The sequence below is a fragment of the Streptomyces sp. NPDC056128 genome (genome assembly GCF_042263835.1).
GTDB lineage: Bacteria > Actinomycetota > Actinomycetes > Streptomycetales > Streptomycetaceae > Streptomyces.
This window is the reverse complement of record NZ_JBHJVQ010000039.1, coordinates 1-55,077: the sequence shown is the minus strand read 5'-3', so window position 1 is coordinate 55,077 and position 55,077 is coordinate 1. Positions and strand designations below refer to the sequence as shown.

43 protein-coding genes and 2 tRNA genes are annotated in these 55,077 nt (G+C 72.5%); 31 read left to right on the top strand and 14 right to left on the bottom strand.

Annotation, left to right across the window (positions count from 1 at the left end):
• A partial coding sequence (locus ACFC1X_RS37285) for a DEAD/DEAH box helicase (RefSeq protein ID WP_376363088.1) occupies positions 1-2,372 on the bottom strand: 2,372 nt, incomplete at its 3' end.
• 492 nt (positions 2,373-2,864) lie between these two features.
• Here ACFC1X_RS37285 and ACFC1X_RS37280 point away from each other — a divergent pair.
• The gene (locus ACFC1X_RS37280) at positions 2,865-3,638 is read left to right on the top strand and encodes a ferritin-like domain-containing protein (RefSeq protein WP_125492219.1); all 774 of its coding nucleotides are present in this window, start codon (positions 2,865-2,867) and stop codon (positions 3,636-3,638) included.
• A 41-nt stretch (positions 3,639-3,679) separates the two neighbouring features.
• Here the strand turns inward: ACFC1X_RS37280 and ACFC1X_RS37275 are convergent, their stop codons facing one another.
• From ACFC1X_RS37275 to ACFC1X_RS37260, 4 genes are all read right to left on the bottom strand, one after another.
• Positions 3,680-3,949, bottom strand: a complete 270-nt coding sequence (locus tag ACFC1X_RS37275; RefSeq protein ID WP_161328107.1) for a hypothetical protein — start codon at positions 3,947-3,949, stop codon at positions 3,680-3,682.
• Positions 3,950-4,158: 209 nt separating this feature from the next.
• Positions 4,159-4,386, bottom strand: coding sequence for a DUF3107 domain-containing protein (locus ACFC1X_RS37270; RefSeq protein WP_376363084.1), 228 nt, complete (start codon positions 4,384-4,386; stop codon positions 4,159-4,161).
• Positions 4,387-4,543: 157 nt separating this feature from the next.
• Positions 4,544-5,185: a TetR/AcrR family transcriptional regulator gene (locus ACFC1X_RS37265; RefSeq protein WP_376363081.1), complete on the bottom strand. Its 642-nt coding sequence runs from the start codon at positions 5,183-5,185 to the stop codon at positions 4,544-4,546.
• Between the two features lie 178 nt (positions 5,186-5,363).
• Positions 5,364-5,585 carry a hypothetical protein gene (locus ACFC1X_RS37260; RefSeq protein WP_376363078.1) on the bottom strand — a complete coding sequence of 74 codons (222 nt, stop codon included), beginning with the start codon at positions 5,583-5,585 and terminating at the stop codon, positions 5,364-5,366.
• Between the two features lie 214 nt (positions 5,586-5,799).
• Between ACFC1X_RS37260 and ACFC1X_RS37255 the strand changes: the two genes are divergently transcribed.
• The 7 genes from ACFC1X_RS37255 (at position 5,800) to moeZ (ending at position 14,770) form a co-directional block, all read left to right on the top strand.
• A complete protein-coding gene (locus ACFC1X_RS37255; RefSeq protein WP_376363075.1) occupies positions 5,800-6,834 on the top strand; it encodes an alpha/beta fold hydrolase in 1,035 nt (344 codons plus the stop codon).
• Between the two features lie 8 nt (positions 6,835-6,842).
• Positions 6,843-8,432 (top strand): DUF3152 domain-containing protein, encoded by a 1,590-nt coding sequence (locus ACFC1X_RS37250; protein ID WP_376363072.1) that lies wholly within the window; start codon positions 6,843-6,845, stop codon positions 8,430-8,432.
• Between the two features lie 211 nt (positions 8,433-8,643).
• Complete coding sequence (locus ACFC1X_RS37245) at positions 8,644-10,362, top strand: DUF3492 domain-containing protein (protein ID WP_376363069.1); 1,719 nt, start codon at positions 8,644-8,646, stop codon at positions 10,360-10,362.
• Entirely contained in the window at positions 10,359-11,633 is a 1,275-nt protein-coding gene (locus ACFC1X_RS37240) for a hypothetical protein (protein ID WP_376363067.1), read from the top strand. The genes ACFC1X_RS37245 and ACFC1X_RS37240 overlap by 4 nt, the downstream gene beginning before the upstream one ends.
• Positions 11,634-11,732: 99 nt before the next feature.
• Positions 11,733-12,791: an NAD-dependent epimerase/dehydratase family protein gene (locus ACFC1X_RS37235; RefSeq protein WP_376363064.1), complete on the top strand. Its 1,059-nt coding sequence runs from the start codon at positions 11,733-11,735 to the stop codon at positions 12,789-12,791.
• Positions 12,779-13,528 (top strand): spherulation-specific family 4 protein, encoded by a 750-nt coding sequence (locus ACFC1X_RS37230; protein WP_376363061.1) that lies wholly within the window; start codon positions 12,779-12,781, stop codon positions 13,526-13,528. Before ACFC1X_RS37235 ends, ACFC1X_RS37230 begins: the two co-directional genes overlap by 13 nt.
• 63 nt (positions 13,529-13,591) lie before the next feature.
• Positions 13,592-14,770: an adenylyltransferase/sulfurtransferase MoeZ gene (gene moeZ, locus ACFC1X_RS37225; RefSeq protein WP_161331531.1), complete on the top strand. Its 1,179-nt coding sequence runs from the start codon at positions 13,592-13,594 to the stop codon at positions 14,768-14,770.
• Between the two features lie 83 nt (positions 14,771-14,853).
• On the opposite strand, the gene ACFC1X_RS37220 is transcribed toward moeZ, so the two are convergent.
• The 3 genes from ACFC1X_RS37220 to ACFC1X_RS37210 form a co-directional block, all read right to left on the bottom strand.
• Positions 14,854-16,395 carry an alpha/beta hydrolase gene (locus tag ACFC1X_RS37220; protein ID WP_376363057.1) on the bottom strand — a complete coding sequence of 514 codons (1,542 nt, stop codon included), beginning with the start codon at positions 16,393-16,395 and terminating at the stop codon, positions 14,854-14,856.
• 140 nt (positions 16,396-16,535) lie between these two features.
• Complete coding sequence (locus ACFC1X_RS37215; RefSeq protein ID WP_376363054.1) at positions 16,536-18,086, bottom strand: alpha/beta hydrolase; 1,551 nt, start codon at positions 18,084-18,086, stop codon at positions 16,536-16,538.
• A 119-nt stretch (positions 18,087-18,205) separates the two neighbouring features.
• Positions 18,206-21,019 carry a YbhN family protein gene (locus ACFC1X_RS37210; protein WP_376363051.1) on the bottom strand — a complete coding sequence of 938 codons (2,814 nt, stop codon included), beginning with the start codon at positions 21,017-21,019 and terminating at the stop codon, positions 18,206-18,208.
• A 185-nt stretch (positions 21,020-21,204) separates the two neighbouring features.
• Here ACFC1X_RS37210 and ACFC1X_RS37205 point away from each other — a divergent pair, with 185 nt between their 5' ends.
• From ACFC1X_RS37205 to ACFC1X_RS37175, 7 genes are all read left to right on the top strand, one after another.
• Positions 21,205-21,591, top strand: a complete 387-nt coding sequence (locus ACFC1X_RS37205) for an MGMT family protein (protein WP_376363048.1) — start codon at positions 21,205-21,207, stop codon at positions 21,589-21,591.
• A gap of 275 nt (positions 21,592-21,866) precedes the next feature.
• Positions 21,867-25,259 carry an ATP-dependent helicase gene (locus ACFC1X_RS37200; RefSeq protein ID WP_376363045.1) on the top strand — a complete coding sequence of 1,131 codons (3,393 nt, stop codon included), beginning with the start codon at positions 21,867-21,869 and terminating at the stop codon, positions 25,257-25,259.
• Between the two features lie 184 nt (positions 25,260-25,443).
• Positions 25,444-28,953 carry a UvrD-helicase domain-containing protein gene (locus tag ACFC1X_RS37195; RefSeq protein ID WP_376363042.1) on the top strand — a complete coding sequence of 1,170 codons (3,510 nt, stop codon included), beginning with the start codon at positions 25,444-25,446 and terminating at the stop codon, positions 28,951-28,953.
• Positions 28,954-28,963: 10 nt separating this feature from the next.
• Positions 28,964-30,376 (top strand): dipeptidase, encoded by a 1,413-nt coding sequence (locus tag ACFC1X_RS37190; RefSeq protein WP_376363039.1) that lies wholly within the window; start codon positions 28,964-28,966, stop codon positions 30,374-30,376.
• A gap of 74 nt (positions 30,377-30,450) precedes the next feature.
• On the top strand, positions 30,451-31,395 hold the full coding sequence (gene nudC, locus ACFC1X_RS37185) for an NAD(+) diphosphatase (RefSeq protein ID WP_376363036.1): 945 nt from the start codon (positions 30,451-30,453) through the stop codon (positions 31,393-31,395).
• Between the two features lie 89 nt (positions 31,396-31,484).
• Complete coding sequence (locus tag ACFC1X_RS37180; protein WP_376363033.1) at positions 31,485-31,820, top strand: ArsR/SmtB family transcription factor; 336 nt, start codon at positions 31,485-31,487, stop codon at positions 31,818-31,820.
• Positions 31,820-32,584, top strand: a complete 765-nt coding sequence (locus ACFC1X_RS37175; RefSeq protein WP_376363030.1) for a cation transporter — start codon at positions 31,820-31,822, stop codon at positions 32,582-32,584. The genes ACFC1X_RS37180 and ACFC1X_RS37175 overlap by 1 nt, the downstream gene beginning before the upstream one ends.
• Before the next feature lie 71 nt (positions 32,585-32,655).
• Here ACFC1X_RS37175 and ACFC1X_RS37170 read toward each other — a convergent pair whose 3' ends face one another.
• Positions 32,656-32,913 (bottom strand): mycoredoxin, encoded by a 258-nt coding sequence (locus ACFC1X_RS37170; protein ID WP_122616113.1) that lies wholly within the window; start codon positions 32,911-32,913, stop codon positions 32,656-32,658.
• Between the two features lie 187 nt (positions 32,914-33,100).
• Here ACFC1X_RS37170 and ACFC1X_RS37165 point away from each other — a divergent pair, with 187 nt between their 5' ends.
• From ACFC1X_RS37165 to ACFC1X_RS37150, 4 genes are all read left to right on the top strand, one after another.
• Positions 33,101-35,302, top strand: coding sequence for an ATP-dependent DNA helicase UvrD2 (locus ACFC1X_RS37165; protein WP_376363027.1), 2,202 nt, complete (start codon positions 33,101-33,103; stop codon positions 35,300-35,302).
• Positions 35,303-35,466: 164 nt separating this feature from the next.
• Positions 35,467-35,799: a hypothetical protein gene (locus ACFC1X_RS37160; RefSeq protein ID WP_376363024.1), complete on the top strand. Its 333-nt coding sequence runs from the start codon at positions 35,467-35,469 to the stop codon at positions 35,797-35,799.
• A gap of 175 nt (positions 35,800-35,974) precedes the next feature.
• A complete protein-coding gene (locus ACFC1X_RS37155) occupies positions 35,975-36,343 on the top strand; it encodes a WhiB family transcriptional regulator (protein ID WP_064729724.1) in 369 nt (122 codons plus the stop codon).
• Positions 36,340-36,663, top strand: a complete 324-nt coding sequence (locus ACFC1X_RS37150; protein WP_161327923.1) for a hypothetical protein — start codon at positions 36,340-36,342, stop codon at positions 36,661-36,663. The genes ACFC1X_RS37155 and ACFC1X_RS37150 overlap by 4 nt, the downstream gene beginning before the upstream one ends.
• Before the next feature lie 108 nt (positions 36,664-36,771).
• Here the strand turns inward: ACFC1X_RS37150 and ACFC1X_RS37145 are convergent, their stop codons facing one another.
• The gene (locus ACFC1X_RS37145; protein WP_376363019.1) at positions 36,772-38,187 is read right to left on the bottom strand and encodes an ABC1 kinase family protein; all 1,416 of its coding nucleotides are present in this window, start codon (positions 38,185-38,187) and stop codon (positions 36,772-36,774) included.
• On the bottom strand, positions 38,180-39,394 hold the full coding sequence (locus ACFC1X_RS37140) for a TOMM precursor leader peptide-binding protein (RefSeq protein ID WP_376363016.1): 1,215 nt from the start codon (positions 39,392-39,394) through the stop codon (positions 38,180-38,182). The genes ACFC1X_RS37145 and ACFC1X_RS37140 overlap by 8 nt, the downstream gene beginning before the upstream one ends.
• A gap of 257 nt (positions 39,395-39,651) precedes the next feature.
• Between ACFC1X_RS37140 and ACFC1X_RS37135 the strand changes: the two genes are divergently transcribed.
• From ACFC1X_RS37135 to ACFC1X_RS37120, 4 genes are all read left to right on the top strand, one after another.
• On the top strand, positions 39,652-40,248 hold the full coding sequence (locus tag ACFC1X_RS37135) for a M48 family metallopeptidase (RefSeq protein ID WP_376363013.1): 597 nt from the start codon (positions 39,652-39,654) through the stop codon (positions 40,246-40,248).
• 136 nt (positions 40,249-40,384) lie between these two features.
• Entirely contained in the window at positions 40,385-42,016 is a 1,632-nt protein-coding gene (locus ACFC1X_RS37130) for a TerD family protein (RefSeq protein ID WP_376363010.1), read from the top strand.
• Between the two features lie 13 nt (positions 42,017-42,029).
• Positions 42,030-42,710 (top strand): AIM24 family protein, encoded by a 681-nt coding sequence (locus ACFC1X_RS37125; protein WP_122616121.1) that lies wholly within the window; start codon positions 42,030-42,032, stop codon positions 42,708-42,710.
• 15 nt (positions 42,711-42,725) lie between these two features.
• The gene (locus tag ACFC1X_RS37120) at positions 42,726-43,481 is read left to right on the top strand and encodes an AIM24 family protein (RefSeq protein WP_376363007.1); all 756 of its coding nucleotides are present in this window, start codon (positions 42,726-42,728) and stop codon (positions 43,479-43,481) included.
• 99 nt (positions 43,482-43,580) lie between these two features.
• On the opposite strand, the gene ACFC1X_RS37115 is transcribed toward ACFC1X_RS37120, so the two are convergent.
• Both ACFC1X_RS37115 and ACFC1X_RS37110 read right to left on the bottom strand, forming a co-directional pair.
• Complete coding sequence (locus ACFC1X_RS37115) at positions 43,581-44,096, bottom strand: NUDIX hydrolase (protein ID WP_376363004.1); 516 nt, start codon at positions 44,094-44,096, stop codon at positions 43,581-43,583.
• Entirely contained in the window at positions 44,093-45,553 is a 1,461-nt protein-coding gene (locus tag ACFC1X_RS37110) for a zinc-dependent metalloprotease (RefSeq protein ID WP_376363001.1), read from the bottom strand. The genes ACFC1X_RS37115 and ACFC1X_RS37110 overlap by 4 nt, the downstream gene beginning before the upstream one ends.
• Positions 45,554-45,745: 192 nt before the next feature.
• Between ACFC1X_RS37110 and ACFC1X_RS37105 the strand changes: the two genes are divergently transcribed.
• The 4 genes from ACFC1X_RS37105 (at position 45,746) to ACFC1X_RS37090 (ending at position 48,989) form a co-directional block, all read left to right on the top strand.
• A complete protein-coding gene (locus ACFC1X_RS37105) occupies positions 45,746-46,867 on the top strand; it encodes an SDR family oxidoreductase (RefSeq protein ID WP_376362998.1) in 1,122 nt (373 codons plus the stop codon).
• Positions 46,868-47,047: 180 nt separating this feature from the next.
• Complete coding sequence (locus tag ACFC1X_RS37100) at positions 47,048-47,506, top strand: molybdenum cofactor biosynthesis protein MoaE (RefSeq protein WP_125491918.1); 459 nt, start codon at positions 47,048-47,050, stop codon at positions 47,504-47,506.
• A gap of 172 nt (positions 47,507-47,678) precedes the next feature.
• Entirely contained in the window at positions 47,679-47,843 is a 165-nt protein-coding gene (locus ACFC1X_RS37095) for a hypothetical protein (RefSeq protein ID WP_007444545.1), read from the top strand.
• Positions 47,844-47,894: 51 nt separating this feature from the next.
• A complete protein-coding gene (locus tag ACFC1X_RS37090) occupies positions 47,895-48,989 on the top strand; it encodes a PDZ domain-containing protein (protein ID WP_376362994.1) in 1,095 nt (364 codons plus the stop codon).
• A gap of 30 nt (positions 48,990-49,019) precedes the next feature.
• On the opposite strand, the gene ACFC1X_RS37085 is transcribed toward ACFC1X_RS37090, so the two are convergent.
• Positions 49,020-49,562, bottom strand: a complete 543-nt coding sequence (locus ACFC1X_RS37085; RefSeq protein ID WP_376362991.1) for a PPA1309 family protein — start codon at positions 49,560-49,562, stop codon at positions 49,020-49,022.
• Positions 49,563-49,726: 164 nt separating this feature from the next.
• Between ACFC1X_RS37085 and ACFC1X_RS37080 the strand changes: the two genes are divergently transcribed.
• From ACFC1X_RS37080 to ACFC1X_RS37065, 4 genes are all read left to right on the top strand, one after another.
• Complete coding sequence (locus ACFC1X_RS37080; RefSeq protein ID WP_376363091.1) at positions 49,727-52,696, top strand: UPF0182 family protein; 2,970 nt, start codon at positions 49,727-49,729, stop codon at positions 52,694-52,696.
• A gap of 84 nt (positions 52,697-52,780) precedes the next feature.
• Positions 52,781-52,854 (top strand) — tRNA-Met (locus tag ACFC1X_RS37075).
• A gap of 239 nt (positions 52,855-53,093) precedes the next feature.
• A complete protein-coding gene (locus ACFC1X_RS37070) occupies positions 53,094-54,908 on the top strand; it encodes a tetratricopeptide repeat protein (RefSeq protein WP_376362988.1) in 1,815 nt (604 codons plus the stop codon).
• A gap of 77 nt (positions 54,909-54,985) precedes the next feature.
• Positions 54,986-55,059, top strand: a tRNA-Met gene (locus ACFC1X_RS37065).
• The last annotated feature ends 18 nt before the right edge of the window (positions 55,060-55,077 follow it).

Sequence of the window (55,077 nt, the reverse complement as noted above, 5' to 3'; positions counted from 1 at the left end):
TCGGCGGCCTCGACCGGCTCCGCGGCCTGGGTGGCCTTGCGGGTGCGGCGGCGGGGCTTGGCCTCGGTGCCTTCGGCCGTGTCGGCGACGGCCTCGGCCTTGGCGGCGGCGGTCTTCCGGGTGCGGCGGGGCTTGGCCTCGACCGCTTCCTCGGCGGCCTCGACGGGCTCGGCGGTGGCGGCCTTGCGGGTGCGGCGGCGCGGCTTGGTCTCCGTGCCTTCGGCGGTGTCCGCGACGGCCTCCGCCTTGGCGGCGGCGGTCTTCCGGGTGCGGCGGGGCTTGGCCTCGACCGCTTCCGTCTCCGGCGCCGTCTGTGCCGGGATACCGGCGGCGGCCTCGGCGGCCTCGACCGGCTCCGCGGCCTGGGTGGCCTTGCGGGTGCGGCGGCGGGGCTTGGCCTCGGTGCCTTCGGCCGTGTCGGCGACGGCCTCCGCCTTGGTGGCGGCCGTCTTCCGGGTGCGGCGGGGCTTGGCCTCGGCGGTCTCCGGGGCCTGGGTGGCCTCGGTCGCCTCGACGGGCTCGGCGGTGGCGGCCTTGCGCGTACGGCGGCGCGGCTTGGCCTCCGTGCCTTCGGCGGTGTCGGCGACAGCCTCCGCCTTGGTGGCGACCGCTTCCGCCTTGGTGACGGCCTCTGCCTTGGGGGCGGCCGTCTTGCGCGTGCGGCGCGGCTTGGTCTCCACGGGTGCTTCGACGACCGGGGCCTCGACGACCGCCGGGGCCGTGGCCGTCGGCTCGGTCGCGGACGTGGTCTCCAGCGGAGCGGCCGGCGCCTCCGCAGACTTGCGGGTGCGGCGGCGACGCGGCTTGGCCGGGGTCTCCACGACCTCCGCGGCCTGCGCCACGTCGGTGACCTCGGAGACCGCTACGGCGCTGTCCTCGGCGGCCTGCGCCACCGGGGCGTCGGCCGTGGTGGCCTGCACCGGACGGCGCGACGGCTCACCGCCACGCGTACGCCGGCGGCGGCGCAGCGTGCGGGGACCGCCGGCCTCTTCGGTGTCCGTGGCGGCACCGCCGGTCACGGCCTCGGTCGCGGCGCTCGCGGAGGTGTCCGCGTCCACCGGAGCCCCGCCGCGCATCCGGCGGCGGCGACGCGGCGTCTCACGGGAGGAGCGCTCGCGCTCGGCGGGGCGGGACTCGTCCCGGCCGCCACGGCCACCGCGGGTACGGCCACCGCGGCCGCCCGGCTCGCCCAGGTCCTCCAGGACCTCCGCCTCCAGCCCGGCGCGGGTGCGCTCGGAGCGCGGCAGCACACCCTTGGTACCCGCGGGGATACCGAGGTCCGTGTACAGGTGCGGGGAGGTGGAGTACGTCTCCGGCGGGTCGTTGAAGCCCAGGTCCAGCGCCTTGTTGATCAGCTGCCAGCGGGGGATGTCGTCCCAGTCGACCAGCGTGATCGCCGTACCCTTGGCGCCCGCGCGGCCGGTGCGGCCGATGCGGTGCAGGTACGTCTTCTCCTCTTCCGGCGACTGGTAGTTGATGACGTGCGTCACGCCCTCGACGTCGATGCCGCGGGCGGCCACGTCGGTGCAGACGAGCACGTCCACCTTGCCGTTGCGGAAGGCGCGCAGGGCCTGCTCGCGGGCGCCCTGGCCGAGGTCGCCGTGGACCGCGCCGGAGGCGAAGCCGCGCTGCTTGAGCTGGTCGGCCAGGTCGGCCGCCGTGCGCTTGGTGCGGCAGAAGACCATGGCCAGTCCCCGGCCGTCGGCCTGCAGTATGCGCGCCACCATCTCGGGCTTGTCCATGTTGTGCGCGCGGTAGATGAACTGCTTCGTGTTCGCGACCGTCGCGCCCGCGTCGTCCGGCGAGGTGGCGCGGATGTGCGTGGGCTGCGACATGTAGCGGCGGGCGAGTCCGATGACCGCACCCGGCATGGTCGCCGAGAACAGCATGGTCTGGCGCCGCGTCGGCAGCATGTTGATGATCTTCTCGACGTCGGGCAGGAAGCCCAGGTCGAGCATCTCGTCGGCCTCGTCGAGGACCAGGCACTTGACGTGCTTCAGGCTGAGCTTCTTCTGGCCCGCGAGGTCCAGCAGGCGGCCCGGGGTGCCGACGATCACGTCGACGCCCTTCTTCAGGGCCTCGACCTGCGGCTCGTAGGCCCGGCCGCCGTAGATCGCGGTGACGCGCACGTTGCGGACCTTGCCGGCGGTCAGGAGGTCGTTGGTGACCTGCTGGCACAGCTCGCGCGTCGGAACGACGACGAGGGCCTGCGGGGCGTCGGTCAGGGCCTCGGGCGCGGCGCGCCCCGCCTCGACGTCCGCGGGGACGGTGACGCGCTCGAGGAGCGGAAGGCCGAAGCCCAGCGTCTTGCCGGTGCCGGTCTTGGCCTGGCCGATGACGTCCGTGCCCGACAGGGCCACGGGGAGCGTCATCTCCTGGATGGGGAAGGGGTTGATGATGCCGACGGCTTCGAGGGCTTCGGCGGTCTCGGGGAGGATCCCGAGGGATCGGAACGTCGTAGTCAGGGTGCTGCCTCTTCTGTGTACGTGGTGCGAGGCGAGCGCGCGGGTCTTGACGGATCGTGTCGGGGACGTCGGCTGCCTTACGGATGAGCCGTAGGACACGGGACCTCTGTCGACGCTCCAGCGCTCGTACCACTGAGGGTCCCCCTCCGGATTCCGTACGCAGTGTGGCGTACGGCAGGGAGGGCTGTCGGGTCGGAGCCGATCGGGCCACCGACCGGGCATCCTCATGCGTGCGGCCCGACGACGATGTCACGTACCCGTACGTCACATACTCGGCAGGCGCATTACCACCATACCCCGGATTCGCGCACATGCGATGGCCGAATTGGTCACGTAGTCGTCGTCACACTGACTGACCAGGGCCTTACCGCTGTCGAAGAGCGGGCTATTGTGCGCTGCATGACGAGCTCTGACAAGCCTGGCACCGCCGCAGACGCCCCCGCCGAAACCACCGGAGCAGCCGAAGCCACCGGCCCCACCGGAGTGGCCGCCCGGGACTGGGCGTCGGCCGCGGCCGACCCGCAGTACCGCGCCGCCGTCGTGGACCTGCTCGGCGCGCTCGCGTACGGCGAGCTGGCGGCGTTCGAGCGGCTGGCGGAGGACGCCAAGCTGGCGCCCACGCTGGCGGACAAGGCGGAGCTGGCGAAGATGGCGTCGGCGGAGTTCCACCACTTCGAGCGGCTGCGCGACCGGCTCGCGGAGATCGGCGAGGAGCCGACCGCGGCGATGGAGCCGTTCGTGGCCGCCTACGACGGCTTCCACAAGCAGACGGACCCCTCGGACTGGCTGGAGGGACTCGTCAAGGCCTACGTCGGCGACTCCATCGCCAGTGACTTCTACCGCGAGGTCGCGGCCCGCCTCGACGCGGACACCCGTGAGCTGGTGCTGGCCGTGCTCGACGACACCGGGCACGCCGGTTTCGCCGTGGAGAAGGTCCGTGCGGCGATCGACGCCGACCCGCGTGTGGGCGGGCGGCTCGCGCTGTGGGCGCGGCGGCTGATGGGCGAGGCCCTCTCGCAGTCCCAGCGGGTGGTGGCCGACCGGGACGCGTTGTCGACCATGCTCGTGGGCGGTGTCGCGGACGGCTTCGACCTGGCCGAGGTCGGCCGGATGTTCTCCCGGATCACCGAGGCGCACACCAAGCGGATGGCGGCGCTGGGTCTGGCGGCCTGACCGCTGTCAGCTCGGGCCCGCTCCGGAGCCTCGGCGGCCGGTCAGGCGGTCGCCGAGCTGCGGTGGAGTCTTCCCGCGGGGCGCAGCAGCAGCGACAGCGAGGCCGCGGAGAGCGCGGCCGAGCCCAGGAGCACCAGCAGCAGGCCGCCGGCGCCCAGTGCGGTGTGCGTGACGAACGCCCCGAAGAGCGCTCCGGCGATGCCCGTCGGCAGGACCAGGACCCGGGCGGGGAGGCGGTGCGGCAGGCGATGGACGGCCGCCCATGCCAGGGCGAGTCCGAGGATCGCGGCGCTGAGCGCTTCCAAGAGCATGTCGGGGTCCCTCCCACATGGCCGGCCTGCCCGAACGGTCACAGCCGTCATACCCCTGACCTGCGGAATGCAACCCTCCCCCTGTGGGTGAACTGTGTTCCACCCGTGAACGGGGAGACTCCGCCGACTCCGCGGAAACGGGAGGGGTCCGGCGGTGACACGCACCGCCGGGCCCCTCCCGCGACTTCGTCCGTCGTCCCGATTCCGGGCTACAGCGCGCCGAAGCCCACCTTGCGCGGGGACGGCTCGCCGATCTCGACGTAGGCGAGCCGGTCGGCCGGTACCAGGACCTTGCGGCCGTGTTCGTCCACGAGGCTCAGCAGCGCCGACTTGCCGGCCAGTGCCTCGGCCACCACCCGCTCGACCTCCTCGGCACTCTGACCGCTCTCCAGAACGATCTCGCGGGGCGCGTGCTGCACGCCGATCTTGACCTCCACGGCTATGTCCCTCCGACGGTCAGTGAAGTGCGCGATCTTCCGCGCCGTACCCAGCACACATTAGCCCGGTGAGGGGACGTACACGGTGCGTCGGAGAACGCCAGGAGCGAACAGCGGGCGGGAACAGACCCGCCGCGCGCCCCTCGTACCGCGACCGTCAGTGCTGCTCGGTGCCGTGCAGCGGGAAGCCGGCGATGCCCCGCCAGGCCAGCGAGGTCAGCAGCTGCACCGCCTGGTCGCGCGGCACGCTGCGGTCGCTGTGCAGCCAGGAGCGGGCCACCACCTGGGCGAGGCCGCCGAGACCGGAGGCCAGCAGCATCGACTCGGCGCGCGAGAGGCCGGTGTCCTCGGCGATCACGTCGCAGATCGCCTCGGCGCACTCGTTGGTGACCTTGTCGACGCGCTCGCGCACGGCGGGCTCGTTGGTCAGGTCCGACTCGAAGACCAGGCGGAAGGCGCCGCCGTCGTCCTCGACGTACGCGAAGTACGCGTCCATCGTCGCCCGGACGCGCTGCTTGTTGTCGGTCGTCGAGGCGAGCGCGCTCCGCACGGACTGGATCAGCGCCTCGCAGTGCTGGTCCAGCAGGGCGAGGTAGAGGTCGAGCTTGCCCGGGAAGTGCTGGTAGAGCACGGGCTTGCTGACACCGGCCCGCTCGGCGATGTCGTCCATCGCGGCCGCGTGGTACCCCTGGGCCACGAACACTTCCTGTGCGGCGCCCAGCAGCTGATTGCGTCGGGCTCGGCGGGGAAGGCGTGTGCCCCGCGGGCGTACCGCATCTGTCTGCTCGATGGCTGTCACGCCGCCTCCCATAGTCGTCCTCGTGCGGTGTGCGCCGCGTCGTCATCGTACTTTTCGGTAACCGTGGTGTGTGTGCTGCGAGCGCAGAATTTCACGGACCGGACGGTGCCGAAAGCCGCACAACAGGTTTCAAAAGGGTCCAGGCCGGGCAGGGATGCGCCTTCCTTCCGTTCGACGCTCAGCGGTAGTCGTCCTCGCCGCTGGAGACGACCCGGGCCTGTTCGGCGAGGTCGGCCTCGTTGGCGCGGTCGGTGTCGGCGCCGGTAAGCGGGTCGTCGCGCTCCTGCGCGAGGTCCGCGTGCTGCTCGGCCGCGTCGGCGTCGGGTGCCTCGACATCGATTTCCTCGGGGTCCGGTGTCTCGGCGTCGAAGGTCTCGGGATCGGTCGGGTCGACGGTCATGATGGGCTCCCTTCGTACGAACGTCCCCGCGGGTGCGGGGGCCACATGCGGGTGCCCACTCCACGAGCCTAGGAGACACCCGATCCGGACGCCATGCGTCGCACACGTCCGGTCCGGTCCGCCGGTCCCGTCCGCCGGTCCGGGCCCCTGGCTCTCCGCCGCCTGTGACTGCCGACACACGAGGCGCGGCGTGATCGTCTCGTAACATTGCCGCATGCCTTCGACCGAGCCGTACTCCGAGCCGCCCTCCGCGCCGCCCGCGAACGTGCTGCCGAAGGTCGGGTCCGTCAAGGTCGCCGACGGCGAGCGGCTCCGGTCGGTCCACCTGCCCGGCATGACCCTGACGGTGCGTTCCAGGCGACCGCTCCGCGACGGCCTGCCGCCCGCCCTGTACGTCCACGGCCTCGGCGGCTCCTCCCAGAACTGGTCGGCGCTGATGCCGCTGCTGGACGGTGTCGTCGAGAGCGAGGCGATCGACCTGCCCGGCTTCGGCGACTCCCCGCCGCCGGACGACGGCAACTACTCGATCACCGGCCACGCCCGCGCGGTCGTCCGGCACATCGACGCGTCCGGGCGCGGCCCCGTGCACCTCTTCGGCAACTCGCTCGGCGGCGCCGTCGTCACGCGGGTCGCCGCGGCCCGGCCCGACCTGGTGCGCACCCTGACCTTGATCTCGCCCGCGCTGCCCGAGCTCCGCGTGCAGCGCAGCGCCGTGCCCACGGGGCTGCTGGCGCTGCCGGGGGTGGTGTCGCTGTTCAACCGGCTCACCCGGGAATGGACCGCTGAGCAGCGGGTCCGCGGTGTGACCGCGCTCTGCTACGGAGATCCGGGACTGGTGTCGCCGGAGGGCTTCCGCAACGCCGTCGAGGAGATGGAGCGGCGGCTGCGGCTGCCGTACTTCTGGGACGCGATGGCGCGTTCCGCCCGCGGGATCGTGAACGCGTACACGGTGGGTGGCCAGTACGGTCTGTGGCGACAGGCCGAACGGGTTCTCGCACCGACCCTGCTGGTCTACGGTGGACGCGACCAACTCGTCGGCTACCGCATGGCTGGACGGGCCGTCCGCGCCTTCCGTGACTCCCGGCTGCTCACCCTGCCGGACGCGGGTCACGTGGCGATGATGGAATACCCGGAGACCGTGGCCACGGCCTTCCGTGAACTCCTCGCGGACACCGAGCGGCCGATGGCCGGCGAGCGGACCGACGGGATCGTCGACGACGAACCCGCCAACCAGAGCACAGGAGGCTGAGGCGCGACGTGGGACGCCACAGCCGCCGTGGACCCGCCCCGAAGGCCGACACCGCGGACACCGCCGCCAAGGCGCGGGGTGGACCCCGGGGTCCCCAGAGCGGGCCCCAGGGGAGCCCGCAGATCGGTCCCCAGGGACACGCGGGTCCGGGGCGAGGTCTTGATCCACGGTTCCCGGACGGTACGCCCGCCCATGGTTACCCGACGCTTCCGGGCGGCGGCGGACCGGCGCGCGGTTTCCCGGGTGCGCAGGGTGCCCCGGGCGGTACGCCCGCGTACGGGGGCCCGCGGTTTCCCGACGGCACGCCCGCGCACGGGGTGCCCAGGTTCTCCGACGGCACTCCCGCGCAGGGGGTGCCCAGGTTGCCCGACGGCACGCCCGCGCACGGCGTCCCCAGGTTCTCCGACGGCACGCCCGCGCAGGGTGTGCCGCGGGTTCGGGGCGGTCACCCCGAGCAGCGTGAAGCGGGCGGCGGCTGGGGCGAGTTGAACGGCCGGGCGGCGGCTCCCGACCGGTTCACCCGGCCGGGCCCGCCCCTCCCTCGGCAGCGGCAGGCGCCTCAGGGCGGGCCGCGCCAGGACTACCTGGACGCCTTCGCCGAGGACGACGACGTCTTCGCCTCCCGCCCTCCGCGTCGTACGCCCGCCCCCGCGCCGTCCGCCGACCCGTACGCCTCCGTCACCGACTGGAGCGCGGACGGCGGCGGCCGCCTCGGCGCGGACGCGGGACCGGGCGTGGACGACGGCGACGACGACGCCCCGCCCACGGGCGAGCCCGCGCCGGCCAAGGGCGGCAAGGGCAGGGCCTTCACCGGCATCGCGGCGGCCGCCGTCACCACCGTGCTCGCGGTGGTCGTGGCCGGCCAGGTCGCCGACGGGGCGGACGGAGGCGGCGGTACGCGGTCGCAGTCGGCCTCCGGCCAGGCCCGCGACGCCCACGACTCCGCGTCCCGCGACGACGAACGGCCGACACCCTCCGCGCCCGAGGCCGCCGCACCCCTGACGTACGAGCAGAAGCTCGGCAAGAGGTACCCGCTCAGTCCCAAGCTCAAGGCGTCGGGGAAGTTCGACGCGATCCCCGGCATCGCCAAGGCGCCCGGCAAGGGACAGAAGTACACCTACCGTGTGGACGTCGAACAGGGGCTCGGCCTCGACGGCGACCTCTTCGCGGAGGCCGTGCAGAAGACCCTCAACGACGAGCGGAGCTGGGCCCACGACGGCGCCCGCACCTTCGAGCGCATCCACTCGGGACAGCCCGACTTCGTGATCACGCTGGCCAGCCCCGGCACCACCGCCGACTGGTGCGCCAAGTCCGGCCTGGACACGACCGAGGACAACGTCTCCTGCGACTCCGCCGCCACCGAACGCGTGATGATCAACGCCTACCGGTGGGCGCAGGGCGCGGAGCCCTTCGGTGACGCGATGCTCGCGTACCGCCAGATGCTGATCAACCACGAGGTCGGCCACCGCCTCGGCTTCAACCACGTCACCTGCGACAAGGGCGGCGAACTCGCCCCGGTCATGCAGCAGCAGACCAAGTTCGTCGACCACGACGGGATCGACTGCCGCCCCAACGCCTGGGCCTTCCCGAAGGGCTGACCGGGCTTGGCCGAAGAGTCACATGCGGTGACCTCTTGATCTCTTAGCGCGACGGAACGCGCCCCGCACGGGAAAGTTACGACCGTTCACCCCTTTTGGTGGCGCGACGGACAACCGTCCATCGCGCCACCGCCTTGTCCGCATACGTTCGTCCCGCTGCGAGCCGCCGGGCCAACGGCGGCTCCCCAAACGGGAGATCGGGGGTGCGCGCGTGCGCATCGGACTGCTTACGGAGGGTGGCTATCCGTATGTGAGCGGTGAGGCCGGACTCTGGTGCGACCGGCTCGTGCGCGGGCTGGACCGGCACGAGTTCGACGTCTACGCGCTCAGCCGCAGCGAGCACCAGGAGGCCGAGGGGTGGGTGCCGCTGCCGCCGCAGGTCAGCCGGGTGCGCACCGCCTCGCTGTGGGAGGCCGAGGACGACGGGATCGTGCTCGGACGGCGCGCGCGCCGGCGCTTCGCCGAGTGCTACGGCGAGTTCGCCACGGCCCTGTGCACGGCCGCACCCGGAGATCCGTCCGCGGTCTCCGAGGAGGCGTCGGCCCTTGAGGCGGACCGTTTCGCCAGCGCGCTGTACGGCCTCGCCGAACTCGCCCGCGACGAGGGCGGGCTGCCCGCAGCGCTCCGGTCGGACAGCGCCGTGCGCGCCCTGGAACGCGCCTGTCGCGCGCCCGGCGCCCACCGCTCCGCACGCGAGGCGCGCGTCCCCGATCTGCTCACCGTCGCCGCGCGCCTCGAACGCGCCCTGCGCCCCCTCTCGCTCGACTGGTACGAGGACGACGGCCTCGGCGCCGTGGACCTGTGCCACGCGGCCTCCGGCGGCCCGGCCGCCCTGCCCGGTCTGCTCGCCCGCCACTTCTACGACGTGCCGCTGCTGGTGACCGAGTACGGGGTCCGGTTGCGCTCGCACTACCTCACGGAACCCGACGCCCCGCCGTCGATACGGACCCTGCTGGCCGCGTTCCACGGGCGGCTGGCCGCCGAGACCTACCGGCGCGCGGCCGTGATCACACCCGGCAACACGCACGCCCGCCGCTGGCAGGAACGCTGCGGTGCCGACCGAGCCAAGCTCCGCACGGTCCACCCGGGCATGGACGCCGCGCCCTTCGCCGAGGCGGGGGAGTCGCCGGAGTGCGCCGATCCGCAGACCGTCGTCTGGGTCGGCCGCGTCGAGCCGGCCAAGGATCTGGTCTCGCTGCTGCACGCCTTCGCGGAGATCCGCAGGGCCGAGCCCGGGGCGCGCCTGCGGGTCGTCGGCACGCCGTCCGGCCCCGAGGGCGCGGCCTACCTCGCCCACTGCAAGGGCCTGGCCGCGCAGCTCTTCCCCGACGAGGCCGACGGTCCGCACGCCGTCGGCCGCAACCCGGTCTCCTTCGAGGAGACCGGCGGGCCGGAACTGCCGTCCCGCGCCGACGCGTACGCCTCCGCCGCCCTGGTGGTGCTCTCCAGCGTCGTCGAGGGGTTCCCGGCCGGGCTGGTCGAGGCCATGTTCTGCGGTCGCGCGACCGTGTCCACGGACGTCGGCGCGGTGGTGGAGGCCATCGGCGGCACCGGACTCGTCGTGCCCCCGCGCAATCCGCGGGCGCTCGCCGAGGCGTGCGTCGCCCTGCTGCGCGACCCCGAGCGCCGCGAGCGCCTCGGAGCCGCCGCGCGCGCCCGCGCACTGGAGCTGTTCACCGTCGAGCAGAACGTCGCGGCATTTCACGGCATTTACCTGGAGATCGTCTCGCGCACCCCGGTACGGCGCGTCCTCCTCGACGACATGGGCGAACCCCTGCCGTTCGGCGTACCGGCCGAGGCGCACGTCCCGGGCCGGTGGGCCGATCCCGCGGCCCGGATCGCCGTCCGCGGCGGCCCCGGCTGGGCGACGGACACACCCGTCGCGGCCACGACCCCCGTCTCCGCCGCGCCCGAGGGAGCGTCCCGATGAGCGGCCTCGGCGAACTGGACCGGCCCGAGACGCCCGGCAGTCCGGGGGCCTGGGACGAACGCTCACGCCGGTCCCTGACGGACGTCGGTGGCGATGACGGTGGGACGGATGAGAGCGGGAGCCGTGGCGCGGGCGCCGGGTCGCCCGCGTGCGACCGGCAGTCGCCCACCCGCGCCCGCCGGTCCGCCGCGGACCCCGTGAAGGCCCTGATGCACCGCCACCGCGAACTGTGCGAACGCGCCGTGGACCCGCTGGAGATCGCGGCCGGCCTGGAGGCGCACGGCGTCACCGACCGGACCGCCGCACGCTTCCGGCACCGGGACGTCTTCTCCCTCGCGGAGGAGATGTACGCCCGCGTCCCGCGCGACGACGACCCGGCGCCGCGCCCCGCGGACCCGCCGGCCCCGAGGGTCCGCGCCGCCTGGCTCGTGCTCGCCCTGCTGCCCGGCTTCCTGTGCGCCGCCGCCGTGGCCGGCCTGCGCCTCACCGAAGGCCGGCCACGCCTGATCGCGGCCGCCGTCGGCGCGCTCGCCGTGACGCTGGCGCTGCGCGCGGCACTGCGCCGAGGGCCGCTGAGCGCGGCCACCCGCACCACCGGTACCTGGACCTGCTGGCTGATCGGCTACGCCCTCCTCGGCGACGGACTCCTGCGCACCGCCCTCGCCGGCGGACCCGACGCCCTGCCGGACGGCACCGCCGACGGTGCGTGGCCCGTCACCGTCGCCCCCGTCGTGGCGCTCGCGCTGTCCTGCGCGCCCGCCGCGGTCTGCGCCCACCTCTTCGCCGTGCGCGCCCGGCGCAAACTGACGTCCAGCCGCGGCCTCGCCGACTTCTCCGCCTCCGTACGCCCCCTCCTGCTCGGCACGTTCGCCCTGTACATGGGCGTTCTGACGGTCCTGCTCACGCTGACCGGCGCGGTCCTGGACGAGCCCGCGGCCCACCCCCAGGCCCTCGCCCTGGGCGCCCTGCTGCTGCTCGCCCGGCTGCTCACCGTGCACGGCCACGCCCACTCCGCCACCCTCGTCCTCACCGCCACGGCCGCCGCCGAGGGAGCCGCCCTGGCCACGCTCTTCGCCGGCCGCCTCCCCGGCTGTGACTTCCTGGCCGTCCCCGTGGAGGCCGTGGTCGCCGTCTGCGGCCCGGCCGGTGTGCCCACGGCGGCCTGCGGCATCGGTGCGCTGACCCTCCTGGTGCACGCGTCCCGCCGCCTGACCAGGGCGTCCGCCCACGCCCACGCCCATGCCGACGCAGCGACGGAGCGGCCGGGATGAGCGCGCCCCGGACAGCCATCCACACGTCCGCAACACCCCTTGAAGGAGCCCCCAGATGACCACCTCCCGACCCGACGCCTCGGCACCGGGAGCCGCCCGATGAGAGTCCTGCTGATCGGAGCCAACGGCTACATCGGACGCTTCGTCGCCGACCGCCTCCTCGCCGACCCGGCCGTCCAGCTCACCGCTCTCGGCCGTGGCGACGACGCCGACGTCCGCTTCGACCTCGCCAGCGGCAGCCCCGGCGCCCTCACCCGCTTCCTGGACGCGGTCCACCCCGGCGTCGTCGTCAACTGCGCCGGCGCCACCCGGGGCGGCGCCCGCGAACTCACCCGGCACAACACCGTCGCCGTCGCCACCGTCTGCGAGGCCCTGCGCCGCAGCGGGTGCGGCGCCCGGCTGGTGCAGGTCGGCTGCAGCGCGGAGTACGGGCCCAGCCAGCCCGGCTCCTCCACCGCGGAGGACGCCGTGCCCCGCCCCGGCGGCCCCTACGGCGTGAGCAAGCTCGCCGCGACCGAGCTGGTCCTCGGCTCCGGCCTGGACGCCGTCGTCCTCCGCGTCTTCTCACCCGCGGGACCCGGCACCCCCGCCGGCTCCCCGCTGGGCCGCCTCGCCGAGGCCATGCGCCGCGCGATGCAGTCCGGCGACGGTGAGCTGCGGCTCGGCGGCCTCGGTGCCCAGCGCGACTTCATCGACGTCCGCGACGTCGCCCGCGCCGTGCACGCCGCCTCGCTCTCCGCCGCCCAGGGCGTCATCAACATCGGCTCCGGCCGCGCCGTCCGCCTGCGCGACGCCGCCGCCACCCTCGCCCGCGTGGCCGGCTACGGAGGCGCCCTGCACGAACTCGACGGACCGCCCGGCGCGCTGCGGCCCACCATCGGCCATCCCCGCACCGAATCCGCCGGGCACCGCGTCGACGCCCTGGGCCACCACCGCGCCGACGCCCTCGGCCACCACCGTCCGGAACCCCTCGGGCACCGCGGCGACCGCGCCGACACCGAGCACGCCGCGCCGGTCGCCTACCCCTACCCCGACGGCTGCGGCAGCTGGCAGCAGGCCGATGTGCGCACCGCACGCGACCGGCTCGGCTGGCGGCCCCGGATCGGTCTCGAAGAGTCCCTCGCGGACATCTGGATGGAGGCGGCATGTCGTATCTGACCAGCACGAGGACGGGCACCGCGAGCACCGGCATACGCACCGGCCTCGGCGTCCCCGGGCTGGCCCACCCCCTCGTCGCCCCCGACGAGTGGGCCGGCCTCACCTGCCCCGGCACACCCCTGCACTGGGTCGTCCTCAACATCGCCGACGGCCCCGGCGCCCACCCCGACCCGCGCTGCCTGGAGGCCGCCGGGCGCCTGCGCAACGCGGGCGTCCGCGTCCTCGGCCACGTCGACGCCGCGTACGGGGCACGCAGCCTCGGCGATCAGATCTCCGAGGCCCACCGGTATCTCGACTGGTACCAGGTCGACGGCTTCCTCCTCGACCGCTGCCCGTCCGAACGGGCCGCCCTCCCCGAGATCCGCCGCACCGTCGGCACGCTCCGCGTGATCCGTGACGACGCCCACATCGTCCTCGGCCACGGCACCCACCCCTACCCCGGCTACGCCGAGAACGCCGACCAGCTCGTCACCTTCTCCGGCACCTGGGCCGACTACCGCTGGTCCCAGGCGGCCGAGTGGAGCGCCGACCACCCGCCCGAGCGCTTCTGCCACTTCGTCCACGGCGTGCCGCGCGGGCACCTGGAGGAGGCGCTGCGCATCGCCCGCTGGCAGGGTGCCGCGACGATCTACTTCACCGATCGCACGGACCTGGGCGGCCGGGTGGACCCCTGGGAGACGATGCCCGGCTACTGGGACGAAATCGTCTCGCGGGTCGGGACAGGTGTCTCGGAATGAAAAAGGCCGTGGCAGTGTTACTGGCAGAACAACCGTAATCACTGACCGACCAACGGAGTCCCCGTGTCGCTGCCACCCCTGGTCGAGCCGGCCGCCGAGCTCACCGTAGACGAGGTCCGCAGGTACTCCCGCCACCTGATCATCCCCGACGTGGGGATGGACGGGCAGAAGCGGCTGAAGAACGCCAAGGTGCTCGCCGTGGGCGCGGGCGGCCTCGGTTCGCCGACCCTGATGTACCTGGCGGCAGCCGGTGTCGGCACGCTCGGCATCGTCGAGTTCGACGAGGTCGACGAGTCCAACCTGCAGCGGCAGGTCATCCACAGCCAGGCCGACATCGGCCGCTCGAAGGCCGAGTCCGCCCGCGACACCATCAAGGGCATCAACCCGTACGTGGATGTGATCCTTCACGAGGAGCGGCTCGAGGCCGACAACGTGATGGACATCTTCCGCGAGTACGACCTGATCGTCGACGGTACGGACAACTTCGCGACCCGCTACCTGGTCAACGACGCCTGTGTGCTGCTGAACAAGCCCTACGTCTGGGGCTCGATCTACCGCTTCGACGGCCAGGCGTCCGTCTTCTGGTCCGAGCACGGTCCGTGCTACCGCTGCCTCTACCCGGAGCCCCCGCCCCCCGGCATGGTCCCCTCCTGCGCCGAGGGCGGCGTCCTGGGCGTGCTGTGCGCGTCCATCGGCTCCATCCAGACCAACGAGGCCATCAAGCTCCTCGCGGGCATCGGTGAGCCGCTGGTCGGCCGTCTGATGATCTACGACGCCCTGGAGATGCAGTACCGCCAGGTCAAGGTCCGCAAGGACCCCGACTGCGCGGTCTGCGGCGAGAACCCGACCGTCACCGAGCTCATCGACTACGAGGCCTTCTGCGGCGTCGTGTCCGAGGAGGCCCAGGCGGCGGCCGCCGACTCCACGATCACTCCCAAGCAGCTCAAGGAGTGGATGGACGACGGCGAGAACATCGAACTCATCGACGTCCGCGAGCCGAACGAGTTCGAGATCGTCTCCATCCCGGGCGCCAGGCTGATCCCGAAGAACGAGTTCCTCATGGGCTCCGCCCTGGAGAGCCTGCCGCAGGACAAGAAGATCGTCTTGAACTGCAAGACGGGTGTCCGCAGTGCGGAAGTCCTGGCGGTCCTGAAGTCCGCCGGCTTCTCGGACGCCGTGCACGTCGGCGGCGGCGTGATCGGCTGGGTCAACCAGATCGAGCCGGCGAAGCCGGTCTACTGACCGAAGCCGGTCCACCGACCGAGGCTGGTCCTCCGGACGGCGGGGGTTTCGCGCACCACGGGTGCCCGAAGCCCCCGCCGTCGTCATGAGCAGACCTTGCCGTCCTCGGGCACCGTCCCTTTCAGCAGGTAGGCGTCCACCGCGGAGTCGACGCAGTCGCTCCCGCTCCCGTACGCCCCGTGCCCCTCGCCCTTCCAGGTGAGCATCACACCGACGTCCTTGCCCAGCTCGTCCGCCATCCTGCGGGCACCCTCGTAGGGCGTGGCCGGGTCCCCGGTGTTGCCGACCACCAGGATCGGGGCCGCGCCGGACGCGCTCACCTCCGGAGTCTCGTGCTGTCCGGGAACGGGCCAGTCGTGACACCAGCCGGCCGTGTCCCAGCCCAGGAAGGCTCCGAAGACCGGCGAGACCTTCTCGAACCTCGGCAGCAGGGCCTTCGTCTCCTCCACGGTGGGCCGCTGCTTGTCGTCCAGGCACGATATGACCCGTTGGGAGTGGGTCGTCGTGCCGTAGCGCCCCGAGTCGTCGCGTTCGTTGTAGCCGTCGGCGAGGGCGAGCAGCTCCGAGCCGTCGCCCTCCTCGGCCGCCGCCAGCGCGCTGGTCAGGGCCGGCCAACTGGTCTTGCTGTAGAGCGGCAGCACGATGCCGGTGAACGCCAGCGTCTGCGTCAGCTTCCGTCCCGGCGACGACGTCGGCAGGGGCTCCGCGTCCAGCCGCTCCAGCAGGGCGGCGATCTTCCGCGATCCCTGCCGGGGTTCCTGCCCGGTCGACTTCAGGTAGTCGTCCAGCGCCCGCTGGAAGCCCCTGGCCTGGTTCTCGGCGTGGCCCATCGTGTCGGCGCCCGGGTCCACGACGGCGTCGAGGATCACGCGGCCCACCCGCTTCGGGAACAGGTGGGCGTACACCCCGCCGAGTTCGGTGCCGTACGAGATGCCGAAGTAGTGCATCTTCTCGTCGCCCAGTACATGGCGCATCAGGTCCATGTCGCGGGCCGTGTCCGTGGTCGCGACGTGCGCCATCAGCTTGCCGGCGGCCTTCTGGCAGCCCTTGCCGAAGTCGGTCGCGTCCTTCAGGTACGCCTGTTCCTCGGTCGCGGTGTCCGGCGTGGAGTCCACCGTCTCGGCCGCCTCGATCGCCTCGTCGGTGCGGCAGCGGACGCCCTCGCTGGCGGCCACCCCGCGTGGGTCCCAGCTCACCAGGTCGTACCGCTCGTGCAGCGAGGAGACGCTCTCGCCGTAGGACGGCATCATGGAGACGCCGGAGGCGCCCGGGCCACCGAAGTTGAACAGCAGGGAGCCGACGCGCTTGTCGCTCTTCGCCTCGGCCCGGATCAGCGCGAGGTCTATGGTCTCGCCCTTCGGTTCGGACCAGTCGAGCGGCGCCTTGAGTGTGGCGCACTGCCAGTCGCCGTCCGGTGCGGGGGAGTCGGCGGTGCCTTCGCAGCGGCTCCAGTCCAGCGACTGGGAGGCCAGCGCCTCGGGCACCCCGGACGGTGCCGCCGCCGAGGGCCCCGCGCTGCTCCTGCCCCCGTCGTCCCTGTCCTCGTCGGACGAGCCGCCGCTGCAGCCCGCCGTCAGCAGTGCGGCGGCGGCCGTCAGAGCCGTCCACCGTACGAGACGCGCCATGTCCTCTCCCCCCACGCAAGCCGTCCGCGCCGTGCGGCGGATGGCGGTCATGCCATGGTAGGCGGATCACGCAGCGCCCGCCGAAGCCTGTGGATAACGCTTTGACCTGGCGTTTTCCCAGTCCTGGGGCGAGGTCGCGGTCAGGGGCAGACGGTGCCGGCCGCGGGTACCTTCCCGTCCAGCAGGTAGCCGTCCACCGCGTTCCGCACGCACTTGTCCTTGCTGTCGTAGGCACCGTGGCCCTGGCCCTTGTAGGTCAGTTCCACACCGACGCCCTGGCCCAGCGCCTCGGCCATCCTCCCGGCCCCCTCGTACGGCGTCGCCGGGTCACCGGTGTTGCCGATCACCAGGATCGGGGGCGCACCCGGAGCGCTGACGTCCGGATGGTTGGCGGCGCCGGCCACCGCCCAGTCGGTGCAGCTGAGCATGGACCAGGCGAGGAAGTCTCCGAACAGCGGCGACGCCTTGCGGAATTCGGGCAGCTTGCTCTCAACGTAGGCGGTGTCGTACCGGGGCTTGTCGTCGGCGCAGTTGATCGCGACATTGGCCGCGGTGATGTTGCTGTACTGGCCGTTCTCGTTGCGCCCGTTCAACGAGTCCGACAGCACCATGAGGACCCGGCCGTCACCGTCGTAGGCCTGCTGCAGGCCCTCGGTGAGGTACTCCCAGAAGTCCTTCGAGTACAGCGCCTGTGCGATGCCGCCGGTCGCCGCGGTCTGGGTCAGTTCGCGGGGGAAGATGCCGGGGAGCGGTTTGCGGTCCAGGTCCTTCAGCAGCCGTGCGATACGAGACTTGACGTCGTCGGCGGTGTCCCCGATCGGACAGTCCTCGATCTGGGACACGCAGTCCTCGGCGAAGTTGTCGAGCGCGAGCTGGAAGCCCTCGGCCTGACCGAGGGAGCCCTGTTCCGGGGTCTGCGTGGGGTCGACGACCGCGTCGAAGACGGCCCGGCCCACCCGCTTCGGGAACAGGTGGGCGTAGACGCCGCCGAGTTCGGTGCCGTAGGAGATGCCGAAGTAGTACAGCTTGTCGTCGCCGAGGACCTGGCGCATCAGGTCCATGTCGCGGGCCGCGTCGGTGGTGGGCACGTGCGGGAGGACCTTCTTCGAGTTCTTCTCGCAGGCCGCGTTGAACTTCTCCGTGTTGCCCACCAGCTCGGTGCGCTCGGCCGCGTCGTCGGGGGTGGCGTCCTGCTGGAAGTAGGTGTCGAGCTGCTTGTCGTCCAGGCACTCCACCGGGGCACTGCGGCCGACGCCGCGCGGGTCGAAGCTGACCAGGTCGTAGCGCGTGCGCAGCTTCGCGTAGTCCTGCCCGAAGGCGGGCAGCGTGGTCACGCCCGATCCGCCGGGGCCGCCGAAGTTGAAGATCAGCGAGCCGATCCGCCGGTCGGCCGCACCGCTCGACTCGGCCCGGATCAGCGCGAGGTCGATCGTGTCGCCCTCGGGGTCGTCGTAGTCGAGGGGCGCCTTCATGGTGGCGCACTGCCACTCGTCGCCGTCCGGCAGCGGGGAGGGGGCGGCGCCACCGCCCTCGGCCTCGGACGGTGCCGGGCACTCCTTCCAGCTGAGCTTCTGCTGCGAGAGGTTCTCGTCGTCCTCTTGCGAACCGCCGCCGCACCCTGCCAGCAGGGCGGACAGCGTGACGGCGGTGGCGGTCAGGGCGGCGGCGCGCAGCCGGGAGGGATTCGGCATGCGTCCATCGTGCGGTCGCGCCGGGCGGTGCGCTCGGGGCAGGGGCCGTACGAGGGACGGGCGGGCTGACGCGTGGGTTGACGCGCGGTTTGACGCGGACGCGCGGTTTGACGCGTAGGTCAGAGCGCCTCTTTCCGCGTCAGGTGGTTGAACATCAGCCAGCCCGGCAGGACCGGCAGCCACAGAGTCAGCAGCCGGTAGAGCAGCACCGCGGGCGCGGCGACCTCCTTGGGGAGGCCGACGGCGATCAGACCGACCGTCAGCGTCGCCTCGACCGCGCCCACACCGCCCGGCGTCGGCGCGGCGGACCCCAGGGCGTTGCCCGCGAGGAAGACGACCGCGACGCTCGCCAGGCTGATGGAGGTCGAGTCGTCGCCGAAGGCCCGGATCGAGGCGTCCAGGCACATCACGAAGCAGGCGGTGAGCAGCAGCATGCCGCCGATGCCGGTGATCAGTTTCTGCGGCCGCTGCAGCACGTCCAGCATGCGCGGTACGACTCCGGCGAAAAGCGACCGCACGCGCGTGACGACGAATTTGCGCAGGAACGGCACCGAGGTCACCACGAGCACCAGCACCGCCACGGTCAGCAGACCCGCGATGACCGTCCGGGACGGGGACAGCGACGGCGTCTTCTCGGTGCCGGTCAGATAGCCGAAGGCCAGCAGCATCAGGATGTGGCAGCCGAGCCCGAACAACTGCGAGGCCCCGACACTCGCCACCGCGAGCCCCGGGCGCACGCCCGCGCGCTGGAGGAAGCGGGTGTTCAGCGCCACGCCGCCGACCGCCGCCGGGGCGACGATCTTCACGAACGAGCCGGCGACCTGCGCGGCCACGGTCCGCAGGAACGGCACCCGCTCGGGCACGAAGCCCAGCAGGGCCATCGCCGCCGCGATATAACTCGCGGCCGAGAACAGCACGGCCGCGGCCACCCAGCCCCACTGGGCGTTCGAGATCAGCGGACCGAACTCGATGTGGGTGAGCTGCGTCAACAGGAAGTACGCGCCGATCGCCCCGGCGATGAAGCTGATCAGCGTGCGCGGACGCACCCGCTCCAGCCGGGCGGGCTCGACGGGGGCCTGCGGCCTGATGCGCAGCACCGCGTGCCGGATCAGGGTGAGCAGGTCCTCCTCACGAGCCTCCTCCAGCGCCTCTTCCACGGCCCGCTTCTCGGCCCGCTGTTCCGCCCGCGCGGCCTTCTTGTCGGGCTTGTCTGCCTTGTCGGTCTTCTCGGCCTTGCTGGTGTCTTCCGTCTTGGTGAGCTGGACGCTCTTCTCGGGTGTGTCGCCCGCGTCCTCCCCGGCGGCCGCCTCGGCACGGGCCAGCTTGGCCTGCCGGGACGACTCCAGGACCGCCTCACGCTCGCGCTCCGCGCGTTCCCGCGCGAGTCTGCGCAGCGTCGCGCGGGTGGAGCGGCTGAGCGCGATGGGCTGGAGCATCGGCAGGCAGTCCGCCACGGCGTCGGGACCGAGCACGTCCACCGCCGAGGCGACCGCGCGTTCGGCGCCCACCCGCAGGCCGAGCGTCACCAGGAGCTGGGAGATGTCCATGCGCAGCAGCAGGTCTCCGGCGGCGATCTCGCCGATGCGCAGGTCGGTGAGGATCACCGTGCCGGAACGATCCACCAGGATCGCGTCGCCCACCAGCCTGCGGTGCGCGATGCGCCGGGACTGCAGCGCCTGGACCTGCTCCCACGTGCCGCGCAGCAGCTCGTCGGTGATCTCCTCGTCGGGCAGGGAGTCGAGGGTGCGTCCGCCGGTGTGCTCGTAGACGAGCATCACGGCGTCGGGCCCCAGCTCGGACGTCGCGATCAGTTTGGGGGCGTTGGCTCCGGCGCCGATCGCCGCGTAGGCGAGCAGCGCCTCCTGCTCCAGGGCCTGCCGCAGGGACGGGAGGCTGCTGCGGGTGGCGAAGCCGCGCAGCGTCAGATTGCGCCACGCGCGGTAGAAAAAGCCCTGCGCCTGCTGCTCCCGGTCCACCACCGTCACGTCCAGCGGCCGGCCGTCCTCCAGCGTGACGAAGTAGCGGCGGCCGCGGTCGCCGGTCTCCGCGGTGTCCGCCGGTGCTTCCTCGCGGGCGGCGGTCACCGGGCGGAAGCCGACGTGCCGCAGGCCCGCCATCAGCGTCCGTCCGGTGGGCCGGACGTTGGGGGAGCCGACCGCGTACAGCGTGCCGTAGGCCACGGTCCAGCCGATGAGGACGGTCAGGATGATCGAGAACGGCGTGGTGTAGCCGGTGACGAGCATCGAGAACGCGTCTAGGAGCAGCACGATCCACAGCACCGCGCGCCAGCGAGGTCTGCGGGACATGCCGACCGCGGTCATGTACGCGATGACCGGGGCCAGATAGCCGTGCACGGGGTCGGTCAGCGCGTGGATGTCGCCCGGCGACGGCTGGGTGAGCGCCTCCTGGATGGACCCCGGGGCGGCCTTGGCGACCCACAGGTCCGTGGCCAGGGTCACCCCGTGCGCGAGGACCGCCGCCAGTACGCCGTCGGCGATCCGCAGCCCGTCCCGTTTGATCAGCCGTTCGATCGCGAAGGCGACCGGCACCAGGAGGATCGCGATGCTGGACGCCAGCCCCGCGATCTTGATGAGCAGGTCGGGAGCCTGCCCGGTGCCCTTGTTGATGTCCTGTTCGAGGCCGGAGGTGGTGCCGTGCGCGAAGGCGGCCACGGCGAGGAGCACGGCGACGGCGAGCACGCCCACCAGCAGCCGCATGAGGTCGGAGGGGCGGTGCACGCGCGCGGGGAGGAGTGGTTCGTCGCCCTCCACCTCGTCGATGTGCGCCACGTCGTCGGGATCGGCGGCCGTGGCCGACCTGCCCGCCGCCGCACGCCGGGCGGACTTCCCGCCGCTGTCGTCCGCGGTGTCCGGGCGCGACGAAGAGTCAGAGGTGCCCTCGGCGTCCTCGGGGTGCACACCCTGCTGCTTCATCGCCTCTTCTTGCTCTCGTATCACTGGTCACCGCCCGCACGATGGTGGCATGCCGCGTCGGCCTCGGCAGGCATCAGGGTGCCCGTGCGGGCCGCACAGTCTGCCCGAAGCGCCGCGTCCGGGCGAGGGACGCGCACCGTCGGGAGCGCGTCGCCTTGTCGCAGGGGTGCGGCAGGATGGGGCGGATGAGCGAGCAGAGCCTTCCGGACGACGCCCGCGCGGAGCACGCGGACGCGCTGAGCGAGTATGCCGAGCGGGTCCTCGACGTGACCGAACTGATCCCGCCGGGCCGCGTCATGACGTACGGGGACGTCGCCGAGTACCTGGAGGAGGGGGGACCCCGTCAGGTCGGCCGCGTGATGTCCCTCTACGGGGGAGGCGTCCCCTGGTGGCGTGTCGTCCGCGCGGACGGGGCGCTGCTCGCCGGGCGCGAACTGGAGGCCCTCGACCGCTACCGGGACGAGGGCACGCCCCTGAAGGAGGCGAGCAGGGCCGCGGAGGGCCATCTGCCGCGCCTCGACCTGAAGCGGGCGCGGTGGGACGGCGGCGGACGTGCGCAGGGTCACACCTGACAGCTTCCGCCATGAGACCGGTCGGCGTGTGACCTGTGATCCGGATGAGGGAAACGGGACACAACGGGCATGTCTGTGGCATGACGTACGTTCGTGGGGCGGGGGGCACGCGCGTCGCGAGTGACCCGAGGGAAGAGAGGGAAGAAGAGGAAGCTCTGCTTCCACCTCGTCCGTCGGCGTAGCGTCGGCCGCACGCGTCCCCCTCATCCCGCGGTCACCGCCGTGCGCGCGACGCGGACGGCCCACCAGCACACCCACCAGGACCGGCGAACCACGTGAGCTCCTCTTCCTCCACCGGACACCCGTCGCACCCCCAGGTGCGACGGGGGAGCCGCGGCGCTTACCGACTGGTGCGTACCCCGCCGGCGCGAAGGGACCCCCCTCGTCTGGACGCCGCACAGCGTTCCGTGGTTGACCACGCCGCCGGGCCGCTGCTCGTCCTCGCGGGTCCGGGCACCGGCAAGACCACCACGCTCGTCGAGTCCGTGGCGGACCGGATCGCCAAGGGCGGCGACCCCGAGCGCATCCTGGTGCTGACCTTCAGCCGCAAGGCCGCCGTCGAACTGCGGGACCGCATGGCCCTGCGCATGGGCGCCGCCCGCGCCCCCCGCGCGACCACTTTTCACTCGTTCGGTTACGCCCTGGTCCGCGCCCACCAGGACAGCGACCTGTTCGTGGAGCCCCTGCGCCTGCTGTCCGGCCCGGAGCAGGACGTCACGGTGCGCGAGCTGCTCGCCGGGCAGGTCGACCTGGAGCGGCTCGGACTGGCCCACGTGCGCTGGCCCGACGAACTGCGCGCCTGCCTGACCACCCGCGGCTTCGCCGACGAGGTCCGCGCGGTGCTCGCCCGCAGCCGCGAACTCGGTCTCGGCCCGGAGGCGCTGGGAGACTTCGCCCGGCGCATCGGCCGCCCCGACTGGCGGGCCGCCGCCGTCTTCCTGGCCGAGTACCTCGACGTGCTCGACCTGCAGGGCGTGCTCGACTACGCGGAACTCGTCCACCGCGCGGTGCTCCTCGCCCGCCGCCCCGAGGTCGCCGCACACCTCGCGGGCCGGTACGACGCGGTCTACGTCGACGAGTACCAGGACACCGACCCGGCCCAGGTACGGCTGCTGCACGCCCTGGCCGGCGGCGGGCGCACCCTCGTCGCCTTCGGCGACCCCGACCAGTCGATCTACGCCTTCCGGGGCGCGGACGTGAACGGCATCCTGGACTTCCCGGCCGCCTTCCCGCGCGCGGACGGCCGTCCGGCGCCGGTCGAGGTACTGCGGACCTCGCGGCGCTCCGGGGCGGCCCTGCTGGCCGGCACCCGCCTGCTGACCCAGCGGATGCCCCTGACCCGCCTGCCCGCCGCCAAGGTGCGAGCCCACCGCGAGCTGACCCCGGTGCGGGACGGGGGGCGCGTCGAGGTGTACACGTACCCGACCTCCGGTACCGAACTGGACAACGTCGCCGACATCCTGCGCCGGGCCCACCTGGAGGACGGCGTCCCCTGGGGCGACATGGCCGTTCTGGTGCGCGCCGGCTCACGTACCATCCCCACGATGCGCCGGGCCCTCACCGCGGCCGGCGTCCCGCTGGACATCGACGGCGACGACCTTCCGCTGCGCCACGAGCCCGCGGTGGCGCCCCTGCTGACGGCACTGCGGGCGGTGGCGGAGGCGGAGGCGGGTACAGGTGCGGGCGAGCCCGGGACCGGCGCCGCGGCGGACGCGGAGACCGTGGCGGCCCCGGAGGCAGGGGCGAACCCGGAGACGGAGACGGGGCCGGACACCGCGGCCCCCTGCTGGCTCCCCACCGAGACCGCCCTCACCCTCCTCACCTCCCCCCTCGCCGCCATGGACGCGGCCGACCTGCGCCGCCTGGGCCGCGCCCTGCGCGACGAGGAGCGGGCCGCCGGCAACGCGCTGCCCGCGCCCTCGGACGAGCTGCTCGCGCGTGCGCTGGCCGAGCCCGAGCGGCTGGCGGTCCACGACCCCGCCTACGCGCGCGGGGCCCAGCGTCTCGGCGCGTTGCTCCGCCAGGCCCGCGCGCGCCTGGCGGACGGCGGCAGCGCCGAGGAGGCTCTGTGGGATCTGTGGGACGGCACCCCGTGGCCGACCCGTCTGGAACGCTCCGCCCGGCGCGGCGGCGCCGCCGGACGCAACGCCGACCGCGATCTCGACGCCGTGTGCGCGCTGTTCGCGACGGCCGCCCGCGCGGAGGAGCGCACCGGTGGCCGGGGCGCCCTGAACTTCCTGGAGGAGATCGACGCCGAGGACATCGCCGCCGACACCCTCACGCGGCGTCCCGTACGCCCCGACGCCGTCCGCCTGATGACCGCGCACCGCTCGAAGGGGCTGGAGTGGCGGCTGGTCGTCGTCGCGGGCGTCCAGGAGGGACTCTGGCCGGACCTGCGGCGCCGCGGCTCCCTGCTGGAGGCCGACCGGATCGGCCGCGACGGTCTCGCCGAACCGCTGACACCCGGAGCGCTGCTCGCCGAGGAACGGCGCCTGTTCTACGTGGCCGCCACGCGCGCGCGTGAACGCCTCGTCGTGACCGCGGTGAAGGCACCGGCCGACGACGGCGACCAGCCCTCCCGGTTCCTGACCGAACTCGGCGTCGAACCCACCGACGTCACGGGCCGTCCGCGCCGCCCCCTCGCCGTCGCGGCGCTCGTCGCCGAGCTGCGGGCCACCACCGTCGACCCCCGCGTCTCCGAACCCCTCAGGGAGGCCGCCGCCCGGCGCCTGGCCCGGCTGGCCGCCCTCGCCGACGAGGACGGCCGCCCGCTGGTGCCGTCCGCCCACCCGTACCGCTGGTGGGGCATGTGGGACCCGACTGAGAGCAAGGTGCCGCTGTGCGACCGCGACCACCCCGTCACGCTCTCCGGCAGCGCCCTGGACCAGTTGGCCAACACGTGCGCCCTGCAGTGGTTCCTGGGCCGCGAGGTCAAGGCGGACGCGCCCGCGACGGCCGCCCAGGGCTTCGGCAACGTCGTGCACGTCCTCGCCGACGAGGTGGCCTCCGGGCGCACCCCGGCCGACCTCGCCGTCCTCATGGAACGCCTCGACTCCGTGTGGAACGCGCTCGCCTTCGACGCGCCGTGGAAGTCCGCACAGGAGAAGGCCAACGCGCGCGTGGCGCTCGAACGCTTCCTGAAGTGGCACGTCATGGACCGCGCGGGGCGCACGCCGGTGGCCAGCGAGCACGACTTCGACGTGACCCTGGAGGCGGGCGAGTACGAGGTGCGCATCCGCGGCCAGATGGACCGCGTCGAGAGGGACGGCGACGGTCGCGCCTACGTCGTCGACTTCAAGACCGGCAAGCAGGCGCCCACCGCGGACGAGGTGGCCCACCACCCGCAGCTCGCCGTCTACCAGCTCGCGGTCCGCGAGGGCGCCGTCGACGAGGCCTTCGACGGCGTACGCCCCGAACCGGGCGGAGCCGAACTCGTCCAGCTCCGCCAGGGCGCGGCCCGGCGGGACGGCGGCGAGACCCTGCCCAAGGTGCAGGCGCAGGAGTCGCCGGAGGGGGCGGCGGGCGAGTGGGTCGGCGACCTGCTGGCCACGGCCGCCGGCAAGGTCCTCGACGAACGCTTCACTCCGACCGCCGGCCAGCACTGCACGCACTGCGCCTTCCGCGCGTCGTGCAGCGCGCGGCCCGAGGGACGGCACGTCGTGGAGTAGACGGGGCGGCCGCGACCGGTATGAGCCGCGCCGCGACCGGTGTGATGAGCCGTGCCGTGACCTGTGTGACCAGCCGCGCCGTGACCGGTGTGACGAGCCGCACCACAGGTGCTGACCAGCGCTTCCGCCGGCTCCTCGGGCCGTCCGGCACCGGCTGTCAGTGGCCGCCGCTAGCCTCTCTGACGTGCCTGCCCATCTCACCGATCCCGATCAGCTCAAGGAGCTCCTCGGGATCCCCTTCACCCCGGAGCAGACGGCCTGCATCGTCGCGCCGCCCGCCCCGCAGGTGATCGTGGCCGGAGCCGGGTCGGGAAAGACCACGGTCATGGCGGCGCGCGTGGTGTGGCTGGTCGGCACCGGCCAGGTCGCCCCGGAGCAGGTCCTCGGCCTCACCTTCACCAACAAGGCGGCCGGCGAACTCGCCGAGCGGGTCCGCAAGGCCCTGATCCGCGCGGGCGTCACCGACCCGGACGTGATCGACCCGGACCACCCGCCGGGCGAACCCGTGATCTCGACGTACCACGCCTTCGCGGGCCGCCTCCTGACCGACCACGGCCTGCGGCTCGGACTGGAGCCGACCTCCCGGCTCCTGGCCGACGCCACCCGCTACCAGCTCGCCGCGCGGGTGCTGCGTGAGGCCCCGGGCCCCTACCCCGCCCTCACTCGCTCCGTCCCGGACCTGGTCGGCGACCTCCTCAACCTCGACTCCGAACTCGCCGAGCACCTCGTACGCCCCGAGGAACTGCTCACCTGGGACGCCGGACTCCTGGACTCCCTCCAAGAGGTCCGGCTCAGCAACGCCGAGCTGCGCAAGGTCCCCGAGGCCGCGGCCGCGCGGCGCGAACTGGCCGGCCTGGTGATCCGCTACCGCGCCGCCAAACGCGAACGGGACCTGCTGGACTTCGGCGACCAGATCGCCCTCTCCGCGCGGCTCGCCGGGCTCCCGGAGGTGGGCCGCGTCCTGCGCGACGAGTTCCGGGTCGTGCTGCTCGACGAGTACCAGGACACTTCGGTGGCCCAGCGCGTCCTCCTGGCGGGCCTGTTCGGCGGCGGCACAGGCCACCCCGTGACCGCCGTCGGCGACCCCTGCCAGGCGATCTACGGCTGGCGCGGCGCCTCCGTGGCCAACCTCGACGACTTCCCCGCCCACTTCGAGGACGCGGACGGTCGCCCCGCCACCCGGCAGGCGCTCAGCGAGAACCGCCGCAGCGGCGGCAGACTCCTCGACCTCGCCAACGGCCTCGCCGAGCCCCTGCGCGCCATGCACGCGGGCGTGGAGGCCCTGCGCCCCGCACCCGGCGCCGAACGCGACGGCATCGTCCGCTGCGCCCTGCTGCGCACCCACACCGAGGAGATCGACTGGATCGCCGACTCCGTCGCCCACCTCGTGCGCACCGGGCAGGCGCCCGGGGAGATCGCCGTCCTGTGCCGTACCGCGACCGACTTCGCCGAGATCCAGGGCGCGCTGGTGGCCCGGGACGTCCCCGTCGAGGTCGTGGGCCTCTCCGGGCTGCTGCACCTGCCCGAGGTGGCCGACCTGGTCGCCGTCTGCGAAGTACTCCAGGACCCGGGCGCCAACGCCTCCCTGGTGCGGCTGCTCACCGGCCCCCGCTGGCGTGTCGGCCCGCGCGACCTCGCCCTCCTCGGCCGCCGCGCCCGGCGTCTGGTGAGCCACGCGCGCGTGGACGGCGACGACGACCCCGACCGCAGGCTCGCCGAGGCCGTCGAAGGAGTCGACCCCTCCGAGGTGATATCGCTCGCCGACGCGCTCGACACCTTCCTGGAGACACCGCTGGACGGCACCGGCGACGACGACGGGCTGCCCTTCTCACCGGACGCGCGCGTGCGGTTCGCCCGGCTGGCCACCGAGCTGCGGGAGCTGCGCCGGGCCCTGTCCGACCCCCTCATGGATGTGCTGCACCGGGTCCTCGCCGTCACCGGGCTGGAGGTCGAGCTGTCGGCGTCCCCGCACGCCCTGGCCGCCCGACGCCGCGAGACCCTGTCGAACTTCCTGGACGTCGCCGCCTCCTTCGCCGCTAGCGACGGCGAGGCAACCCTGCTCGCCTTCCTCGGTTTCCTGCGCACCGCCGCCCAGTACGAGAAGGGCCTCGACAACGCCCTGCCCGGCGGCGAGAACACCGTCAAGGTGCTCACCGCGCACCGGTCCAAGGGCCTGGAGTGGGACGTGGTCGCCGTACCCGGCCTGGTCACGGGCACCTTCCCCAGCGGCCGGGGCCGCGAGAAGTGGACCGCCCAGGGCAAGGTGCTCCCGCACGGGCTGCGCGGCGACTCCGACACCCTGCCCGACGTCGAGTCCTGGGACTCCCGCGGCCTGAAGGCCTTCCACGAGGCCATGAAGGAGCATCAGCACACCGAGGAACTCCGCCTCGGCTACGTCACCTTCACCCGCCCCCGCTCCCTGCTGCTCGGCTCCGGCCACTGGTGGGGACCCAGCCAGAAGAAGCCCCGAGGGCCGTCCGACTTCCTCACGGCCCTGTACGAGCACTGCGCCGCCGGGCACGGCGAGATCGAGGCCTGGGCGGACGAACCCGCCGAGGACGAGGAGAACCCGGCCCTGCACCGGGCCACCGCCGACCAGGTCTGGCCGCTGCCCCTGGACGACGAGGCCCTCGCCCGGCGCCGCACCGCCGCCGAGACCGTCCTCGCCCACCTGGACCGCCTCGCCACACAGGAGGACACCGGCCCGCACGACCCGGACACCTACGCCGACCCGGACTGGCCGCCACCCCCCGAGGACGACGAGCCGCCCCTGGAGGACGAGCCACCCCTGGAAGAAGCGGACCCCGGCGGGCCCGAGAACCCGGCCGACGACTGGGACTCCTGGACCACCGACCGCCCCACCGTCCCGCACCAGGCGACCGCTCCGCGACGGCCCGGCGGTACCGACCTGCCCCGCCCCGCATCCGGCGGACACGGCCCCGCACAGGACGCCCCCGCCCGCCTCACCCCGGAGGAGTCCCGCACCGTCGCCTCCTGGGACCGCGACCTCGACGCACTCACCGGCGAACTGCTGCGCGCCCGCGAGAGCGTCACCGAGGTGCCCCTCCCGGCGTCGCTGACCGCCTCCCAGCTGCTGGACCTGGCGGCCGACCCGGACGCCTTCGCACAGGAGCTGGCCCGCCCCATGCCCCGCCCGCCCCGGCCCGCCGCCCGCCGCGGCACCCGGTTCCACGCCTGGGTCGAGGCCCGCTTCGAACCGCTGACGCTCCCCCTGCTGGAACCGGGGGAGCTGCCCGGCGACGACGCGGAGATCGCCGACGAACAGGACCTGGAGTTCCTCAAGGAGGCCTTCGAGCGGACCGAGTACGCCCGCCGCACCCCCCACCGCGTCGAGGCGCCGTTCCAGCTCACGCTCGCCGGCCGGGTCGTGCGCGGCCGCATCGACGCCGTCTACAAGGAGGGCGACGGCACCACGGCGACGTACGAGATCGTCGACTGGAAGACGAGCCGGTCCCGCACCGCGGACCCGCTCCAGCTCGCGCTCTACCGCCTCGCCTGGGCCGAGCAGCAGCACGTACCGCTGGAGTCGGTGACGGCCGCGTTCCTCTACGTACGCACCGGGGAGGTCGTACGGCCCGACGGGCTGCCGGACCGGGCCGCGCTGGAGAACCTGCTGCTGGCCGAACCGGTCGGTGACGAACCGCACGATCGGGGTGTCCGTGCGGGCCGATAGGCTCGTGAGCATGAGCCACCCCGTTGACAATGCTGTCAGCGCTGTCCGTACGTACATCGAGCAGCACCGTGCCGCCTTCCTCGACGACCTCGTCGCCTGGCTGCGCATCCCGTCGGTGTCCGCGCAGCCCGACCACGCGACCGATGTGCGCCGCAGCGCCGACTGGCTCGCCGCCAAGCTGAAGGAGACCGGCTTCGGGACCGCCGAGGTCTGGCCCACCCCGGGCGCCCCGGCCGTCTTCGCCGAGTGGCCCTCCGGAGACCCCCAGGCCCCGACGATCCTCGTCTACGGCCACCACGACGTGCAGCCCGCCGCCCGCGAGGACGGCTGGAGCAGCGACCCCTTCGAACCGGTCGTCCGCGAGAACCGCCTCTACGCGCGCGGGGCGGCGGACGACAAGGGGCAGGTGTTCTTCCACACACTCGGCGTCCGCGCCCACCTGGCCGCGACCGGCCGGACCACCCCCGCGGTGAACCTCAAGCTGCTCATCGAGGGCGAGGAGGAGTCCGGCTCCCCGCACTTCCGCGCCCTGGTCGAGGAGCGCGCCGACCGGCTCGCCGCCGACGCGGTGATCGTCTCCGACACCGGCATGTGGTCCGAGGACACCCCCACGGTGTGCACCGGCATGCGCGGCCTCGCGGAGTGCGAGATCCGGCTGCACGGACCCGACCAGGACATCCACTCGAGTTCCTTCGGCGGCGCGGTCCCCAACCCCGCCACCGCGATCGCCCGCCTGGTGGCGGCCCTGCACGACGAGCACGCGCGCGTGACGATCCCCGGCTTCTACGACGGCGTGATCGAACTCACCGACGAGGAACGCGACCTCTTCGCCGAGCTGCCCTTCGACGAACGGCGGTGGCTGGACACGGCCAAGTCGTACGCGGCCCACGGCGAGGCCGGCCACACCACACTGGAACGCGTCTGGGCCCGCCCCACCGCCGAGGTCAACGGCATCGGCGGCGGCTACCAGGGCCCGGGCAGCAAGACGATCATCCCGTCGTCCGCCATGGTGAAGCTCTCCTTCCGCCTGGTCGCGGGCCAGGAACCGGAGCACGTGGAAAAGGCCGTCCGCGCGTGGATCGCCGAACAGGTGCCCTCCGGGATCCGCTGCGAGATCGCCTTCGCCCCGGCCACCCGCCCGTGCCTGACGCCGCTGGACCACCCGGTGCTGCGGTCGGTGGCCCGCGCGATGGGCCTCGCCTTCGGGAAACCGGTCCGCTACACGCGGGAGGGCGGCTCCGGACCGGCCGCCGACCTCCAGGAGGTGCTCGGCACCCCGGTGCTGTTCCTCGGCATCTCCGTCCCGTCCGACGGCTGGCACGCACCCGACGAGAAGGTGGAGCTGGACCTGCTGCTCAAGGGCGTGGAGACCGCCGCCCACCTGTGGGGCGACCTGGGGGAGCACTGGCGCCACGCACCCTGAGCGCCCCGCCGCCGTACGACCCGCCGAACCCGCCTGCCGAACCGAACCGCTCACCGGGGGAGTTGGAAGCACCCGTGACCACCTGGACCGACCGCACCGCCGACCGTCCCATCTCGCTCACCGCTCCGAGCGGCATCGACCGCGCCGCCCATCACCGCCTCGACGAGGCCTGGCTCGCGGCGGCGTGGAGCCACCCCTCGACGCGCTGCTTCGTGGTCTCCGGCGGCCAGGTCCTCATCGACGAGACGCCCGACGGGCGCACCGAACTCGTCATGACCCCCTCCTTCGAGGCCCCGCTCACCGAGGCGCACCGCTACTTCCTGGGCACCGACGAGGACGGGGTCAGCTACTTCGCCCTCCAGAAGGACTCCCTGCCCGGCCGCATGGACCAGTCGGCGCGCCCGGCGGGCCTGCGGGAGGCGGGGCTGCTCCTGGCCCCCCGTGACGCGGGCCTGATGGTCCACGCGGTCGCCCTGGAGAACTGGCAGCGCCTGCACCGGTTCTGCTCCCGCTGCGGCGAGCGCACCGTCATCGCCGCGGCCGGCCACATCCGCCGCTGCCCCGCCTGCGGCGCCGAGCACTACCCGCGCACCGACCCCGCCGTGATCATGGCCGTCACGGACGACGACGACCGCATACTGCTCGGCCGCCAGGTCCACTGGCCCGAGGGCCGTTTCTCCACACTCGCCGGCTTCGTGGAGCCCGGCGAGTCCATCGAGCAGTCGGTGCGCCGCGAGGTCCAGGAGGAGGCCGGGGTCACCGTCGGCCCCGTCGAATACGTCGCCAGCCAGCCCTGGCCCTTCCCGTCCAGCCTGATGCTCGGCTTCATGGCCCGCGCCACGTCGACCGACATCGAGGTCGACGGCGACGAGATCCACGAGGCGCGCTGGTTCTCCCGCGACGAACTGGGCGCCGCCTTCGAGTCGGGCGAGGTGCTCCCGCCCTACGGGATCTCGATCGCGGCCCGCCTCATCGAGCTCTGGTACGGCAGGCCACTGCCGACGCGCGCGGCGTTCTGAGGGCGGGATCGGCGGCCCGGACCGGGCGGTGTGGAGAGGCCGATGAGTTCACGCTTCCCTGAATTCAGGAAGTCGTGTACTTTCGTCGGGTGCTGACTGTTGCCTCCGACATCGACGTGCTGGCCCGGTTCGGTCGCGCGCTCGCCGACCCGATCCGCTGCCGCATCCTGCTCGCCCTGCGTGAGGCCCCTGCGTACCCCGCCGACCTCGCCGACGCGCTCGGCGTCTCCCGTACGCGGCTGTCGAACCACCTGGCGTGCCTGCGCGACTGCGGCCTCGTCGTCACCGTCCCCGACGGCCGCCGCACCCGCTACGAGCTGGCCGACGAACGCCTCGGTCACGCGCTGGACGACCTGCGCACCGCCGTGGTGGCCGTCGAGACCGACCGCACCTGTCCGGACGCCGAGGACCGGGGGTGCTGCTGATGACCGCGATCACCCTCGGCCCCTCCCCGGCCCGCCGGGACGCGCTCACCCGGCGCATACGTCTGCTCGTCGCGGCCACCATCACCTACAACGTCGTCGAGGCCGCCCTGGCCATCACCGCCGGCACGCTCGCGTCCTCCACCGCCCTGATCGGCTTCGGCCTGGACTCGGTCATCGAGGTCTCCTCCGCCACCGCCGTCGCCTGGCAGTTCTCCGCCACCGACCACGCCGTGCGCGAGGCCCGCGAGCGGACCACGCTGCGGATCATCGCCGTCTCGTTCTTCGTCCTCGCCGCCTACGTGAGCGTCGAAGCGGTCCGGGCGCTCGCCGGGAACGCGGAGGCCGAGCGCTCCGTCCCCGGCATCGTGCTGGCCGCGCTCTCCGTGGCGATCATGCCGTTCCTGTCCGCCGCCCAGCGCCGCGCGGGGCGCGAACTCGGTTCCGCCTCGGCCGTCGCGGACTCCAAGCAGACGCTGCTGTGCACGTACCTGTCCGCAGTACTGCTCGTCGGCCTCGTCCTCAACGCCACCCTCGGCTGGTCGTGGGCCGACCCGATTGCCGCGCTGGTGATCGCGGCCGTCGCGGTCAAGGAAGGGCGCGACGCGTGGCGGGGGAAGGGATGCTGCGCACCCTCGGCGGCGTCGGTCCTGGCCGCCGACAGCACGGCCAGCACGGCCAGCACGGCCGACGGCACGTCCGACGGCAAGGCCGGCCCCACGGCCGACGCCTGCGGCTGCCGCCCCGGCTGCGACTGCTGCGCCTGACCGGCCCAGCGCACGAAGCACCGCAGCCCCCGACCGGCACGAGGCCGGGTCGGGGGCTGCGTCTCGCGGGGTCAGGCGCCCAGTGCCTGCTTCACCTGGGCGAGGCTCGGGTTCGTCATGACGACCTCGGTGCCACCGTTGGTGGGAATCACCTGAACCGTGGGGACCGTCTGATTCCCGCCGTTGGCCTTCTCCACGAAGGCCGCGGAGTCCGGGTCGTGCTCGATGTTGATCTCGGTGTACGCGATGCCCTCGCGGTCCATCTGGCTCTTCAGCCGACGGCAGTAGCCGCACCACGTGGTGCTGTACATCGTCACAGTGCCCGGCATGTCTCTCGCGCTCCTTCGGCGACTCGGGGATCCGGCGGCTCGGGGATGAGGTCGCAGGAGGGGAACGTCCGCGGCGGCGCCACCATTCCCACCCCGCGAGGCTGTCGCATCCGCATGGGTACGACTATCGGAGCGTGCCTGTGGACAACCGACTCACCCGTCCCGCGAGACCTGGCAGCATGGCGGTGTGACAGCAGCAACGCACTCCACCCTCTTCCCGCAGGTACCGGACTCGGCCGACGCGGTGCTCGAAGGGCTCGACCCCGAGCAGCGCGAGGTGGCGACCGCCCTGCGCGGACCGGTGTGCGTGCTGGCGGGCGCCGGCACGGGCAAGACCCGGGCGATCACCCACCGCATCGCCTACGGGGTGCGCGCCGGGATCCTCCAGCCCACCAGCGTGCTCGCCGTCACCTTCACCAACCGCGCCGCGGGGGAGATGCGGGGCCGGCTGCGCCAGCTCGGCGCCTCCGGTGTCCAGGCCCGCACGTTCCACTCGGCGGCGCTGCGCCAGCTCCAGTACTTCTGGCCGAAAGCGATCGGCGGCTCCCTGCCCAGGCTCGTCGACCGCAAGATCCAGCTCGTCGCCGACGCGGCCGCCGCCTGCCGTATCCGCCTCGACCGGGGTGAGCTGCGCGACGCCACCGCGGAGATCGAGTGGTCCAAGGTGACCCAGACCGTCCCCGCCGACTACGCCGCCGCGGCCGCCAAGGCCGGTCGCGAGACACCCCGCGACCCGGCGGAGATCGCCCAGCTCTACGCCGCCTACGAGGACCTCAAGCGCGGTCGCGGAGTCATCGACTTCGAGGACGTGCTGCTGCTGACGGTGGCCGTCCTGCAGGACCGGCACGACGTCGCCGACCAGGTCCGCGCCCAGTACCAGCACTTCGTGGTGGACGAGTACCAGGACGTCAGCCCGCTTCAGCAGCGCCTGCTGGAGCTGTGGCTCGGCGACCGCGACGACCTGTGCGTGGTCGGCGACGCCAGCCAGACGATCTATTCGTTCACGGGAGCAACGCCCGACCACCTGCTCGACTTCCGCGGCCGGCACCCGGGTGCCACCGTCGTCAAACTGGTCCGCGACTACCGCTCCACCCCCCAGGTGGTCCACCTCGCCAACGGACTGCTGGCCCAGGCCCGGGGCCGGGCCGCCGACCACCGGTTGGAACTGGTCTCCCAGCGACCGGTCGGCCCCGAACCCGCCTACACCGAGTACCCGGACGAGCCGGCCGAGGCCGAGGGCGCCGCCCGCCGCATCCGCGAACTCGTCGACGCGGGCGTTCCCGCCGCCGAGATCGCGGTCCTGTTCCGCACCAACTCCCAGTCGGAGACCTACGAACAGGCCCTCGCCGACGCCGGTGTCCCGTACCAGTTGCGGGGCGCGGAGCGCTTCTTCGACCGCCCTGAAGTGCGCAAGGCCCACAGCGCCCTGCGGGCGGCGGCCCGCTTCGGCGGCAACGACTCCCTCCTGGACGACGTCGTCGACCTGCCCTCGCAGGTGCGCGCGGTGCTGTCGGGGGAGGGCTGGACCTCGGAGCCCCCGGCCGGGTCGGGCGCCGTCCGGGAACGCTGGGAGTCGCTGGCCGCCCTGGTCGGACTCGCCCAGGACTTCGCCGCCGCCAGAGCGGGCGTCACGCTGAGCGACCTGATCGTGGAACTCGACGAGCGGGCGGGCGCCCAGCACGCCCCCACGGTGCAGGGCGTCACCCTCGCCTCCCTGCACTCGGCCAAGGGCCTGGAGTGGGACGTCGTCTTCCTGGTGGGCGTCGCTGAGGGAATGATGCCGATCACCTACGCAAAGACCGACGAGCAGATCGAGGAGGAGCGCCGCCTGCTCTACGTCGGTGTCACCCGCGCGCGCGAACGCCTGCACCTCTCCTGGGCACTGGCCCGCTCGCCCGGCGGCAGGCCGAGCCGTCGGCCCAGCCGCTTCCTCAAGGGCCTGCGGCCCGGCTCCGGCACGGCGGGCGGGCAGACCGCGGCGGGCGGCACCGGAGGAGTCGAGCGCGGACGCGGAGGAGGCGGCGTCGCGGCCGCCGTCCCGAGACGGACACCGCGGACGCCGGCCCGCTGCCGGGTCTGCGGGCGCACGCTCACCGACGCCGGCGAGATGAAACTGATGCGCTGCGAGGACTGCCCGTCCGACATGGACGAGGGCGTCTACGAGCGGCTGCGCGAGTGGCGGGCGGTCCAGGCGGGGCGCAGCGGGCAGCCCGCGTTCTGCGTCTTCACCGACAAGACACTGATGGCGATCGCCGAGTCCGTCCCCGAGGACGAGCGCGAGCTGGCCCGGATCCCGGGGGTCGGAGCGCGCAAGCTCAACCGCTACGGAGCCGACGTCCTGGCCATCTGCGCAGGTCAAGAGGGAGTGGGGCTGGACGAGGGCGACTGATACAAACTCGTCGAGAAAATAGTTTGCGCATGCCCCGGGAATCCCCATAGGTTCTTGGTCACGGGAACAGCGGCCTTCCCGAAGGCCCTGACTCCGTGTTGTACTTGCATATACACGGACTGGTTCATCCCAGTCCCCCGAGACGCCGAGAGGAGGCGAGTCCAGTGATCAGCATCAACACCAGCAGCACCGTCGGCTTCACCGCCAAAATGACCGATCGCTCGGCCGTCTCCCTGTGCATCCTCGACGCCTCGAACTCGGGCACCGGTCTGTCCGGCCTCCGTGCCGTGCGTCCGGCCGCCTCCTCCATTGCCCCCGCGGGCCTTCCCGTCCGTGAGCGCAATGAGCGACCGACCAAGGCACTGGAAGCAGCTGTAACGGCACAGGCGCAGGCCTATGCCTTTACCGCGACCGGTGCCGGATTCCGGAAGCAGACGACGCAGCACCACCAGATGTGGGCCTTCCGTGGGCCAGAACCCTGGAGTGATCCAGCCTGATCGTCGATCAGGCCGGCGCCTTCAGGGCCGCGGAACCCCACCCGGGATCCGCGGCCCTTCTGTTTGTCCCCGAACGGGGACGACAGCACGAAGGAGCCTCGGGACAAGAAAAGAACCCGGTACCAAGCCGCCAACCGGCCAACCGGCCGGAACGACCAGACGAGGAAGACCACCCGTGCAACTCGAAGCGCACGCCCCGTCCGTACCGCCTTCCGACACGATCCCCAAGCCCTGTTCCACGGAGGACTCCACCTTGACCCCGCTCACCGCGCTCACCGCGCTCGACGACGCCATCGAGAACCTCGGCGTGCCCGTCCCCTGCCGTTCCTACGACCCGGAGGTCTTCTTCGCCGAGTCGCCGGCGGACGTCGAGTACGCCAAGTCCCTCTGCCGCACCTGCCCGTTGGTCGAGGCCTGCCTCGCCGGTGCCAAGGAGCGGCGTGAGCCCTGGGGCGTCTGGGGCGGCGAGCTGTTCGTCCAGGGTGTCGTCGTCGCCCGGAAGCGGCCCCGCGGTCGCCCGCGCAAGAACCCGGTTTCGGCATGAACATCACCGGAACGATCGACCGCCCCCTCACGTACGACCCCCAGAAGCAGGCCCCGATGAAGCCGTCCCCCCACGACACCGCAGGCTCCGCGCCTGAAGACTTCACCACCACCGGCGCGAAGGACTCGCGTCAGAACAGGACCCGCGAAATGCAACTCATCCCAGAAGCCCTGGCACGTGCGCATATGCACGACCGCCTGATCGAGGCGGAGCAGGAGCGCCGGGCGATGCGCCTGGCGACCGCTCGCCGCATGCAGCGCCGGGCGGAGCGCGCCTCGATGCGTGCCCGGCGTGCGCTCGCCATGGCGGTCATGCAGTAACCGACACACCTGAAGCGGTGGTCTCCCGACCCGGGAGACGAAGCTCTGCCCATGGGGGCCGGTCCGTCCGAACGGACCGGCCCCCACGGTCCGTTCGGCGCGGGCGGCTCAGGCCTCCGCCGCCTTCTCCTCCTCCTCGTACTCCTCGTACGCGTCCTCGACGGCCGCGGCTTCCTCGTCGTCCGTCTCCTCCTCGGGGACGAAGCCCACCAGCCAGTCGGCCAGCTCGTCGCGCAGCCGGACCGTCGCTCCCAGCTGGCACAGCACCCCGATGGTGCTCAACGTCACTCGGTGGATCAGGAGGTAGGACGGCGGCAGATTCAGCTGCTTGGCCAGCTGGTACGCGGGGGAGCGGGGGTCGCCGATGCGGGCCGCCTGACTCCGCATCCAGCCACGGGTGAAGGTGAACTCGTCGACCCGGGCCGGCTCGATGATCGGCAGGAGGTAGTCCAGGACGGCGTCGGGGTCCAGCTCTATCGACTCCCTGACGAACCCCTCCGTGCAGAGCATCTCGTAGACGGCGTCCGCCTCACCGTCCAGCGTCATCCGCAGGGCCTCCCCGATGGGCTCGGGCAGACCGCCCGGGAGCCGGTCGACGGTGCCGAAGTCCATGACGCCCAGACGCCAGTCGTCCTCGCCGTCCGGGCCGCCGGGCAGCAGGCGGAAATTGCCCGGGTGCGGGTCGGCGTGCAGGAGCCCGGTGCGCGCCGGGCCGGAGAAGAGGAAGTGGGCCAGCAACTGTCCGGCGCGGTCGCGCTGCTCCTGCGTGCCGTCCGAGATGATCTCCGACATCGGGATGCCGTCGATCCACTCGGTGATCAGTACCTGGTCGCACTGGTGGACGACGTCCGGCACCAGGATGTCCGGGTCGTCCGCGAACTCCTCGGCGTGGATCCGCTGGGCCTGCGCCTCCAGGTCGTAGTCCAGCTCCTCCGAGACCCGGTCCTTCAGCTCCGTGATCAGCGGTTTGACGTCCATGCCGGGGACCAGCGGGCCGAGCAGGCGGGCGAAACGGCTGAGCTGGTTGAGGTCCGACAGCAGAGCCTCGCCCGCGCCCGGGTACTGCACCTTGACCGCCACCTCGCGGCCGTCGTGCCACACCCCCCGGTGCACCTGGCCGATCGAGGCGGCCGCGGCGGGCTTGTCCTCGAACTCCAGGAACAGGTCCTGCCAGCTCTCCCCGAGGTGTTCCGCGAGCACGGCGTGCACGGTGCGCGTCGGCATCGGCGGCGCCGCCTCCTGGAGTTTGGTCAGCGCCGCCCGGTAGGGCCCGGCGACCTCCTCGGGCAGCGCCGACTCGAAGACGGACAGCGCCTGCCCGAACTTCATCGCCCCGCCCTTCAGCTCGCCCAGCACCTTGAACAACTGCTCCGCGGTGCGCTGCTGCAACTGCTGGCCGACGAGCTCCGCCGACTCGCCCACGATCCGCTTGCCGAGCCCCCAGGTGGCCCGCCCGGCGAAGCCGAGCGGGAGCGCGGCGAGCTTGGCGGTCCGGGTGACCGCCTTGCGGGGAAGATCAGACATGAGCCCTCCAAGTCGCAGCCGGCCGCGCGGGTTGCGCCTCACGGCGTACTCCTGCTGACGGCCCTTGCCCCGCCATTGTCGCGCGCCACTCCCCGTCCTCGGCGATGTGTTCCTCCTTACCCTTCCCCGCCGCTCCGCACGGGCACTCGGGGTGGGCCCGGACCGGACGGGACTGCCAGCGCAGACCGGGCAGCGAGACCTCCCAGCGGACGCCGGTGCTCGACGGGCTCCCGCCGTCCAGGAAGGCGAGCGCGTGGGCCGCCGCGAGTCCGGCGACGGTCGCCGCGAGGGTGAGGTCGCAGGGCCGCACCTCGGGCCGGCGGCCGGAGCGCCACTGGGCCACCAGGCGGGGCCAGGCCGGATCCCGGTCGGCGCGCTCCGCGTGCAGACAGCCCGCGCACCCGGTCTCGCCGGGCAGGACCAGGGGGCCGACGACACCCGTCCCCTCCACGACCCCGGCGTACAGGTGGGGTGTGCCGGAGGCCATGAGGGACTCGGCCGCGACGGGATCGGGCGTGTGCACCGCGACGTCGTCGCGTGGGGTGACGATCACCAGGGAGAAGCCCGGAGTGTCCGCTTCGGACGGCGGCGCTGGGCCGCGTCGCGGCGGCCGGTCGGGGGCGGCCCGGCGCACCACCCGACGGGCGGCCTCGTCCCGCCGGTCGCCGACGGAGTCGGCGGGCAGCCCGCCCGGGGCGACGTCCCACGGCTCGACGCGTCCGCCGTCGCGGACGTCGACGTCGCCGATCCCCGCCCCCGACAGCAGTCCGGCGAGTACCGCGCCCACCCGTCCCGCACCTCTCACACTCACCCGCAGGGCGCGGCGGGCCGCCAGGTGTCTGATCGCGTCCCCCGGTTCGGAGGTGGTCAGGGACAGGGAGGCCAGGTCGGGGCGGAGCCGGTCGAGGACCTCCTTCTTCTCCCGCAGGGCGTCGGCGGCCGGTCCGCCGCCCCGGGAGTCGTCCAGCAGCCCGGCCCGCGCCAGTCGCTCCACCACCCGGTCGACATGCCCCTCCGGCAGGTCCATGCGGTGCCCCTCCTCGCGCAGGAGCTTCGGTCCGCGGGTGCCGTTGAGCAGTTCGAGGAAGCTGCCCGTCGCCGTGTCCACCGGGGCGAGCGTCAGCGCGTGCGCCGGCGTCATCCCGAACTGCACGGTGTTCAGATCGCGCCAGCCGCGCCGGAGCGCGGGCTTCACCATCGGATGCATTCCGGATCCCCCGTGATCTTCGAATGTGCGGGCATGCGGTCGGTCGTGGATCCGCCGACGAGTGCCAGCATGCCCGGCCGCGCGAAGAGGCGGCGAAAGTTGTCCACAGGCGGTGGGTATTCGTCGTACAAGTCCGACGGCCATCTCGGCGTACAACTCGGCCGTCCATCGCAGTCCTCTCGAAGGAGGGGCGGCGGATCGGCACCGAACCGTCCCGGAGCCGGGACTTCCCCGTGTGCAGCGGGTAACGTCGTGGCGTGTCCGCCGACCCACTGCACCGTGCCGGGGCGCCCCAGCGCACGCCCACGAATCCGCCGCTGAACGGCTCGGGGACGAGCGCGATCGAGGTCCGCAGGAGCACCCGGCGCCGCCGGACGGTCTCCGCGTACCGCGAAGGCGATCGCACCGTCGTGCTGATCCCCGCCCGCATGTCCGAGGCGGAGGAGCAACGCTGGGTGAGCGTGATGCTGGACAAGCTGGCCGCCCAGGAGAGCAAGCGGGTCCTCGGCGACGCCGAGCTGGCCGAGCGCGCGCAGCGGCTGTCGGGCCAGTACTTCGAGGGGCGGGCCCGGCCCACCACGGTCCGATGGGTCACCAACCAGAACACCCGCTGGGGCTCCTGTACCCCCTCCGAGGGAAGCATCCGGTTGTCGCACCGCCTCCAGGGCATGCCCGAGTACGTCGTCGACTACGTCCTGCTCCACGAACTGGCGCACCTGCTCGTCCCCGGCCACGGGCCCCGGTTCTGGCGGCTGCTGGAGGCGTATCCGCGCACAGAGCGGGCGCGGGGCTACCTGGAGGGCGTGGTCGCGGCGGAGCGGCTGCCGCACGTACCCGGCGCCCGCAACGAGTAGCCGGTCCCCCGGTCGGGCCTCCGACACGGCGGCGCACGGGTTTCGTACCGGGTCTGTACCGACTTCCTCCGGTGTCGGGCTTTGCCGTTAGCCTGTCGCGACGCACTCACATTCGGATGGGGGACGGTCGAAACGCATGGCCAGGGAATTTCAACGCGGCCACAAGGCCAGGATCAGTGACCTCACCGCGGGCACGGATCTGTACGTAGGCGTGCAGATCTCCGGCCCCGGACTGAGCTTCGACATCAGCTGCTTCGGTCTCGACGCCGAGGAGCGGTTGTCGGACGACCGGTACTTCGTGTTCTTCAACCAACCGAAGACCCCCGAGGAGTCCATCCAGCTCCTGGGTGCGCAGGCGGGTGACACGGAGTCCTTCCGGGTCACCCTCGACAGGATTCCGCAGGGCATCCAGAAGCTGTCCTTCACGGCGACGATCGACGGCGCGGGACAGATGTCGCAGGTCGGGCCCGGTTACATCCGGATCGTCGCGGGCGGCGAGGAGGTGGCCCGGTACCCGTTCAGCGGCTCCGAGTTCTCCACCGAGCGCGCGGTGATGCTGGGCGACTTCTATCTGAAGGACGTGTGGCGCTTCGCTGCCGTCGGACAGGGCTTCGACGGCGGGCTGGACGCGCTGCTGCGCAACTTCGGCGGCGAGGTGGCCGAGGAGGAGGCGCCCGAGCCGCAGGCGCAGCAGCCGCAGACCGGCGCCGCCCCCGGCTTCGCGCCGCCCGCCCAGGCTTCGGCCCCGCCGGCCTTCGGCGCCCCCGCCGCACCAGCACCAGCACCAGCATCCGCACCGGCGCCGGCACCCGCCCCCGCGCAGCCCGCGCCGCAGGGCTTCGCCCCGGACGTGCACGCCGCGCAGACCATCGTCGCGCCCGTGAACACGCCGCCCGGCGGCGCCCCGGTACCGCCACCGGCCCCGGCGCCCGCGCCGCAGTACGGCCAGGTCCCCGGCCAGACGGCACCCCTGCCCCCCGGCTACGGCCAGCCACCCCAAGCCCCGCCCCCGCCGCCCGGCTACGGCCAGCCCACCCCGCCCCCGGGCTACGGCCAGCAGGCCCCCCAGGGCGCACCCCAGGGGATGCCCTCGGCCGCGCCGCAGGGCGCCGGCGTCACCGCGGCGCTCCAGCAGTTCCGCGAGACGGCGACCGGGCAGCGCTGGACCCAGCAGAACAAGAAGCTGGTCCGCGTCGACCTCGGCGCCGAAGGCCAGCCGGTGCTGGCGCGGCAGGGCAGCATGGTGCTCTACCAGGGCAAGGTCGACTTCAGCTACAAGGGCGCCGGGTTCGCCGGGCGGGTCGTGGGCAACGCGACCGGCCAGGAGATGCAGCTCATGCGCTGTACCGGCAAGGGACAGGTCTTCCTCGCGGACAACTCCGCGATGCTGCACCCCATCGAGCTCCAGGGCGACGCCGTGTGCGTCTCCGCGGAGAACGTCCTGGCCTTCGACGAGAGCCTCCAGTACGAGGTCCGCCGCATCGAGGGGCACGGCATCCCCGGTGGCGCGCTGTTCACCATGCAGTTCCAGGGCACCGGCACGATCGTCGTCAAGACGCACGGTGTGCCCGTCGTACTGCCGGTCACGCCCACGACGTTCGCCGACTGCAACGCGGTGGTCGCGTGGTCCGCCGCCGCCCAGGTCGTCGTCTCCAGCCAGGTGCGGATGCGCCGCAACTCCTACGCGGGCGACACCGGCGAGAGCGTCAACCTCCAGTTCCGGGCGGCGCCCGGCAGCTTCGTCGTCGTCCAGCCGTACGAGATCTGAGGGAGAGCCCGAGATGAACCAGCCGCTCGCGGGCTACGCCCCCGCACCCGTCACCGCCCGCATGGAGAACCACGGCAACCACATGCTGAAGGTCGCCATGCAGACCGGCAGCGACCTCCTCGCGCGCGTGGGCTCGATGGTCGCCTACGAGGGCTTCGTCCAGTACGAGCCCAACCCGCCGGCCGTCCGCCAGATCGCCAAGGACTGGATGACCGGCGAGGGCGCGCCCCTCATGAAGTGCTCCGGCGACGGACTGCTCTACCTCGCCGACTACGGCGCCAACGTCGTCGTGATCAACCTCAACGGCGACGGGATCTCCGTCAACGCCACCAACCTCCTCGCCTTCGACGCCCACCTGACGTGGGGCGTGGAGCGGGTCAAGGGCCTGGCGAAGTTCGCCGGGCAGGGCCTGTGGAACACCAAGATCTCCGGGCAGGGCTGGGTCGCGCTCACCTCACGGGGCAAGCCGATCGTGGTCGACTGCGGCGGCGGTGAGGACGAGACGTACGTCGACCCGGACGCACTGGTCGCCTGGTCCCCGAACCTCAAGGTGAAGGGCAAGCGCAGCTTCAAGGCGCAGTCGCTGATCGGCCGCGGCAGCGGCGAGGCCTTCCAGATGGCCTTCTCCGGTCAGGGCATCGTCGTCGTCCAGCCCAGCGAGGACAGCACCGACCGCCTCCGGGCCCGGGGCTGAGGGGGAGCCACCATCATGCAGAGCCCGATTTTCGCCTACAACGACCAGCAGACCCAGGAAGCCTGGAGCCTGCAGAACAAGCACATGCTCCGCGTCGCCCTGGGGGGCCACGACGACATCCTCGCCCGCAAGGGCACGATGGTCGCCTACCAGGGCCTCGTCGAGTTCGACGCCGAGTACCAGAGCAACAACCAGTCACGCGCGCGTGCGCACACCGGTGAGGGCCTGGACCTGATGCGCTGCCACGGGCAGGGCACGGTGTTCTTCGCCAACCTCGCCCAGTGCGTCCACGTGGTCGACGTCGACCAGGACGGTCTCACCGTCGACAGCAGCTACGTGCTGGCGATGGACTCGTCCCTGCACCACGAGGTCATCGCCGTGGACAGCCTCTACGGCATCTCCGGCTCGGGGAAGTACCAGCTCAACATCACGGGCCGCGGCAAGGTCGCTCTGATGACCTCGGGTGTGCCCCTGTTCATGCAGGTGACGCCCGACAGGTACGTCAACTGCGACGCCGACGCGATCGTCGCCTGGTCCACCGGCCTGCGGGTGCAGATGCAGGCCCAGACGCACTCCTCCGGGGTGTGGCGGCGCCGAGGCAACACCGGCGAGGGCTGGGAGCTGAGCTTCATGGGCAGCGGCTTCGCGCTCGTCCAGCCCAGCGAGCTGCTGCCGCCGCAGAACGCCCAGGTCGGCTCCGGTGTCGCGGCCCAGTACGGCATGGGCCAGCAGGGGGCGCGAGGGCAGAACCAGGGCAACGTCTGGAGCTGAGCGCGCGCGACGCGTCCGGTAAGGGGTGATCGCTAAGGCGGTCACCCCTTACGGCTGTGGCGGGCGCTCGTTCCCGTACCCCCTTGGGCCCCGCACCGCTCAGATCCGCGCGAGCGTCGCCTCCAGCAGACGTACCACCGAGTCGTCGGCGACATCCGCGACCTCCGCGTACGGGAACCATCGCAGGTCGAGGGACTCGTCGCTGATCGCCTCCACGGCCCCGGCCGGGGCCACCGCCGCGTACTGGACGTCGAGGTGCCATGCGCAGGGCGTGTGGTGCCGGTCCAGCCGCACCGGGCCGCCGGGCGCCAGGGTCAGGCCGTCGATGCCCGACTCCTCGGTGGCCTCGCGCAGGGCCGCCCGCGCCAGCGTCGCGTCGACGGGTTCGCAGTGGCCGCCCATCTGGAGCCACATCCGCAGCTTCTTGTGCAGGGTCAGCAGGACCCGCCCGCGCGAGGGGTCGATCACCAGGGCGCTCGCCGTGATGTGCCCGTCCCCGCAGGCCTTCCACACGCCGTCCGGGTGGGCGGCCAGATGGTCCAGGTAGACCTGACGCAGCTCGTCCTGGCCCTGGTGGTCCTTCAGGACCAGGACCGCGTCGTCGTGGAGACTCACTCGGTGTCGTCGCCCTTCCCGTCGGCCTCGTCCCGGCCCTTCTCGTCCTGGCCCGGCGCGTCCTTCTTCTTCAGGTCGGGCTTGCCGGCCGCCTCGCCGAGCATCTTGTCCAGCTCGGAGAAGTCGAGCTGCTCACGGTGGACGAAGCCGTCCGGGTCGTTCAGGTCGTCGGCGGTCGGCAGCATGTCCGGGTGGGCCCACAGGCCGTCCCGGCCGTCGACACCGTGCGCGTCCGTGAGGGAGGCCCACAGGCGGGACGCGTCCCGCAGCCGGCGCGGGCGCAGCTCCAGACCGATCAGCGTGGCGAAGGTCTGCTCCGCCGGGCCGCCCGAGGCGCGACGGCGGCGCAGCGTCTCGCGCAGCGCGTCGGCCGAGGACAGCCGGGGCTTGGCGGCGGCGTGCACCACCGCGTCCACCCAGCCCTCGACGAGCGCCAGGGCCGTCTCCAGCCGGGCCAGGGCGGCCTTCTGCTCCGGCGTGTCCTCCGGCTGGAACATGCCCTGCTGGAGCGCCTCCTGCAGCTGCTCGGGGTTCTGCGGGTCGAACTGGCCGACCACGTCCTCCAGCTTGGCCGTGTCGACCTTGATGCCGCGGGCGTACCCGTCGACGGCGCCGAACAGGTGCGAGCGCAGCCACGGCACGTGCGCGAAGAGGCGCTGGTGGGCGGCCTCGCGCAGGGCGAGATACAGCCGCACCTCCTCCTGGGGCACGCCGAGGTCCTGGCCGAAGGCCTCGATGTTGGCCGGCAGCAGCGCGGCCTTGCCGGCCGGGCCGAGGGGCAGGCCCACGTCGGTCGAGCCGACGACCTCGCCGGCGAGCACGCCGACGGCCTGACCGATCTGCGTGCCGAACATGGCGCCGCCCATGGACCGCATCATGCCGATCAGCGGGCCGGCCATGGCCTGCATCTCCTCCGGCAGCACGTCGCCCATGGCGTTGCCGACGCGCTCGGCGACCGGGTCGACCAGCTCGCGCCAGGCCGGCAGGGTCGCCTCGACCCACTCCGCACGGCTCCAGGCCACCGCGGTGCCCGCACCGGACGGCAGGGCCGTCGCGTCGTCCAGCCACAGGTCGGCCAGGCGCACGGCCTCCTGGACTGCATTGCGTTCGGCGGGACCGACGCTGGCGTCCTTGCGGCCGTCCGGTGTGCCCTGGGAGACCGTCTGGCGGGCGATCTGCTTGGCCATGTCCCAGTTCACCGGGCCGCCCTCGTAGGAGAGCATCTGGCCCAGCTGCTGGAAGGCGGCGCCCAGGTCGTTGGGGTTCATGGAACCGAACATGGCAGCGAACGGGTTGTCCGCACCGGGGCCACCCAGGCCACCGGCTCCGGGCGTCCCGAATCCGAACGGGTTGGCCGGTCCCTGACCACCGCCGCTCTGCTGGTCCTTCTTCTTGCCCTCGTCGCCGTCGTCCGGCTCCTCCGGCGGAAGGCCGAATCCGAATGGGGTGTCACTCACGGGGTTCCTCGGCTGGTAGGGCCGCCGGTTCTTTCCGGCGGCACGGCTGCCCGACTTCACCACCCAGCGTAGACACCCGGGGCGGTTCGGGCCTCGGTGCTTCGCCGACTGACGGCCTGCGGCAGGATGGATGCCACCTGGTACGCACGCGTCGCTCGCGCTCGTACTGAAGACAACCGCTGGAGACGCCCGGTGAGTTCCCCAGATCCGCAGGTTCGCGCAGCGCGAAACCAGTCAACCAGTTCCCCCCGCCCCGGCGCGCGCGGACCCGTGGTCGCGGTCACCGGTGCCGCCTCCGGGGTCGGGGCGCTGCTCACCGCGCGGCTGGCCGCGTCCGACGAGGTCAGACAGGTCGTGGCCATCGACGAGCGACGCGGTGAGTGCGAGGCGGCGCGGTGGCAGATCCTGGACGTACGGGACCCCGCCATCGCGGAGAAACTCCGTGGTGCGGACGTCGTGGTGCACCTGGCGCTCGACCTCGATCTGGAGACCGACGCGGCCGCCCGGACGGCTTACAACGTCCGGGGGACGCAGACCGTCCTGACCGCCGCCGCGGCGGCCGGCGTGCATCGCGTCGTGCTCTGCACCTCCGCGATGGTCTACGGCGCCCTCCCGGACAACGAGCTGCCGCTGTCGGAGGACGCCGAGCTGCGCGCCACGGCCGAGGCCACGGGCGTCGGGGACCTGCTGGAGATCGAACGGCTGGCCCGGCGCGCCCCGCGGGCACACCCCGGACTCAACGTGACCGTCGTCCGGCCCGCGGTGCTGGTCGGAGGCATGGACACCGCGCTGACCAGGTACTTCGAGTCGCCCCGACTCCTTGTGGTGGCCGGTTCGCGGCCGGCCTGGCAGTTCTGCCACGTCGACGACCTGTGCAGCGCCCTGGAGTACGCCGTCCTGGAGAAGGCCGAGGGCGAGCTGGCCGTGGGGTGCGACGGCTGGCTGGAGCAGGAGGAGGTCGAGGAGCTGAGCGGCATCCGGCGCATGGAGCTGCCGTCCGCGGTCGCCCTCGGCGCGGCGGCCCGGCTGCACCGGATCGGACTGACGCCCTCCCCGGCCGGTGACCTGGCGTACACGATGTACCCCTGGGTGGTGAGCGGCAGCCGGCTGCACGACGCCGGGTGGCGGCCGAAGTACACCAACGAGGAGGTGCTCTCGGAGCTGCTGGACGAGGTCGCCGGACGGCACACGGTCGCGGGGCGGCGCCTCGGCCGCAAGGACGCGACGGCCGCGGGAGCCGCGGGAGCGACGGTGGCGCTGCTGGGCGCGGCGGCGGTGGTACGGCGGGCCCGCAAGGCCCGGCGCCGCATCTGACCTCCCCGTCCGTCGCGCGGGCGCCGCATCTGACGTCCCCGGCCCCGCGCGGGCATCGCATCCGACGTCTTCGGCCCCGCGCGGTGGATCGCCCCCTGTAGGACGCTCCAACGCGGTACGCGCGCGTGCCGGGCGATCACGCTATTCCGCGCCGTCCGCGACGTGCGGCACGATGGTCGTATGGCAACCAACGACCACCCCGGTGAGCTGGCCGCAGCGGACCCCGTCAAGCTGATCGGCGTTCGGGAGACCCCCCTGTCCGTGGACGAGGTCTTCCGGGCCGTCGGGGACGACGCGGCCGGCGGGACCGCACTGTTCGTGGGGACCGTCCGCAACCACGACGGGGGCACCGACGTCGACCGGCTCGGGTACTCGTGCCACCCCAGCGCCGAGGCCGAGATGCGCCGCATCGCCGAGAAGGTCGTCGCGGAGTACCCCGTACGGGCGCTCGCGGCCGTCCACCGCGTGGGGGACCTGGAGGTCGGGGACCTCGCCGTGGTCGTCGCCGTCTCCTGCCCGCACCGGGGTGAGGCCTTCGACGCCTGCCGGAAGCTGATCGACGACCTGAAGCACGAGGTGCCGATCTGGAAGCACCAGACGTTCTCCGACGGCACCGAGGAGTGGGTGGGCGCCTGCTGAGGGGCGCCGCCGACCCCCGCTTCGCCCTCGCCGCCGACCCCCTCTTGGCCCTGCCGCTCACCCCTCTTGGCTCCGGTTGCGTAACCCGCCCCCCGGCGTGAGCGTTGTCACTGCGGATGGTTAATCTGCTGATCAGTCAGTTGCGGACGTTCATGGGGCTGGGAGGTCGGGCATGGCAGCGCTTGCCTGGTTGCTGATTCCGCTTGTGGCCGCCGTCGGCGCCGGGCTGTGGGGCAGTTGGGCCAACCGGACCCGCAAGGCCCGCAGCGACGGCCCCGAACTGGACGGGTACGCCCGGTTCCGCGAGGCCATGGAGAAGCCCCGCACCGGTGCCTGACGGGACCCGCCCTGACGGTGTTCCGACAGCCGCGTCCCGTACTGTCGTGCCATGCCACGCCGCACTGCGACGATGCTCGCCTCCACCCTGATGCTGATCGCGATCCTGTGCGCGGGTGTGTTCATCCCCGTGCCCTACTCGGAGATGTCACCCGGGCCGACGGTGAACACCCTCGGGGACCACGACGGCGAGCCGGTGCTGCAGATCTCCGGCCACAAGACCTACGAGGCGAGCGGTCACCTGAACATGACCACCGTCCGGGTCACCAGCGCCGAGTACAAGATGAACCTCGTGGAGGCGGTCTACGGCTGGCTGGCGCACGACAACAGTGTGGTGCCCCACGACACGATCTACCCGGACGGCAAGACCGAGGAAGAGGCCACCCAGGAGAACGCCGAGGAGTTCAGCCAGTCCCAGGAGAGCGCGAAGGTCGCCGCCCTGGAGGCGCTCGACATCCCGGTGAAGTCCTGGGTGGTCGTCTCCACGGTCGTCAAGGACTCCCCGTCGCAGGGCAGGCTGCACGCCGGTGACGTGATCAAGGCCGTGGACGGTACGACGGTCAAGAAGCCCACCGACGTCGCCGAGCTGGTGACCAAGCACAAGCCCGGAGAGGACGTCGTCTTCACGATCGTGCCCGCCGACGAGCAGGCCGACGCGGAGAAGGAGCGCCGGACGCCCACGAAGACGGAGAAGGTCACGATCACCACCGAGACCTCCGACGACAAGGGAGAGAAGCGCGCCATCGTCGGGATCTCCGCCGGGACCGACCACACGTTCCCGTTCTCCGTCGACATCAAGCTGGCCGACGTCGGCGGCCCGAGCGCCGGCCTGATGTTCGCCCTCGGCATCTACGACAAGCTCACCCCGGGCGACCTCACCGGCGGCAGCTTCGTCGCCGGCACCGGGACGATCGACGACACCGGCAAGGTCGGTCCGATCGGCGGCATCAGCATGAAGACCATCGGCGCGCGCGGCAAGGGCGCCCAGTACTTCCTGACGCCCGCCGACAACTGCGCGACCGCCGCCGCGGACGTCCCCGACGGGCTCACCCTCGTGAAGGTGGACACCATCGACGACGCCCTCGGCGCGCTGCGCGACATCCGCTCCGGGAAGACCTCCGACCTGCCCGAGTGCGCGAAGGGGTAGCCGGCGGGCGGCCGCAGGGCGGCCCGGGGGCTACTCGGCGAAGGTCGCCGTCAGCGCCTGGGCCAGACCCGGCACCAGGTCGGAACCGGTGAGCACCTCGGTGGCGGTGTCCTTCTCGCGCAGCCGCAGGGCCGAGTCGCGGGCACCGTCGCGCAGGACCGCGACCGTCATGCGGACCTCCTGACGGTCCGGGTGCTCCGCCACCCACCGAGCCAGCCCCGACTCGTTCAGGCCCTCCGGAACCTGGGCCTCGGCGGACGGCGGCAGCATCAGGCGTTCCACGGCGAGCGCGCAGCCGACCACCGCGTCGGGCCAGGCGATGGTGCCCAGGAACTCGTCGAGCGGCTGGTCCGTTGGAATCTCGTCCTGCTCGATCGGGGTCAGGCCGGAAGTGTCCGGTTCGTCCTGAAGACCGAGCCGGTCCGCGAGTGAGGGCTGATCGGTCCTCAGCCGTGCGGTGTCGACAAGTGCAAAGAGGCGTGCGGGCTGGTCCCAGCCGAGCCCGGAGACGTACTCGTCGATCTCGAGTACGGCCCGGGTGAGGGGGCTCGCAGCCATGGGGGTGTTGGACATGGTCACAATCCTGCCTCGTTACTGGCCCGAATCGGGAACCGAGTAAACGATGAGTAAGTTGCATAAGTGTGGGCCCACGATCACGGGGGCGCACGGGGGGCCCGCGAACCCGAGGGCCTGACGGATCAACAGCGAACTTCGAGGTGCGCACCTTGGCTTTCCAGATGCCGGACCGCGGCGGAGGCCCCCCGTCGGGGCCGCGGATCAGAGTGGGCCGCCCGTCCCGGCGTGTCCGAACCCTGCTGCTGACACTTGGTGTCCTCGCCGTGCTCCTCATGGCGTTCACCATGTTCGCGGGGTTCTGGACGGACTGGCTCTGGTACCGGTCGGTCAACTACTCGTCGGTGTTCACGACGACCCTGTGGACCAAGATCGGGCTCTTCTTCGTCTTCGGCCTGCTGATGGCGCTCGCCGTCGGGTTCAACATCTGGTTGGCCCACCGCCTGCGCCCGCCGCTCAGCGCCATGTCGATGGAGCAGCAGAACCTCGACCGGTACCGGATGGGCATCGCCCCGTACAAGAAGTGGCTGCTGCTCGGCATCACCGCACTGGTCGGCCTGATCGCCGGCGCCTCGGCGTCCGGCCAGTGGCGGACCTGGCTGATGTGGGTCAACGGCGTGCCCTTCGACCAGAAGGACCCCCAGTTCAAACTGGACGTCTCCTTCTACGCCTTCGACCTGCCCTGGTACCGGTTCCTGCTCGGCTTCGGCTTCGCCGCCGTGATCATCTCGGTGATCGCCGCCGCGCTCACCCACTACCTGTACGGCGGGCTCCGCGTCACCAGCCCGGGCGCGCGCGCCACGGCCGCCGCCACCGGGCACCTGTCGGTGCTCCTCGGCGTCTTCGTCGCCTTCAAGGCGGTCGCCTACTGGCTGGACCGGTACGGGCTGGCGGTGAAGTCCAGCGACTTCAAGGCGACCGACAACTGGACCGGCCTCAGGTACGTCGACGCCAACGCCTACCTGCCGGCCAAGACCATCCTGTTCTGCATCGCCGTCATCTGCGCGCTGCTGTTCTTCGCCACCCTGTGGCGGCGCACCTGGCAGCTGCCCGTGATCGGCTTCGGCCTGATGGTCCTCTCCGCCATCCTCATCGGCGGCCTGTACCCGGCCCTGGTCCAGAAGTTCCAGGTCCAGCCGAACGAGCAGGCCAAGGAAGCGCCGTACGTCGAGAAGAACCTGGCGGCCACGCGCGACGCGTACGGGATCGAGGGGACCCAGGTCTCCGAGTACCCGGGCAGGAGCGAGACGAAGGACAAGACCAAGCTCCGGGACGACGTGGACGCCGCCGCGTCCATCCGGATCATGGACCCGAACATCATCTCGCCGACCTTCCAGCAGCTCCAGCAGATGCGTAACTACTACGCGTTCCCGACCAACCTGGACGTCGACCGCTACGCCAAGGACGGCAAGGACCAGGACACGGTCATCGGTCTGCGCGAGCTGAACCTGGCCGGCATCCCGAAGAAGAACTGGATCAACAACCACTTCCGCTACACCCACGGCTACGGCGCGGTCGCGGCCAAGGGCACCCAGGTCGACCCCGAGGGCCGCCCGGTCTTCACCGAGTCCAACCTGCCCTCCGAGGGCGACCTCGGAAAGTACGAGCAGCGGATCTACTACGGCGAGAAGACCACCACCTACTCGATCGTCGGCGGTCCCCAGAAGGAGATCGACTACTCCGACGACACCGGGGAGAAGACCTTCAGCTACAAGGGCGACGGCGGGGTCGACCTGTCCAGCCCGATCAACCGCGCGGCGTACGCCGCGGCGTTCAGCGAGCCGCAGATCCTCTACTCCGGTGCGATCGGCGAGGGTTCGAAGATCCTCTACAACCGCACGCCCAAGGAGCGCGTCGAGGCGGTCGCCCCATGGCTGACCATCGACGGCGACGCCTACCCGGCGGTGGTGGACGGCCGCATCCAGTGGATCGTCGACGCGTACACCACGACGAACGGCTACCCGTACGCCTCCCGTACGACCCTCGGCGACACCACGGCCGACTCGCTGACCGCGGCCAACGACCAGCGCGCGGTGGTGGCCCAGCAGAACCAGGTCAACTACATCCGCAACTCGGTGAAGGCGACCGTCGACGCGTACAGCGGGGACGTCAAGCTCTACCAGTGGGACACCAAGGATCCGGTCCTGAAGACCTGGATGAAGGCGTTCCCGGACACGGTGAAGGACAAGAGCGAGATCTCCGGCGAGCTGATGGCGCATCTGCGCTATCCGCAGGACCTGTTCAAGGTCCAGCGCGAGCTGCTCACGCGCTATCACGTGAAGGACGCCAACACGTTCCTCAGCGGCAGCGAGGTGTGGCAGGTCCCGGACGACCCGACCAACAAGTCGGGGGACGCGGTACCGCCGTACTACCTGAGCATGAAGATGCCCGACCAGAAACAGCAGGCGTTCTCGCTGACGACGACGTTCACGCCCAACGGACGTGACAACCTCAGCGCGTTCATGTCGGTCGACGCCGAGGCGGGCACGAGCGACTACGGCAAGATCAGAATCCTGAAACTGCCGACCAGCACCACCGTCGACGGACCCAAACAGGTGCAGAGCCAGTTCAACTCCGAACAGGACATCGCCGAGTCCATCAGGCTGCTGAGAGGCGGCGACTCGGAGGTCGAGTACGGCAACCTGCTGACCGTCCCGCTCGACGGCGGACTGCTGTACGTCGAGCCGGTCTACGTCCGCGGTGGCGACCTCAAGTACCCCCTGCTCCGCAAGGTGTTGGTGAGCTACGGCGGCAACACGGCCTTCGAGAACACGCTCGACGAAGCCCTCAACAAGGTCTTCGGAGCGCAGGCGGCCGAACCGGAGCCACCGGAGGACACCGGCGAGGACCCCGGCCAGGACACGACGGAGCCACCACCGACGTCCACCAACCCGACGGTCCGGGAAGCGCTCGGTGACGCGCAGGAGGCCTTCGACGCCGGCCAGAAGGCGCTGGAGGAGAAGGACCTGACCGCGTACGCCGAGGCGCAGAAGGACCTGGAGAAGGCGCTGCAGCGCGCCGAGGACGCACAGGCCAAGGCGGACCAGGGCGCCGGGGACAAGAACGGGGACGACAAGGCCAGTCCCAGCGCCTCCCCGAGCAAGGAGGCCGGCGGAGGCTCGGACACCGGCTGACACCCGGTGGCGATGCCGCTGCCGACCGGCGTTCGAGCTGGTCAAAGCCCATCCCGCGCCGTGCTAGGGTTGTGAACACAACGGCGCGGGGTGGAGCAGCTCGGTAGCTCGCTGGGCTCATAACCCAGAGGTCGCAGGTTCAAATCCTGTCCCCGCTACTGAAATCGTGGGCCATGTGCACACGACCTCGAAGGCCCGGATTCCGAAAGGGATCCGGGCCTTTCTGGTGTGCGAACGCATGTGCCGGTGAGCGCGACGGCCGCGCCGCCAGGGGGAGTTGGGCCGATCTGTGTTTGACTTGTCGTCCTGTGGGCATGTCGACAAAACGCTGAAGTGACCTCACTGGCTGCGGTATACCGGATGTACCAAGGTTGCAGGTGGTGCGACGATGAACGTTATGGGGGACATGGCAAATCTGTTCGGGACAGGGCGTTTTGCGCAGCCGTCCGGTCAGGAGGAGGCCACGGACGAGGCTCAGGAGGCCGCCGACGAGGCCGCCGAGGAAGTGCGCCTGCGGCTGGCCGTCGACGGCGGTGACGTCGAGGCGATGAGCATGCTCGGCGCGATGCTGCTGCGCCGGGGCGACTTCGACGGAGCCGAGTCGCAGCTGCGGGCCGCCACGGCGGCCGGTGACCGGGCGGCCGCGAACAATCTCGGCGTGCTGCTGCACCAGCGCGGCTACGCCGACGAGGCCGCGGGCTGGTGGCGGATCGCCGCGGTCGCCGGATCCGCGGCCGCCGCACACGCGCTGGGGCGGCACTTCCGCGAGCGCGGGGACGAGCCCGCCGCCGAGTACTGGCTGTGCCAGTCCGCCGAGCAGGGGCACGTCCTGGGCGCCTACGCCCTCGCCGACCTGCTGGAGCACCGCGGCGACGAGGCCGGAGCCGGGCGCTGGATGCGGGCGGCGGCCGAGCGCGGGCACCGGGAGGCCGCGTACCGGCTGGCGCGGACGCTGGACCGCGGGACCGGGCAGGACCGCGACGACGACGACGCGGCCGACACCGCCGGCGAGGAGGCCGAGCAGTGGTACCGGCAGGCCGCCGCACGCGGTCACCGGCGGGCCGCGCTGCACCTCGGGACGATCCTGGAGAAGCGGGGCGAGCTGAAGGAGGCCGGCCGCTGGTACCTGACGTCCGCCAAGGACGGCGAGGCCCGCGCGGCCTGCGCCCTGGGCTTCCTGCTGCGCGACGCCGGGGACACCGAGAGCGCCGCCGTGTGGTGGCTGCGCGCCGCCCAGGACGGCGACGGCAACGCCGCCAACGCCCTGGGCGCGCTGCACGCCGAGCGCGGCGAGACCCAGACCGCCGAACGCTGGTACCGGGCCGCGATGGACGCCGGGGACGACAACGGGGCGTACAACCTCGGGCTGCTCTGCGCCGAGCAGGGCCGCACCGCGCAGGCCGAGCAGTGGTACCGCCGGGCCGCGTACGCCGGGCACCGGGAGGCGTCCAACGCGCTCGCCATCCTGCTGCTGCGCGGCGGGGACGAGACCGGCGCCGAGCCGTGGTTCTCCAAGGCTGCCGAGGCGGGCAGCGTGGACGCCGCCTTCAACCTCGGGATCCTGCACGCGGGACGGGGCGCGGAGCGGACGGCGCTGCGCTGGTACGAGCGGGCCGCGGCCGCCGGGCACACGGAGGCGGCGCTGCAGGTCGGGATGGCCCGCCTGCGCGCCGGGGACGAGCGCGAGGCGGAGCGGTTCCTGCGATGCGCGGCGGGCGGCGGCAGCGCGGAGGCCGCGTACCGGCTGGCGACGGTGCTGGACGCGCGCCGGCCGCCCGCGCCCGCGCACGAGCTGGGCGAGCCGGCACAGGAGAAGTCCGAGTGCGAGGAGTGGTACGAGCGTGCCGCGTCCCAGAGTCACCGCCGGGCCCAGGTGCGGGTCGGGATGCTCGCGGCCGCACGGGGTGACGTGGTGGAGGCGGCGCGGTGGTACCGGGAGGCGGCCGAGGCCGGGTCCCGCAACGGCGCGTTCAACCTGGGCCTGCTGCTGGCCCGCGAGGGCAGCGAGCCCGAGGCCGTCGTGTGGTGGCGCCGCGCGGCCGACGCCGGGCACGGACGGGCCGCGCTGCGGCTGGCGCTGGTCTGTGCGCGACGGGGAGAGCTGGCGGAGGGGCAGCGCTGGGCGGACCGGGCGGTGTCGCTGGGCCCGGCCGAGGTGGGCGAGCGGGCGGCCCGGCTGCGGGACGCCTTGCGGCAGGAGCTGTCGGCCTAGGGCCGGTCCGAGCGGGACGCCGAGGTGGAAGCGATTTGCTTCTCGTCGTGGGGGTGACGTAATGTTCCATTCATCGACGCGGGGTGGAGCAGCTCGGTAGCTCGCTGGGCTCATAACCCAGAGGTCGCAGGTTCAAATCCTGTCCCCGCTACTGAAGGCCGAGGGCCGG

Excerpts from the sequence above, each read along its gene's own strand:
- ACFC1X_RS37280 (WP_125492219.1), top strand. The coding sequence starts at position 2,865 with ATGACGAGCTCTGACAAGCCTGGCACCGCCGCAGACGCCCCCGCCGAA.
- ACFC1X_RS37275 (WP_161328107.1), bottom strand. The coding sequence starts at position 3,949 with ATGCTCTTGGAAGCGCTCAGCGCCGCGATCCTCGGACTCGCCCTGGCA.
- ACFC1X_RS37260 (WP_376363078.1), bottom strand. The coding sequence starts at position 5,585 with ATGACCGTCGACCCGACCGATCCCGAGACCTTCGACGCCGAGACACCG.
- ACFC1X_RS37255 (WP_376363075.1), top strand. The coding sequence starts at position 5,800 with ATGCCTTCGACCGAGCCGTACTCCGAGCCGCCCTCCGCGCCGCCCGCG.
- ACFC1X_RS37240 (WP_376363067.1), top strand. The coding sequence starts at position 10,359 with ATGAGCGGCCTCGGCGAACTGGACCGGCCCGAGACGCCCGGCAGTCCG.
- ACFC1X_RS37235 (WP_376363064.1), top strand. The coding sequence starts at position 11,733 with ATGAGAGTCCTGCTGATCGGAGCCAACGGCTACATCGGACGCTTCGTC.
- ACFC1X_RS37230 (WP_376363061.1), top strand. The coding sequence starts at position 12,779 with ATGTCGTATCTGACCAGCACGAGGACGGGCACCGCGAGCACCGGCATA.
- ACFC1X_RS37220 (WP_376363057.1), bottom strand. The coding sequence starts at position 16,395 with ATGGCGCGTCTCGTACGGTGGACGGCTCTGACGGCCGCCGCCGCACTG.
- ACFC1X_RS37215 (WP_376363054.1), bottom strand. The coding sequence starts at position 18,086 with ATGCCGAATCCCTCCCGGCTGCGCGCCGCCGCCCTGACCGCCACCGCC.
- ACFC1X_RS37210 (WP_376363051.1), bottom strand. The coding sequence starts at position 21,019 with ATGAAGCAGCAGGGTGTGCACCCCGAGGACGCCGAGGGCACCTCTGAC.
- ACFC1X_RS37205 (WP_376363048.1), top strand. The coding sequence starts at position 21,205 with ATGAGCGAGCAGAGCCTTCCGGACGACGCCCGCGCGGAGCACGCGGAC.
- ACFC1X_RS37190 (WP_376363039.1), top strand. The coding sequence starts at position 28,964 with ATGAGCCACCCCGTTGACAATGCTGTCAGCGCTGTCCGTACGTACATC.
- ACFC1X_RS37175 (WP_376363030.1), top strand. The coding sequence starts at position 31,820 with ATGACCGCGATCACCCTCGGCCCCTCCCCGGCCCGCCGGGACGCGCTC.
- ACFC1X_RS37170 (WP_122616113.1), bottom strand. The coding sequence starts at position 32,913 with ATGCCGGGCACTGTGACGATGTACAGCACCACGTGGTGCGGCTACTGC.
- ACFC1X_RS37150 (WP_161327923.1), top strand. The coding sequence starts at position 36,340 with ATGAACATCACCGGAACGATCGACCGCCCCCTCACGTACGACCCCCAG.
- ACFC1X_RS37145 (WP_376363019.1), bottom strand. The coding sequence starts at position 38,187 with ATGTCTGATCTTCCCCGCAAGGCGGTCACCCGGACCGCCAAGCTCGCC.
- ACFC1X_RS37140 (WP_376363016.1), bottom strand. The coding sequence starts at position 39,394 with ATGCATCCGATGGTGAAGCCCGCGCTCCGGCGCGGCTGGCGCGATCTG.
- ACFC1X_RS37130 (WP_376363010.1), top strand. The coding sequence starts at position 40,385 with ATGGCCAGGGAATTTCAACGCGGCCACAAGGCCAGGATCAGTGACCTC.
- ACFC1X_RS37125 (WP_122616121.1), top strand. The coding sequence starts at position 42,030 with ATGAACCAGCCGCTCGCGGGCTACGCCCCCGCACCCGTCACCGCCCGC.
- ACFC1X_RS37120 (WP_376363007.1), top strand. The coding sequence starts at position 42,726 with ATGCAGAGCCCGATTTTCGCCTACAACGACCAGCAGACCCAGGAAGCC.
- ACFC1X_RS37100 (WP_125491918.1), top strand. The coding sequence starts at position 47,048 with ATGGCAACCAACGACCACCCCGGTGAGCTGGCCGCAGCGGACCCCGTC.
- ACFC1X_RS37095 (WP_007444545.1), top strand. The coding sequence starts at position 47,679 with ATGGCAGCGCTTGCCTGGTTGCTGATTCCGCTTGTGGCCGCCGTCGGC.
- ACFC1X_RS37090 (WP_376362994.1), top strand. The coding sequence starts at position 47,895 with ATGCCACGCCGCACTGCGACGATGCTCGCCTCCACCCTGATGCTGATC.
- ACFC1X_RS37085 (WP_376362991.1), bottom strand. The coding sequence starts at position 49,562 with ATGTCCAACACCCCCATGGCTGCGAGCCCCCTCACCCGGGCCGTACTC.
- ACFC1X_RS37080 (WP_376363091.1), top strand. The coding sequence starts at position 49,727 with ATGCCGGACCGCGGCGGAGGCCCCCCGTCGGGGCCGCGGATCAGAGTG.
- ACFC1X_RS37070 (WP_376362988.1), top strand. The coding sequence starts at position 53,094 with ATGGGGGACATGGCAAATCTGTTCGGGACAGGGCGTTTTGCGCAGCCG.